Consider the following 41,813-nt stretch of genomic DNA (forward strand, 5'->3'; position numbering starts at 1 on the left):
CCATGTTGCCAGCGGCCTGGGCACCCGGGGCCACCATGGCCAGGGCGGTGGACAGAGCCAGGATGAACTTGGAAGTGGTGCGCATGGTGGGCCTCGTGAAGTCGTTGCGGGGGCCGGACCGTTGTGTGATCCGATGCCGCCATTGTTCGACGCGAGACCCCGCACATCGTGGCGCAACGGTGTCGCAAAGCCTGTGGTTCGCGACACATTCGCATCACATTCGCGGCCACCGGCTGCGGCTCAATCCAGGTCTTCGATGCGCCCGCCCCGGCCGCTGCATCGCCCCGACCAGGAGACGCGCGATGCCTTTCGAGACCCTTTCCGCCTTCCTGATGCCTGCCTGCGAAGCCCCTGCGGGACCGGAAGCGCCCGCGGCCCCGGCCAGCCCGGCGGCGCTGGACGGCCTGCTGGAGACCGCGCTGGCCAGCGGCCCCGACGGCTGCGTGGTGCTGGACCTGGCGGGCCGCATCGTGCGCTGCAACGAGCGCTTCGCCGACCTGTGGCAGCTGCCGTCCACGCTGCTGTCGGTGGGCACGGCCGACGCCGTGCGGGCCTACATGGCGCGCCAGCTGGTCGATGCCACGCGCTTTCTGGACCGCGTTGGGCAGGACATCGCCCACGCGACGCTACCGCCCACCGAGTCCTTCGCGCTGCACGACGGGCGCGTCTTCGTGCGCCGCGTGACGCCCTGGTATGCGGGCCGCACCTGCATGGGCCTGCTCGTGCGCTGGCGCGACGGCACCGAGAGCACGGCCCTGCGCGAGGCGCTGGCGGCGAGCGAGGCCAGCCACCAGGCGTTGCTGGACCACCTGGACAACGGTGTCTTCGTGGCCCGCGGCGGCCGCTTCCTGGCCACCAATGCGGCGCTGCCGGCGCTGCTGGGCTACAACGCGCAGGCCTTCCTGGGCCTGGGCTTCGAGGACGTCATCGCGCCGGAATTCCTGGCGCTGTGGAAGCACCGGCTGGCCAACCACCTGCCGCAGGGCGAGGCCACGCGCCGCAGCTACCGGCTGCGCCTGCTGCCGCGCTGCGGCGACGAGGCCGTCTGGATCGAGCTGCAGGTGCGGCCCAGCCTGCACCAGGGCCAGCCCTGCGTGCTCGGCCTGGTACGCGACGTGACCGAGCGCCGCCGCGCCGAGCAGTGCGCGCGGCTGCGCGAGCGCGTGCAGGCCAGCCTGCCCACCGCCGCCGACCTGGACAGCGTGCTGGGCGCGATCGTCTGCGGCACCGAAGACATGCTGCCCACGCTGCGCAGCGCGCTGCTGGTGCGCGAACCCGGTGCCGACCGGCTGCGCCTGGCCGCCGCGGCCTCGCTGCCCGAAGCGCTGGCCGCCGCCCTGGACGGCCTGCCGTTGAGCGACGCCGCCCGCCACGGCCTGGCCACGCAGCGCAGCGGCACGCTGATGGTCGACGGCCTGGCCCAGGCCGAGGCGGACCCGGCGTTCGCCGCGGCCGTGGCCGCTTCCGGCCTGCGCGCCAGCTGGTCCACGCCCGTGCTCGGTGCCGGCGGCATGCTGCTGGGCGTGCTGGTGGCCTACCGCGAGGCGCCCGGCGCACCGAGCGCGGGCGACGCCACCGCGCTGGCCCACGCCGCGCAACTGGCCGCCACCGCCATCGAGCGCCGCCATGCCGACGCCCAGTCGCGCCTGGCCGCGCTCGCGCAGCAATGCAGCGGCGAGGGCCAGATGGTGCTCGACGCGCAGCAGCGTGTGCTGTGGGTCAACCCGGCCTTCCTGCGCATCACCGGCCACGCGGCCGACGAACTGCTGGGCGTGGACGTGCGCCGCTTCGACCTGGCGCCCAACGGCCGGCATTTCCTGCACGACCTGTGCCGCGCGCTGCAGGCCGACGGCCAGTGGCGCGGCCTGGTGCACAGCCGCCGCCGCGACGGCCAGACCTTGACGGGCTGGGTGACGGTGCAGCGCTGCGGCACGCAGGGGCAGACGGTGGTGCTGCTGTCGGATGCCGGCGCGCCATGAGGCCTGCGCGCAGTGGCCGATCATGGTGCCGTCTGACCTGACAGCAAAAAACCCGGCCGAGGCCGGGTTGATCTTCAGCGTCGAAGCGCCCTCAAGCGCGTGTGCGGCGGCGTGCCGCGGCAAGACCTGCCAGCCCCAGGCCGAGCAAAGCCAGCGAGCCGGGCTCCGGGACTTCCGCGGCCAACTGTCCGCGAAGCGTCGACGAGCCCTGGTAGCACCATGCCCCTTGGACAGCCGTTCCGTTTTTGCAGCCGGCTGCGGTGCCGTTCTCCTCGTCGAACCTGTTCAGCACCGAATTGTTGAAGGACGAAGTCAGGGTCGTGTCGGCAAAGCCACCGATTGCGTCCTGCTCGCTGTTGCCATTGAGTTTGGAAATGACATCGGCAAGACCGGGCCCCAGCGTATTGACGTCGAACAATCCGTACCCGGACCCGGAGAGAGTTTCCCCCGTCAAAATGCCTGAGCCATTCCCCTCGGCTTGGGGCGATGCCAAGCCGCCGAGATTTTTATGGCCGACCAGCGTCAGCCATGGCGTCAGCCCCTGGATCAGGCTTAGATTTTGATTGGAGCTCTGGCTCAAGAGGTTGAAACCCACGTCGGCGTAGTACACCGAAACCGCAGTCTCCAGAAACTCAACGTAAGCGCCGCTGAATGCCTGTGAATTGCTGAATGTGGCCACGTAATAAAGGCTGCAGCCAGGGGTGGCGCAATAGTCCAGGCGATCGGCTCCGTTGACGGTCGAAATCACGCCGTAGCCGATTGCGCTCTGCCCATTTCCATTCACGTAGGTTTGCGCAATCGTTGCTGTTTCCAGGTGCGCGTTGACAAAGGAGCCATTGAAGTCGATGCCACCGATGACGGCAGCATGGGCGACGACAGCAGCCATACTGGAAGCAATAATTCCGGTCTTGAAAGCAAGCTTGTATTTGGACATTTTTTTGGTGTATGAAGGTGTCGCAAGGTGGTTGGGATGGTTACGCAGTGGGGGCGAGCTGCTCGCGTCGTTCAGACCGTCAGGCCAGAGCGCCAGCGGTCAAAAATACGGCCTGGCAGATGGTGCTTCGTTTGCCTGTGGGTGTTCATCGAATATCCCATTTAAGCGCCGAGTGTGGCGCTACGAGCATCGAGCGATGTGCACGAACTCATCAAACGCCCATGCATATTTGATGCCATCGTGATTTATTTTCTGTGTGTCGTTGAAATGAATACGTTTTCTGAGCTTGTTTTTTCGACACGCGTGCCAAGCTGTAAGAAATACCGTCACGATTCTCGTTGGATGGTATTTACCGATGCGTCACACCCGAATGCCTGCGTCTGTACGCTGGCGAACATAGGCAGCGATATTTCTGCCGTTCCAACGACGGTCGCCCAGGCATTTACTGGACGAACATTGAATCTAGTGTGTAAATACAAAGGGAGTGTGGCCGGAGCCGGTAGCGCCTTGACGTGGCCTGCTGGAGCGCGCGCCATCGACCATCCGCCGCGAGCGGGGATGCACACGTCTGCCGACGCCGTGATCGGTTCGCACCATGCTTCTCGCACCCACCGGCCCTGGCCCGCAGGGCCGATGCTCGCTCCATCCAGGCGCGTTGCGCTTCAGCCCTGCAACCGCCCACCCAAGGGCGGTGCGCCGGCCACGATCTGCGACAGCACGTCGGGATCGACGGGCTTGACCAGATGGCGATCGAAGCCCGCGGCTGTCGCCCTGGCGATGTCCTCGGGTTGGCCATAGCCGGTCAGGGCGACCAGCGTGACCGCCGACGTCGCTGCAGCGCCGCGCAGCACGCGCGCCACCTGGTAGCCGTCCATGCCGGGCAGGCCGATGTCCAGCACAACCACGTCGGGCCGCACCGCGGCCGCCATGCGCACGGCCTCGTGGCCGTCGTAGGCGACGTGGACCTCGTGGCCATCGAACCCGAGCACCTGGGCCAGGCTGTCGGCGCCATCCACGTTGTCGTCTACGACCAGCACGCGCATGGACCGTGGACCCGCCCGGTCGGACGGGGCGCCTGCATCGCCGGGCTGGGGCGCGCGGCGCGCGAGCATCGGCAGGCACACGGTGAACGTGCTGCCCATGCCGAGGCCTGCACTTTCGGCCTGCACCGTGCCGCCGTGGAGCTGGACCAGTTGCTGCACCAGCGTCAGGCCCAGCCCGAGGCCGCCCTTCGCACGGTCCAGCGTGGTATCGGCCTGGGAGAACAGGTCGAACACGCGCGGCAGCATCTCGCTGGAGATGCCGGCACCGTTGTCCTCGATCCGCACGCACACCTGGTCGCCTGCCGGCTCGACCCACAGCGTGATCGCCCCCCGCTCGTCCGTGTACTTGGACGCGTTGTTCAGCAGGTTGGCGAACACCTGCGTGAGCCGCAACAGGTCGCCCTCGACCAATACGTCGTCGGCACCATGGACCGTCAAGGCCTGCTGGCGCGCGGTGATCGAGGCCTGCCCGATCTCCACGGCGCGCTGCACGACGACCATCAGCTCCACGGGTGCCTTGTCCAGCGTCAGCTTGCCGCGCGAGATGCGCGCCACGTCCAGCAGGCCGTCGAGCAACTTGGCCATCAGCTCGGCCTGCCGGTCGATCATGCCCAAGGCCCACGCCGCCCGGGCATCCGGCAGCCCCAGGCGCCCCAGGATGGTCACGGCGCTGCGGATGGGGGCCAGGGGATTGCGCAACTCGTGCGCCAGCATCGCCAGGAACTCGTCCTTGCGGTGGTCGGCCTCGACCAGTTGCAACTCGGCCTGCTTGCGGTCCTGCACATCCACCATCAACGCCACATAGCCTGCGAAGCCGCCAGCCGCATCCACGTGCGGCACGCTCATGGAGCGCATCCACCGGTAGGCGCCATCGTGGCGCTGCAAGCGGATGTCGCTGTCCAATTGGCGCTGCTCTGCCCGCGCCGCCGCGTACTCGTCCAGGTAGCGCTGCCTGTCCTGCGTGTGCACGAACTCCAGCCAACCCTCGCCCACGAGCTGTTCACTGCTGCGGCCGACGAACGCGACACAGCCGCGGTTGACGAACGCGGTGCGGCCGCGCACATCCTCGACACGCAACAGCGCCGGAATGTCGTCGGCCAGGCGTCGGAAGCGGATCTCGCTTTCCGTACGCAGCCGCTCGGAGATGTCGCGCTCGGTGAACAGCACGGCATGCACGACGCCCAGGCCCTCGCGCAGTGCCGTGGCCGACATCGACACGGTCACCGTGCGGCCGCCCTTGGTCCGCCGCTCGACGTCCCTGGCACCGACGGAGCCATGTGCGATGGCGTGGGCGAGCGCTTGCGCATCCGCCGCCCCGGCGGGTGCCCGATGGCTTGAAAGCTGGTCCACCGTCAAATGCAGGGCCTCGTCCCTCGAATAGCCGTAGATCTTCTCTGCGCCCTTGTTCCAGGACAGGATGCGCCCGTCCAGCCCGCAGCTGTAGATGGCGTCGTTCGAGTCGTCCAGCATCGCGGTCAACTGGCCGATCTGCCGGGCCGCAACCCGCAATACGGTGATGTCCACGAAGGTGACCACCACGCCCTCGGTGCGGCCGTTGTGTCCCACGTAGGGCAAGAGCCTGCGTAGCCAGACCGTCTCGCCCAGCCCGGTCACCTCCGCCTCCACCGCCTCGTTTTCGCGCAAGACCACCTGCGCATCGCGAAACAGCGCCGGGTCGTGCACCTCCGCAGCCATGTCGCTCAGCCGCCTGCCTTCGTCGCCCGATCGCAGGCGAAAGAGCTCGCCAGCCAATGGTGTGAAGCGGCGCAGGCGCAGGTCCCGGTCCAGCAATAGCGTTGCCACATGGGTGCTGTCCAGCAGGTTGCGCAGGTCGTCGGTGTTGAGCTGGGTCTCGGCCACCTTGTCTTCGAGCTGGGCGTTGACGGTGGACAGTTCCTCGTTCAGCGCCTGCAACTCCTCCTTGGAGCTTTCGAGCTCCTCGTTGGACGATTGCACCTCTTCGTACAGGGCGGACGCCTCCTCGTTGGCAATGCGCAGCTGCTCGTTCGTGCGCTCCGCGTCTTCCAGCGCCATGGACAATTCCTGCTGGCTCTCGAGGACCTGCGCTTCCAGCGTCTGCCAGTCGAAGTCGTGCGCCTCGGTGGCGGCGGTGTGGTCCATCGGCTTGACGGAGAAGGTCACCAGCTGCATGCCGTTGGCTTCGGTGCGGTCGATGCGCTGTGCGTGCAGGTCGACGTGCTGGCGGATCGAGGGATCGCGGCGCGTCGGCAGCGCCAGGCTGCGGCTGGCCATGGGCTCTCCCTCGGCAACTTGTCGCAGCACGATGCGGGCCGATGGCCGCAGCTCCTTGCGCAGCATGCGCAGCAGCTCCAGCGTCGCCTCGCCCGAGGGTTCCAGAAAGCGCGCCGTCTCGCCGGCAAAGTACAGGGCGCGCCCCTCACGGTCCACGAGCGTGGCGGCCGTCACCTTGCGGCCCCCCAGCTGCTCACGCAGCAGGTCCGGCAGCGGCGGCAGGCGCGTGGCCGCGCCGTGGTGCCACACCGTGGCCGCCGGCGCCACCCTGGAGCTGAAACCGCGCGGCAAATACGATTGGCCGCCCAGGCGCCGGTACAGGCGCAGTGGGCCGGACACCTGTTCGAACAGCGCGGCGTGGGCTGCCCCCAGCGACTCGGCCTTGCCCAGCCACAAAAGGCCACCGGGCTTCAGCGCAAAGTGAAACAGCTGGAACACCCGCTCCTGCAACGCGGGCTCGAAGTACATCAGCAGGTTGCGACAGCAGATCAGATCGAGCTTGGAGAACGGGGTGTCCTGCACCAGGTTCTGCGGCGCGAAAGTGACCGCATCGCGCAGCCGCTTGCGGATCGCATACTCGCCCCGCCTTCGATCGAAGAACCGGCTCAGCCGCTCCGCCGAGACGGTGGAGGTGATGCTGTCGGGATACACGCCCTGGCGCGCCGTGGTCAGCGCGCCTCCATCGATGTCGGTGCCGAACACCTGCACGAAGCCGCTGACCTCGTGCTGGTCGAACAGCTCGAGCATCACCATCGCGATCGAGTAGCTCTCTTCGCCGGAGGAGCACGCAGGCGTCCACACCCGGAAGGTGGCGTCGACGCGCGGCCATTGCGCGATCAACGGCGACAGCGTTTCGCTGGCCAACGTCTGCCACAGCTCGGGGTCGCGAAAGAAATCGGTCACACCGATCAGGAACTCGGCGCTCAGGGCCGCTGCTTCGGTCAGAGAACCCTGTAGCAAGGCGACATATTCCGTGACGTGCGCACAGCGCGTGACCGACATGCGCCGCTTGAGCCGGCGTTGCAGCATGCCGGGGCGGTACTGCCGAAAGTCAGCACCGGTGCGCTCCAGGACCAGCTCCAGGATGCTGTGCAGGACCGATGCCGACGCATCCGAGGATGGCGGCTCGGCCAACTCGCGCTCGGCGTTCTGCGCGCCGAGGAAGTCGGACAAGGCGGAGGCCACCGCGGACGGGCTCAGCACAAGATCTGCTGCGCCTGCGCTGATCGCGCTGTTGGGCATGTCCGGGAACTCTGCCGTTGCCGGCGACTGCGCAATGGTGAGCCCGCCGACCGCCTGGATGGCCTTCAGCCCCAACGTGCCGTCGTGGTCGGTGCCGCTCAGGACGATGCCGACGCAGCGGTCGCCCGCATCTTCGGCCATCGAATCCATGAAGAAATCGATCGGCTTGGGCGCGGGGCGCTGCAGCGCGGGCATCGGCTTGAAAAACACCTTGCCCTGGCGCAGCCCCATCAGCTTGCCCGGGGGCATGACATACACGCGCCCGCCCTCCAGTTGCTGGTGGTTCAGCGCGTTGCAGGTGGGCAGCGAACCGGCGCGCCCCAGGATGTCGGCCAGGTAGCTTGCATGGTCCATCGGCAGGTGGGTGACCACCACATAGGCAAGCTGCGGATCGGGGACGGCGGCCGCGAACAGTTCTCTCAGCGGCTCCAGGCCACCGGCGGACGCGCCCACCGCCACATAAGTGAGCGGCTGCGCCATGTGGCCTGCGGCCCCAGGCGGGGCCTGCTCGACATCATCGTCCATGAGACGCTCCTCATCGCACCTGGTTGCGGGGCATGCCAGCGTGCGCGGCTCGGCGCCTGGACAAGCGAGCGGACATTCTAGGAGTTGGCAACACCCGCGCAGCTCTCTCCGCCAGGCCGCTGGGGCGCCCTCTTGGCGCGGCAGAAGAAGGGGAGGCGGCGAAGCCGCCTGGGAACGTGATGGTCAGTGCGCTTCGGCCGCCTTGGCGGCCTCGATCGCATCGTCTGTGTTGTCGCCCGTGCCGTTGAAGAACACGTTCAGCACCACGGCCGCGATCGCCGTGAGCAAGATGCCGGACTCCAGCAGCGGGTGCAACCCGTGCGCCATCTGCTGCATCCAGCGCGGCGCGACCAGCGGGATCATGCCGAAGCCGATCGACAGCGCCACGATGTACAGGTTGTTGCGGTTGCCGCGAAAGTCCACGGCCGACAGGATGCGGATGCCCGTGGCCGCCACCATGCCGAACATCACGAGCCCTGCGCCACCCAGCACGAAGGTGGGCACGCTCTCCACGAGTGCGCCCATCTTGGGCAGCAGGCCCAGCACCACCATGATGGCGCCGGCCGCCACGCAGACCCAGCGGCTGCGCACGCCCGTCACGCCGACCAGGCCCACGTTTTGGCTGAAGCTGGTGTAGGGGAAGGTGTTGAAGAAGCCGCCGATCACGGTGCCCAGGCCATCGGTGCGCAGCCCGGCGGCCAGCTCGGCCTGGCCGATCTTCTTGCCCGTGATGTCCGACAGCGCCAAGAACATGCCGGTGGACTCGATCATCACCACGACCATGACCAGCGTCATGGTCAGGATCATCACGATGTCGAAGGTGGGCATGCCGAAGGCCAGCGGCGTGACGAAGTCGAACCAGTGCGCCTCGGCGACCTTGTGGAAGTCCATCTTGCCCACGGCCACGGCGACGACGCAGCCGGCCACGATGCCCAGCAGCACCGAAATGTTGGCGACGAAGCCGCGCCCGAAGCGCACCAGCAGCAGGATGAAGACCAGTACCGCGGCCGCGATGCCCATGGTGTCCAGCGCACCGTAGTTGGGGTTGTCCACCATCGGGATCGGGCCCAGCAGCTGGCCCATGGGCACGCCCTTGGCTTGGGCGGCGGCGCGCGTTGCGTCGACCAGGCGGCCCAGCGCTTCGGCGTTCACCGTCTGCGCCAGGTGGGCCGGCCCACCCATGGCCCAGCCCACGCCCACGCGCATCAGGCTGATGCCGATGATGGCGATGATGGTGCCGGTGACCACCGGCGGGAAGAAGCGCAGCAGCTTGCTGATGACGGGCGCGATCAGCATGGAGATCACCCCCGCGCCGATGATGGCGCCGAAGATCGCGCGCGCGCCCTCGACGCCCGGCATGGCCTGCGCGAACGCCACCATGGGCCCGACCGCCGCGAAGGTGACGCCCATCATGACGGGCAGCTTGATGCCGAACCAGCGCGTCATGCCAAAGGACTGGATCAGCGTGACGATGCCGCAGCAGAACAGGTCGGCGCTGATCAGCAGCGCCACCTGCGACGGCGTGAGCTGCAGCGCGCGCCCGACGATCAGCGGCACGGCGACGGCACCGGCATAGATCACGAGCACATGTTGGAGGCCCAGCGCCGTCAGGCGGCCGGTGGGCAGGCGTTCGTCCACGGGGTGGACAGCAGGCGTCGTCATCGGGATGTCTCCTAGGGGCTTGGAGTCTGGACGCGCGCTGGCTGCGGACTTTTCAAGGGGGGAGAAGCCGCGGCCAGTGCCGGCCGTTTCTTCCCCCACCACAGCGGGTTCTGTGAGGTGTGTTGGTCGCAACCCCCGTCAAGCAGGGGACCCGCGGCGACCTATGGGCCTAATCGTATACAGAATAGACCATATTTAGTATCCGGAGTTACCCTTGCGACGCATACGAAGCGGGCGTCAGGAGCCCCGGTAGGTGCTGTAGCTGAACGGGCTGACCAGCAGCGGCACGTGGTAGTGGCCGTCGGCGTCGGCGATGCCGAAGTCCAGCTGCACGGTGTCGATGAAGGCCGGCTCGGGCAGCGCCACGCCGCGTGCGCGGAAGTAGGGCGCCACCTCGAACACGAGGCGCCAGCGGCCCACGGCCATGGTGCTGTCGTCCAGCAGGGGGCCGCCGTCGTTGCGGCCGTCGGCGTTCAGGGTGAGGGCTTTCACGTTGTCCACGCGGCCGTCGTCCTGGATGCGCTGCAGCAGTACGCGCATGCCGGCGGCGGGGCAGCCATTGGCCGTGTCGAGAACGTGGGTGCTCAGGTGGCCCATGTCGTTTCCTTTTCGTTGGGGGGAGGGTGAGGTCGCAAATCGTATACCGGATTGCCGGCGCTGCCGACAGACCTCGCTCGCAAGCACCGTGCCGAGGACCGGTCAGGCGGTCTGCCCGATCTCGAAGTTCGAGAGATTCTCCAGCGCTCGCACCATGGCCGAATGGTCCCACCCGGCGCCGCCCTGCGCCACGCAGGCCGAGAACAGCTGCTGTGCGGTGGCCGTGGCTGGCAGTGCCAGGCCCAGCGTGCGGGCGGACGACAGCGCAAGGTTCAGGTCCTTCTGGTGCAGCGCGATACGGAAGCCCGGCTCGGTCTTGCGTTGCACCATGCGCTCGCCCAGGATGTCCAGGATGCGCGACGTGGCCAGGCCGCCCATCAGGGCCTCGCGCACCTTGGCGGCGTCGGCGCCGGCACGCGCGGCGAACAGCAGGCCTTCGGCCACGGCGTTGATGGTCAGCGCCACGACGATCTGGTTGGCGACCTTGCAGGTCTGGCCATCGCCCGTGCCGCCCACGCGCGTGATGTTCTTGCCCATCAGCGCAAAGACGGGCTGCATGCGGTCGAACACCTCGGGCTTGCCGCCGCACATGATGGACAGCGTGGCGTTCTTCGCGCCCACGTCGCCGCCGGAGACGGGCGCGTCCAGGTAGTCGGCGCCCAGCGCCTCGATGCGGCGCGCGAAGTCCTTGGTCTCCACGGGCGAGATGGAGGACATGTCGATGACGACCTTGCCGCGCGACAAGCCTTCGGCCACGCCGCCTTCGCCGAACAGCACGGCCGCCACGTCGGGCGTGTCCGGCAGCATGGTGATGACGATGTCGGCGCGCTCGGCCACGCCGCGGGCCGAGGTGCATTGCGTGGCGCGCGACTCTGCGATCTCTGGCGGTACCTTGCCGCGCGTGTGCACATAGAGCTGGTGGCCGCCGCGGATCAGGTGGCTGGCCATGGGCGTGCCCATGATGCCCAGGCCGATGAAGCCGATCTTCAGGGGGGAAGGGGAGGTCATGTTGTCGGGTGTCTTTCAGTGTTTGTTGGTGGCGCGGCCCCCTCTCCCCAGCCCTCTCCCGCGAGGGGAGAGGGAGCAAGAAGGGCCGCGCGCTCTGGCTCCCCTCGCCCCTTGCGGGAGAGGGGTTGGGGGAGAGGGGTGACGGCCGTGGCGGATCAGCTCACTTGCGCCAGCCCAGCCCAGCTTGCGTCGTCGTTGCCGGCTTGTACTCACACCCGATCCACCCCTGATACCCAATACGGTCCAGGTGCGCGAACAGGAAGGGGTAGTTGATCTCGCCCGTGCCCGGCTCGTTGCGCCCCGGGTTGTCGGCCAGCTGGATGTGGGCGATGCGGGCCAGGTGCTTGCTCATCGTGGCCGCCAGCTCGCCTTCCATGCGCTGCATGTGGTAGATGTCGTACTGCAGGTAGAGGTTGTCGGCGCCCACCTCGTCGAGCACGGCCAGCGTCTGCGCGCTGCGGCTCAGGTAGAAGCCGGGGATGTCGTAGAAGTTGATGGGCTCGACCAGCAGCTTGAGGCCCGCTTTCTTCAGCTCGGCTGCGGCGTAGCGCAGGTTGTGCACCAGCGTGCTGCGCAGCAGCGCATCGTCGACACCGGCGGGCGTCTTGCCCACCAGGCAGTTCAGCTGCGGCACGCCCAGCACTTGGGCGTATTCGATGGCCTGGCCCACGCCGGAGCGGAACTCGGCCACGCGGTCGGGCAGGCAGGCGATGCCGCGCTCACCCGCGTCCCAGTCGCCGGCCGGCAGGTTGTGCAGCACGAGCTGCAGCTTGTGCTCCTGCAGGCGCTGGCGGATCTCGTGCGCCGGGAAGGCGTACGGGAACAGGAACTCGACCGCTTCGAAGCCGGCCTGGGCGGCCAGGGCGAAGCGGTCCAGGAACGGCGCTTCGGTGAACAGCATCGTGAGGTTGGCTGCGTACTTGGGCATTTCTCTGTGTCCTTTCAATCCAGCATGGATGCCGCGATGGCGGTGGGCGCATCGGCCTTGTCGGCGGCCAGGTCCTCGAACTCCATCACGTTGTCGATCTCGGTGCCCATGGCGATGTTGGTCACCTGCTCGAGCAGCACCTCGATGACGACCGGCACCTGGAACTGCTCCATCCACGCCTCGGCCTGGCGGATCGCGGGTGCGATTTCTTCCTGGCGCTGCACGCGGATGGCCTTGCAGCCCAGGCCTTCGACCACCTTGATGTGGTCCACGCCATAGCCGTGCGCGGCCTCGTCGCTCGGCGTGTTGATGTTGTCGAACGCGAGCTGCACGCAGTAGTCCATGCCGAAGCCGCGCTGGCTCTGGCGGATCAGGCCCAGGTAGCTGTTGTTCACCACCATGTGGATGTAGGGCAGCTTGAACTGCGCACCCACGGCCAGCTCCTCCAGCATGAACTGGAAGTCGTAGTCGCCCGACAGCGCGACGATCTTGCGCGTGGGGTCGGCCGCGCGCACGCCGAGTGCGGCCGGCACCGTCCAGCCCAGCGGGCCGGCCTGGCCGCAGTTGATCCAGCGGCGCGGGCCGTAGATGTGCAGGAATTGCGCGCCGGCGATCTGCGACAGGCCGATCGTGGAGACGTAGGTCACGTCCTTGCCGAAGGCGTTGTTCATGCACTGGTACACGCGCTGCGGCTTCATGGGCACGCTGTCGTAGTTGGTCTTGCGCAGGTACTTCACGTCGCGCTTGCGGCCCTGGCATTCGGCGGCCCAGTCGCTGCGGTCGCGCAGCTTGCCGGCGGCCTTCCATTCGCGGGCGGCTTCGACGAACAGCGTGAGCGCGGCCTTCGCATCGGAGACGATGCCGTAGTCGGGTGCGAACACGCGGCCGATCTGCGTGGGCTCGATGTCCACGTGGATGAACTTGCGGCCCTTGCAATAGACCTCGGGGCTGCCGGTGTGGCGGTTCGCCCAGCGGTTGCCGATGCCCAGCACGAAGTCGCTCGCCAGCATGGTCGCGTTGCCGTAGCGGTGGCTGGTCTGCAGGCCGCACATGCCAGCCATGAGCGGGTGGTCGTCGGGGATGGTGCCCCAGCCCATGAGCGTGGGGATCACCGGGATGCCGGCGATCTCGGCGAACTCGACGAGCAGGTCGCTCGCGTCGGCATTGATGATGCCGCCACCGGCCACGATCAGCGGGCGCTCGGATGCGTTGAGCATCTCCAGCGCCTTGTCGATCTGCTTGCGCGAGGCCGTGGGCTTGTAGACCGCGAGCGGCTCGTAGGTGTCGATGTCGAACTCGATCTCGGCCATCATCACGTCGAACGGCAGGTCGATCAGCACCGGCCCCGGGCGGCCCGAGCGCATGAGGTGAAAGGCCTGCTGGAACGCACGCGGGACCTGCGCCGGCTCCAGCACCGTCGTGGCCCACTTGGTCACTGGTTTGGCAATGGAGGCGATGTCGACCGCCTGGAAGTCTTCCTTGTGCAGCCGGGCGCGCGGCGCCTGGCCCGTGATGCACAGGATGGGAATGCTGTCGGCGCCGGCCGAATACAGCCCCGTGATCATGTCGGTGCCGGCCGGGCCCGAGGTGCCGATGCACACGCCGATGTTGCCGGCCTTGGCCCGCGTGTAGCCCTCGGCCATGTGCGACGCGCCCTCGACGTGGCGCGCCAGCACGTGGGCAATCGTCTGCCGTTCGCGCAGCTGCGCATACAGCGGGTTGATCGCCGCGCCGGGCACGCCGAACGCCTGGGTCACGCCTTCTTTTTCCATCACCAGCACGGCAGCGAGGGCTGCCTTCATCTTGGCCATGTTTGCTCCTTGTGTTTGAAACCGGGGGTGATGGTCGCGGCGGGGCCTGCGCTTGAGAACGCCTGGGGCCGGATATGACTTATTCCTGGATGGAATGCGTGGCCCTAGACTGCGCGGCATGGACCACCTCATGACCATGCAAGTCTTCGTGCGCGTCGTGGAGACCGCCAGCTTCAGCAAGGCTGCGGCCGAGCTGGGCACGACGCAGCCCACCGCCACCAAGGCCGTGGCCGAGGCCGAGCGGCGGCTCGGCGCGCGGCTGCTGCACCGCACCACGCGCGGCGTCACGCCGACCGAGATCGGCCTGCTGTACTACGAGCGCTGCAAGCTCGTGGCGCGCGAGGTCGAGGAGGCCGAGAACGTGACCGCGCTGGTGCAGAGCGGTGCCACGGGCCTGCTGCGCATCAGCAGCTCGGTGGCCTTCGGCCGGCGCGTGCTCGTGCCGCTGGTGCTGCGCTACATGCAGGAGCATCCGCAGCTGCAGATCGACCTGAGCTTCGACGACCGCTACGTGAACCTGGTGGAGCAGGGCATCGACCTGGCCGTGCGCATGGGCCGGCTGGCCGACTCCTCGCTGGGCGCGCGCTACCTGGGCAGCAACCCGTGGATGCTGGCCGGCGCGCCGGGCTACCTGGCGCAGCACGGCACGCCTGCTTGCGCGGCCGACGTGGCCCGGCACGCCTGCCTGGTCTACAGCAGCGTGCAGGGCGATGCGCGCTGGCTGTTCCACGGGCCGGGCGGCGAAGAGCAGTCGGTGCCCGTGAAGGGGCCGCTGCGCTCGAACAACCTGTCGGCCGTGCTGGCGGCCTGCCGCGCCGGCATGGGGCTGGCGATCCTTCCCTGGTACGTGGCGCGCGAGTCGGTGGCCGATGGCGCCATCGTGCCGCTGCTGCCCGACCACGGCCTGCCGTCGCAGGAGATGCATGCCGTGTTTCCCTCGCCCAAGCTCGTGCCGCAGAAGGTCACGGGCTTCATTGCCTGGCTGCAGCAACGGCTGCAGGGCGAGTGGTGGTGACAAAAACGGTGCATCACTGTATTCACTATTGACCTCGCCTTGGGCTGGGAGGAACAGGCGTTCTCCCAGTGAAACTCGTGGCTGTTGGGCGCGTTTCGGGCATCAACCCGCTTGCAAACAGGGGATTACCTGTATACATTTATCGGCAATCCCGCGTACCATCCAGCCATGCCCCGCAAGTCCGCCACCACCCTGCGCCTGATGGAGCCCGTGCGCCTGCCGCGCGAGGCACCCAGCAGCACCGACCAGATCGTGGAGTCGATCACCAGCGCCATCGTCGAGCAGCGCCTGATGCCCGGCACCAAGCTCGTGGAGCAGCAGATCGCCGACGTGTTCTCGGTTTCGCGCACGGTGGTGCGCCAGGCGCTGAACCAGTTGAGCCGCAGCCGGCTCGTCACGCTGCTGCCCGCGCGTGGTGCCTTCGTGGCCACGCTGAGCGCCGAAGAGGCGCGCCAGGTCTACGAGCTGCGCCGCCTGGTCGAGGGCGGCATGGCGCGCGAGCTGGCCGCGCGCATCACCGACGCGCAGATCGCCGAGCTGCGCGCCCACCTGCGCGAGGAGCGCAATGCCGTGGCCCGCGCCGACGTGCCGGGCCGCACGCGGCTGCTGGCCGACTTCCACGTCGTGCTGGCGCGCCTCTTGGGCAACGAAGTGCTGGCCGAGCTGATCGCCGACTTGCTATCGCGCTCGCAACTCATCGCGCTCATGTACCAGTCCGGCCACTCGGCCGAGCATTCGCAGACCGAACACATCGAGATCGTCGAGGCGCTGGAACGGCGCGACGGCCGCGCTGCCGCCAGGCTGATGGAGCAGCACATCAGCAGCGTGGAACGCAACTTGCGCCTCGACCCCCGCTCCCCCGACCTGGCCACCGTGCTGCGGCCAAAAACCTGAACCAGCGACCATGACCACTACCGCCCCATCCGCCCGCTACCCGCGCGACCTGCGCGGCTACGGCCGCAACCCGCCGCATGCGCAATGGCCCGGCCAGGCCCGCGTGGCCGTGCAGTTCGTGCTGAACTACGAGGAGGGCGGCGAGAACGCCGTGCTGCACGGCGATGCCGGCAGCGAGCAGTTCCTGTCCGAGATGTTCAACCCGGCGTCCTACCCGGCGCGGCACATGAGCATGGAAGGCATCTACGAATACGGCGCGCGCGTGGGCGTGTGGCGCTTGCTGCGCGAGTTCGAGAAGCGCGGCCTGCCGCTCACGGTGTTCGGCGTGTCGATGGCGCTGGAGCGCTGCCCCGAGGTCACGGCCGCCTTCGTCGAGCTGGGCCACGAGATCGCCTGCCACGGCTGGCGCTGGATCCACTACCAGAACCTGGACGCATCGGTCGAGGCCGAGCACATGCGCATCGGCATGGAGATCATCCAGCGCATCACCGGCCAGACCCCGCTGGGCTGGTACACCGGCCGCGACAGCCCGAACACGCGCCGCCTGGTGGCCGACCACGGCGGCTTCGAATACGACAGCGACTACTACGGCGACGACCTGCCGTTCTGGCTGCAGGTCAAGAAGACCGACGGCGCACTGGCACCGCAACTCGTCGTGCCCTACACGCTGGACTGCAACGACATGCGCTTCGCGCTGCCGCAGGGCTTCAGCCACGGCGACGAGTTCTTCGAGTACCTGCGCGACGCCTTCGACGTGCACTACGCGGAGGGCGAAGAGCGCCCCGCGATGATGAGCATCGGCATGCACTGCCGGCTGCTCGGCCGGCCCGGCCGCATGCGCGCGCTGCAGCGCTTTTTGGACCATGTGCAGGCGCACGACCGGGTCTGGGTCACGCGGCGCATCGACATCGCGCGCCACTGGAAAACCGTGCATCCCTTCGATGCGCAAACCGCCTTCGTCTGGGAGTGAACATGCCATTGACCTTGGAGCAGATCAACGCCGCCACGCAGCCCGAATTCACGGCGCTGCTGGAGGGCACGTACGAGCACTCGCCCTGGGTGGCCGAGGCGGCCTGGGCGGCGCGGCCGTTCGCCTCGCTGGCCGCGCTCAAGCAGGCGCTGGCCCAAGCGGTGCGCGATGCCGGGCGCGAGCGGCAGCTGGGGCTGATCCGCGCCCACCCCGAGCTGGCGGGCAAGGCCATGGCCGCCAACACGCTGACCGCTGAGTCCACCAACGAGCAGAACAAGGCCGGCCTGACCAACTGCACGCCCGAGGAAATGGCGCTGATCAGCGGCCTCAACACCGCCTACCTCGCGCGCTTCGACTTCCCGTTCATCCTGCCCGTGCGCGGGCCGCGCGGCACGGGGCTGAACAAGCAGCAGATCATCGCCACCGTGCAGCGCCGGCTGGAGAACCACCCCGACTACGAGTTCGCCGAGGCATTGCGCGCGATCCACCGCATCGCCGAGATCCGGCTGGACGACAAGTTCGGCCATTCGCCCACCCTGGGCAACCAGGTCTGGGACTGGGCCGAGCAGCTGGCCGCGCACAGCGACCCGGGCTACGCCGAGCGCGGCGAGCTGACCGTCACCTACCTCACCGACGCACACCGCGCCGCCGCCGCGCAACTGGCCGCCTGGATGCGCGAGGACTGCGGTTTCGACGAAGTGAACATCGACGCCGTGGGCAACGTGGTCGGCGTCTACCACGGCACGGACCGCGCTGCACCGCGCCTGTTGACCGGCAGCCACTACGACACCGTGCGCAACGGCGGCAAGTACGACGGCCGCCTGGGCATCCTGGTGCCCATGGCCTGCGTGCGCGAGCTGCACCGCGCGGGCCGGCGGCTGCCCTACGGCTTCGAGGTCGTGGGCTTTGCGGAAGAGGAGGGCCAGCGCTACAAGGCCGTGTTCCTGGGCTCGGGCGCGCTGACGGGCGACTTCGACATGAATTGGCTCACGCAGAAGGATGCCGACGGCATCACCATGGACGAGGCCATCCGCCACGCCGGCCGTTCGCCAGCCGACATCGCCGCGCTCAAGCGCGACCCCGCCAAGTACCAAGGCTTCGTCGAAGTCCACATCGAGCAGGGCCCGGTGCTCAACGAGCTGGATCTGCCGCTGGGCATCGTCACCTCGATCAACGGCAGCGTGCGCTACGTGGGCGAGGTCATCGGCATGGCCAGCCATGCCGGCACCACGCCGATGGACCGGCGGCGCGACGCGGCGGCGGCCGTGGCCGAGCTCGTGCTGTTCATGGAAAAGCGTGGCGGCAGCGAGCCGAACCTCGTGGCCACCGTCGGCATGCTGGAAGTGCCCAGCGGCTCGATCAACGTGATACCAGGCCGCTGCAAGTTTAGCCTGGACATTCGCGCCACCACCAACGAGGCCCGCGACGCCTGCGAGCGCGACGTGCTGGCGGAGCTCCGATCCATCTGCGAACGCCGCGGTGTGCATTACAAGGTCGAGGAGACCATGCGTGCCTCGGCCGCGCCCAGCGCCGCCATCTGGCAAGACCGCTGGGAGCGCGCCGTGCAAGCCCAGGGCCTGCCGCTGTACCGCATGCCCAGCGGGGCGGGGCACGACGCCATGAAGCTGCACGAACTCATGCCGCAGGCCATGCTGTTCGTGCGCGGCGAGAACGCGGGCATCAGCCACAACCCGCTGGAATCGACGACCAACCACGACATGGAACTCAGCGTGCGCGCGTTCCAGCACCTTCTTGACCAACTCGCGAGCGAACCACGATGAGCACGAACACTTCCTACGCCGCACTCGACCAATGGATCGACGCGCATTTCGACGAACAGGTGCAGTTCCTGCAGGCCCTGGTGCAGGTGCCCACGGACACGCCGCCCGGCAACAACACGCCGCATGCGCTGCGCACGGCCGAGCTGCTCAAGGGCTACGGCTTCGAGGGCCAGACGCATGAGGTACCGGCAGAGACGGTCAAAGCCCATGGCCTCGAGTCCATTACCAACCTGGTCGTGCAGCGCCGATATGGCGACGGCGGCCGTGTCGTGGCGCTGAACGCGCACGGCGACGTGGTGCCGCCCGGCGAAGGCTGGACGCGCAAGCCCTACGGCGGCGAGGTGGTGGACGGCAAGCTCTACGGCCGCGCCTCGGCCGTCAGCAAGTGCGACTTCTCGACCTTCAGCTTCGCCGTGCGCGCGCTCGAAGCCGCTGGCGTTCCGCTCAAGGGCGGCGTGGACCTGCTGTTCACCTACGACGAGGAATTCGGCGGCGAGCTCGGCCCGCAATGGCTGCTCGACAAAGGCATCACCAAGCCCGATCTCGAAATCGCCGCCGGCTTCAGCTACCAGGTCGTCACCGCGCACAACGGCTGCCTGCAGCTCGAAGTGACGGTGCACGGCAAGATGGGCCACGCGGCCGTGCCCGAGACGGCGGTGGATGCGCTGCAGGCCGCCACCCGCGTGCTGACCGCGCTGTACGCCCAGAACGGTGAGCTCAAGAAGACCAAGAGCGCGGTGAAGGGCATCAACTCCGGCTACATCAACGTGGGCCAGATCAATGGCGGCACCAACACCAACGTGGTGCCCGGCACCGTGGTGCTGAAGGTGGATCGCCGCATGATTCCTGAAGAGGATCCCGTGGCGGTCGAGGCTGCGTTGCGCCAGCTGATCGAGCAGGCGGCCAGTGGGCAGGTCGGCATCAAGGTCGACATCAAGCGCCTGCTGCTGGCCCGCTCCATGGTGCCGCTGGCGGGCAACGCACCGCTGGTCGATTCGCTGTGCCGCCACGCCACCGAGCTATTCGGCGAGACGGTCGAGGCCTCGGGCACGCCGCTGTACACGGATGCGCGCCTGTTCAGCGAGCGCGGCATCCCGGCCGTGATCTACGGCGCCGGGCCGCGCACGGTGCTGGAATCGAACGCCAAGCGGGCCGACGAACACATCGTGCTGGAAGACCTGCGCCGCGCGACCAAGGTCGTGGCGCGCACATTGCTGGATCTGCTCAAGGCGTGATCCCGGCCAGGGACGTGAAGAAGGGCGGTGCCCGCGCGATCGCCGCCACCAGGATCGTGAGTTAAAAAAACGCCGGCTTTCAGGCAGACAGCGGCTGCAGACGCCCGGGTCTGCAGCCGCGTCGTATGTGCCCTGGGCGCGGTCGCGACTGCAGCGCCAAGTGTTTTGTGGTATGCACGGCATTCCTTTGCCTCAATCGAGAGGAATGCTGTGGACAAGTCGACAGGTATGCAATGGGCTGGGCTGCGGGGCTGCTGGGCTTTGCCGGACGCCACGGCCCAGGTCCGCGCTGCGCTGCTCAATGGACAGCTGCGCAACCTGCTGCGCGTCGTGCCCTGGTTCGCGGCCTCCAACGTCTACACCGCCGGCGCCGTCTTCTACACGTTGTGGCCCTTCGTGCACGGCCGGCCCTGGCTGCCCTGGCTGGCGGGCCTCGTGCTCGCGCACCTGGCCTGGGCCGGCCATGCCATGCTGACCGTGCGGCGGGTGCAGCGCACAGGCCAGCTGCTGGACATGCGCGATATGTACCTGTCGGCGGGGTGGTGCGCCTGCTGCGCGCTGGTCTGCGGCCTGGGCATCTACGGCGGCGCGCTGCTGGCGGGTGACGATGCCAGCCGCCTGTTGCTGAGCGCCTACACGCCTGGCCTGATCGCCACCGGCGTGCTGGTCGGCATCACCACGCCGCTGCTGTCGTTCATCTGGCTGGCGATCCTGACGGTGGCGGCCTGCCTCATGGTGGCGCAGCTCGACTTCCTGGCGCAGGGCATGACCATCGTGCTGCTGTGCTGCTACGCCTTCATCCTGACCGTGGCGCTGCTGTTCGCCTCGCGCCTGTTCGTCAAGCGCATCGAGGCCGAGCAGGCCACCGAACAGGAGCGCCAGATCGTCGGCTTGCTGCTGCGCGACTTCGAAACCGATGCGCGCGACTGGCTGTGGGAAAGCCGGCCCTCGGGCGAGCTCACCCGCGTGGGCGTGCGGCTGTGCGAGCTGCTCGGTCGCAGCCAGGACGAGCTGCTCGGTCAGCCGCTGGGCACGCTGTTTTCGCAAGCGCGTCTGCTCAGCGTGGGCAGCGACGTCGAGGTCGGCCCGCACGCGCTGGGCCGTCTGATGGCGGTCTGCCAGCCTTTCAATGGCCTGGTGATGGAAGCGCGCGTACAAGGCGAGCTGCGCAGCTGGGCGCTCAGCGCCAGGCCGCTGGTGGGCGCCGACGGCGCGTGGACCGGCTGGCGCGGCGTGGGCGTGGATGTGTCGGACGCGCGTGCCCGCGAGGCCGAAAGCGCCGTGCGCGAGTACCACCTGCATTACCTGGCGCACCACGACGCGCTGACCGGCCTGCCCAACCGCCGCGCGTTCCTGGACGAGGCCGAGAAGGAGCAGGCCACGCAAGGCCGCTGGGCCCTGGCCCTGGTGGACCTGGACCACTTCAAGACCGTCAACGAGAGCCTGGGCCACGCGGCGGGCGACGAGCTGCTGTGCTCCGTTGCGCGGCGCCTGCGCAAGGCCACGCAGGGTGGCGATGCACTCGCGCGTCTGGGGGGCGACGAATTCGCGCTGGTGCTGCGCCACCTGCCCGCCCAAGGCTGCGAGGCCGAGATCGAGCGGCGCCTGGGCCACGTGCTCGACGCCCTGCGCGTGCAGGAGCGCATCGGCGAGTACCGCGTCGACGTGCGCGCCAGCATCGGCGCGGCCTGGACCAACGGCGCGCTGACGGCCGGCGACCTGCTGCGCCAGGCCGACACCGCGCTGTACGTGGCCAAGAACGGCGGGCGCGACGCGCTGCGCCTGCATGCGCCCGGCATGAGCGACCGCCTGCGCGAACGGCTGGCCATGGTCAGCGACCTATCGCTGGCCGTCGAGCTGGACCAGTTCGACGTGGAATACATGGGGCTGCGCGACGCAGGCTCGCTGCGCGTGCAGGGTTACGAGGCCCTGGTGCGCTGGCGCCATCCACGCCACGGCCGCCTGTCACCGGCGTTTTTCATCCCGGTGGCCGAGGAGTCCGGCATCGTGGTGCAGATCGGCATGTGGGTGCTGGAGCGCGCGTGCCGCGATGCGCTGGCCTGGCCGCACGACACGCTGGTGGCCGTGAACGTGTCGCCCGTGCAACTGGCCCTGCCGCGCTTCGTCGAGTCGGTCATGGAGGTGCTGCAGCGGGTGGGCCTGCCGCCGTCGCGGCTGGAGCTCGAAGTGACCGAGACCGCGCTGACGCGCGACGCCGGCAGTGCGCGCACGGCGCTGCAGCGGCTGCGCGCGCTGGGCGTGCGCACCGCCATCGACGATTTCGGCGTCGGCTATTCGTCGATGGCACAGCTGCGCGAGCTGCCGTTCGACCGCATCAAGCTGGACCAGTCGTTTGCGGCCGCGCTGCTGCGCGAGCAGGCGGGCGGCATGACGCATTCCATCATCGCCTCGGTCGTCCTGCTGGCCAACACCATGCGGCTGGACGTCACGGCCGAAGGCGTGGAGCAGGCCGAGCAGCTTCGTACGCTGCGCGCGCTGGGCTGCCCCACGGTGCAGGGCCACCTGTTCGGGCTGCCGGCCGGTGCAGACAGCGTGGGTGGCCGGCACCGCCTGGCCACCGCGCCGGCCGGCGCGCAGGTCGTGGTGCAGCCGGCGGCGTAGTGGGGCCCGAAGGCACGGCGTGAGGCGCACCGAGGCGCTACGAGCTGGCGATCCCGCAGATGCGGCGCATCCCGGTCGATCAGGTCCGCCGCCACTGGCCGCGGCGCCACGTGCGGTATCGCATTACAGCGGCGAGCGCAGGCGCAGCTCGGGCTCGGGGCCGGGGCGGGTGGGCTGCGCCTGGGCTTGCGACAGGACGTTCTCCAGCCGTTCCAGTTCCAGCAGCAGGGCCTGCAGCTCTCGGGCCTGCTCGCCGTTCAGCAGCGCGTGGTTGCTGCGCCGTCCCATGGGTTGCTGCACCGTGGACTTGGCGCGCGCGATCAGCGCGGCCATGGGTGTGGCGTGTGCGGGCCATGCGGCATTCGCCGCCAGGCCCGTGAGGCGCTCGCGCAGGCCGTTGACCAGCAGTTGCAGGCGCACCAGGCGTTGGTCGCGCCACGCGGGCGTGTGTCCGTCGTCGCCTTCGGCGAACTGCTGGACGAAACGTTTGCCTGCCGTCGTACCGTAGCGACCGGCCATGTCCAGGATCTGCTGGCGTGACATCGCGATGTGCAAGCCGCCTTCGTCGGGCGCGAGAAGCATGCGCGCGACCCGGGTGCGCACATGCGGCAGGCGCATGCTGGTTCTGTCGCGCCAGTCCTTGGCCGCCATCACGACGCCCAGCAGAAAGCCGGACAGCAACGACATGTCGGGCCGATGATCCGCTGCATCGGGCGACGCACCGGGCGCCGCGGGCGCGGCCGGCCGGGTCCGCGGGTCGAAGCGGTTCCAGTTGTCGCCCCAGCCTTTGTCGATGAAGTCGGGCAGCCACACGTCGCCGTAGTCATACGGGCCCTTGCTGTCCAGCCACAGGCCGAAGGTCGGCCAGCGCGGCACGGACTCATCGAAAAAGTGGATGGGAAAGTTGGAGGAAATCCCGCCGTCGCTGAACCAGCAGGGGCGCAGCTTGCGTTGCCCGCGCGGCGCCTCGTAGTCGATGGCCCACAGCGGCACGGCGGAGAACAGGAGCGGGAAGCTCAAGCTGAGCCGTGCCGCCACGACCACGGGCAGGTCGGCCGTGGGCAGTTCCAGCAGCCCCTGCGCCTGGGCCTCGGACAGCGAGGGGTCGGAACCGTGCGCAGGGCTGGGTTCGTAGGGGCGCGCCACCAGTTCCAGCGCATCGAGCACAGCCTGCGGAAAGTAGTCCTTCCATTCATCACGGCTGTAGAACAGCCGGCTGGTCTGGTCGGCCAGCGGCAGCCGGTAAGGCCGCCCGTGGGTCACGTTGGTCGTGATCATGCGCAGGTCGATGGTGCGCTTGTCGACCGGGTCGTCTTCGGTGCGGCGCTCGGGCGCCGCACCGCGATAGGCGGGTGCGCTCCAGAGGTCGCGGAAGGTGAGCGGACGGTCGGTGTCCTGCAGCCCTGCGCAGGCCTGGATGCCCTCGTGCAGCCACTCCGACAACCCCGGGCGGCGGCCTTCCGGCCCGGGTGCCTCCATCGTTCCCCCTTTGCACAGCCCGAGCCCGTTGCCAACCAGCCCGCAGCGCACGTCGCCCCACACCGCCAGCCCCAATCCGGCAAGGCCGCCGAGCGGTACGGACAGCGCATGGCCGATGGGCCCTGCGCCGTCCACGGCCGCCAGCGCAAGCCCCGCCAGCGCACCCAGGCCGCTGGGCCAGCGGTAGACAGTCAGCACTGCAGCGGCCACCGTGGGCCATCCGCCCACCGCACGGCCAGGCTTGCCTGCGCGCCGACCGCGGGCCAGGCGGCCCCAGAGTTCGATGAGCCGCCGGCCGCGCCGGTGGGTCTGGAATAGCGACAGCATGCGGGTGCGGCCGTCCGGCAGCATCTCGCCCAGGGCCGCCGGCGTGCGGCGCAAAGCTTCGAACGGCGCGTCGCAGCCGGTGCGGCGGCCGTACTCCGACGCCGCGGCCAGCGCCGCCGCCATCGCACCGACCGAGGTGCCGCCGATGCTCTGGAAGCGGTAGACCCGCGCGAGCTCGACGATCGCCCATGGGTAGACCACGCCGCTGGCCACGCCGCCGGTCAGCACCAGATCGCAGAAGCGGTCGATGGGCGGCTCTTCATCCACCGGTGGCGGCACGGCACACACGTCGTCGCCCGGTGGGATCTCCTTGCGCTGCGGCGTTTGCGGGGCCGTCATCGGACCGCCTTGGCGGCGCGCGCTGCAGCGTGGTGGGGCAAGGGTCCACCCGGCGGATCTTCAGCGTCCCGCTCCAGCCACATGCGGTTGTCGGCGATGCCCTCCAGGGTGGGCAGGCTGGGGTAGAACAGGTAGGCCACGCCCAGGGTGCGGGTGAAAGGCTGCAGCCCGTGGAGCCGCAGGGGCGGCTGGCCCGCGCGCGGGATCTCGTAGGGCCCATCGTCGGATGCGTGCGCTCCGATCAAGGGGTCGCGGGCGCCGCCGCGGTCTTGGCTTCCCATCGGCACGCGGTCGGCCCACTGGCCCAGCAGGTGTTCGTACTGGTCTTCGATGCTGGCGCAGAAGAACAGCCCCATGAGGCCGGGCTTGCGGCACTCCGGCAAGGTGTAGGGCATGCCGCGGCGCAGCAGCGCGCGCGAGCGCAGGCCATGCACCAGGTTGTCGCCGCGCGGATTCATGCGGCGCATGTGGCTGCCAAAGGGGCAACCGATGCCTTGCGGGTCCGCGGTGTAGTCGAATGCGTCTGTCGCCAGGGCCTTGGGATGGCCGACCGGGGTGCCGCCTGGATAGCGTCCGCAGAGCTTGGCCTTCAGCTCGTCCGGCTGAAGGCCCGTCAGCGCCGAGGCCTCGGCCACGAACGCCTCGAACGCTGCCACGTTCTGTTCGATCTGGTGCAGGACGCCGAAACTGCCTTCGTGGAAGAACGCGCGCACGGGTGCGGGCCAGACCGTGCGGCCCGGCCCGGCGATCCAGGGGTTGGCGCCAGAGTCCTGTGCCATGCCCAGCACGAACTCGCCAGCCGCATGGCCGGGTGCGCAAGGGTCGTGGGCGCGGCCGCACGGCCAGCCTTCGATGCCCACACGCGTGAGCCCGTCGCGGTACCCGAAGTGCACCCACTGCTCGTCCTGTGCCGCCGGGCTGCCGTCGGGCCGCAGCGCCAGCCGGCGCGCCAGCGGTAGCGGCATCACGTCCACGCCGGCCTGCGCTGCCCGTTCGCACACCCGCCGACGCATGTCCTGCATGCGCGCTTCGTGCCTGCCGTGCAGGCTGAGCACCGCATCCAGCGTGGTGTGCGCGAACACGGGATCCCACCGCTGCGGCGCATCGTTGCCCGTGATACCCAGATGCTGGGCCGCGCGCCTGGACGCACTGCTGGAAAAGGCGGGGGACTTCAACGCGAACCGCGCCAGCACGTGGGGCGGCACCCTGGCGTTTTCCAACCCGCGCCGGCTGAAGCCCAGGCTCAGCTGCACGAAGGGCTGCCCCTGCAGCGCACCCTCTGGCCACAGCGCGTCCTGTCGCAGCAGCTGCAGGAAGCGCTGCGGCGAGGACCCGGGGCCGAAGCACAGCACCAGGTGTTGCGCCGCCTCCCACCGGTTGCCGTGCAGCACGATGCGCTGCACGCCTGCGAACGGCCGGCTCATGGCCGGGCCCATTCGTTGCGCAGGATGTTCGACACATCGCTGCCCGGATAGGCGCTGAAGAAAAAGCCCATGGCCGGCTCGCTGTTGTAGCGCTGGATGTGCGCAACGAACTCGTCCGGGAACTTGTCCACCGGCATCGGCGGCGGGTTCTGGATGCACTCGAACAGCGCGTCGAAGATGTCGCCTGCCTTCAATGCGAAGTGCTGGATGTAGGCCGCGAACGGCCCGTCGTAGACCGTGTGCAGCACCAGCACCGTGTCGCTCTCGATCAGCTCGAACCACGCGAAATGCACATGCTGCGAAGTGCGCAGCGCCTCCTCGATGCGCGGCGCACCGGCGCGCAGCACATCGCGCACCCGCGCCGCGCTGTCCTTGACGGGCGACTTCAGGCGCATGGCGACGTTCAGGCTCGCCTGGTACAGGCGCCGGTCGCGGTGGTGGGTCAAGGGATAGCTTTCGCAGGCAAAGCCCCAGCGCTTCTTCAGACCGATCACGGTGGCGTCCTCGGCGTCCAGGCGCTGGGCCAGTCCGGGCAGCGCCATCACCTGCTGCACGATCGCGGCCACCAGGGGCCAGGCCAGGGCCTTGCCAGCGCACCAATGCGGCCCGCCGATGGGCATGCCCCAAATGAGGGGATCGTCCGGGGCCGGTGCGTCGGCATGCGCCGTCCCACCACCCAACGCCAGCAGGACCTGGTATTGCAACTGGCCCTGGCCATCGACCTTGAGCCGCGGCAGCATCGGGATCGGCGGGTTCGCCGCCAGCGCAGGGCCGATCAAACCCTGCCAGCGGGACCGCTGCAACTGCGGCAAGAGGCTTTGGCCCGCAAGAATGCGCGCCTGCTGCAGCAGGCGGGTGTCGTTGAAGAGCGCCTGGACCGCAATGCATGCGGCGGCCTGCACGTTGCCCACCGTGCCCACGGCGGCGCCGACGGCGATGATGGCGCGCTGCTCGGCGTTCAGGTCGGGGCCGGCATGGCGTGCGAGCTGCCGCAACACGGGCTGCAGGTTCGCCGGAACGGCAGGGTCGTCGCAGCCTTTGAGCCCATCCTCGTCGTCGGTGGTGTAGGCCTCGATCAGCGCACTGGTGCGTCGCAGCAGCATGCCGAGCGCCTGCCTGGCCGCCGGGATGGCCAGCGGGTCGACCACGAGGTGGCGTCCCAGCACCTGGTGGACGAGGCCGCGGTACGCCGTGCCCAGGGCGCTCTCCAGCAGCGTGTAGTCGGTCGAGGCATAGCCCATGAGCTTCTGGCAAAAGCGCAGCGCCGCCTGCTGGGCGAACTGCGCCAGGTCGAAGTCCGACGCGCGCAGCGACAGCACGGACGCATCCTTGCACGCCGCTTCGCTCAGTTGCGTGATGAGTTCCAGATGATGCGGAAAGCACGCAAAGTAAGCTGCCCGCTGTTCCGCGTGGATGCCCACGCCGCCCGGATCCAGCGCCAGCATGAAGCTGCCGCCGCCGAGCTCCGCATAAACGCGGCTCGCGTACTCCCTGTCCTTGTCCACCAAGATGCGCTCGATCTCGTCGCGCCGGGTGATCAGGCGCACGTGGTGCCGATGGCCGAGTGTGGGCGGCGACCGAGGCTGCTCCAGCCCCTCGCATCCGCATTCACGCTCCAGCGTGTCGCTCGACGGGAAGTCGAATTGGCCGCCGAGCCCTTCGATGACACGGTAGAGATGGGATCGGTGCTCGTCGTCGCCGAGCCACTCGCGCAGATGCCAGTTCAGCGCGTACGGGTTGTTGGACCTCAACTCTTGCAGCAGCGATGCGCTGGGCGCAGTCGCGAACCGTTCCCTCTTGGCCATGCGCATCCCCTCCTGACTGTTGTTGTCACGCCCACTGCGCGCACACCGCCAGCGCATCGCGCAGATCGCGTGTGCCACGCCCCTCTGTCCATCGCGCCACCAGCGGCACCAGCAGCCGGCGGGCGCGTGCACTTCGTCCATCTGCTGCCCACAGGCGTGCCAGCGCGGTCGCGCTGCGCAGCGCAAAGCCCAGGCGGCGCTGCCGGATCGCCAGCGCATAGGCGCTCGCGAAACAGCCTTCGGCATGCGCCCGTTCACCGCGCCGCCAGGCCAGTTCGCCGCGCAGTCGCAGCAGTTCGGCCTCGAGCTGGCGCTCGCCGTAGCGTTGCACGGCCGCCAGCCCCTGGTCCACGCATGCCGTTGCGGCGTCGCTCTGGCCGGCCAGCATCAGCCCCTCGGCCTGCAGCACCATGTACAACGGTTGCGACACCATGGAGCCCGTTGCCAGCCACATCTCGGCGCCCGCGCGCATGTCCCGCAGGCCCGCCGCGTGATGGCCCTGCTCGCACAGCAAACGGCCTTGCATGCAGCGCGCGATGGCGAGCCAGACCGGAAAGCCGGCGTCCTCGCAGACCTGGATGCAGGCGTCCGCGCGGTGCAACGCGGCCTCGGTCTCGCCGCGCAGCAGTTCGATGCTCACGGCGTAGGCCATGGCGACTGCCTGGCTGAACTTGTGTTCGAACTCGCTGGCGATGGCGTTGGCGTGCAGGATGCGCGCCAACGCCTTGTCGGGCTGGCCCAGCTCCCACAGCGCCCAGGAGGAATACGCCAGGCACATCACGCCCGGGTCCTGCACGCCGAAGCGCTGGTGCAAGGCTGGCGTGTACAGGGCCAGGCCGGCGTCCATCTCGCGCATGGTGGCGCGCAGTGCGCCCTGGTGGAACAGCGTGCAGGCCAGGCCCCAATGCGCATGCAGGCGCTGCCCGAGGTCGCCCGAGCGCTGCGCAATGGCGGCCGCACGTCTGCCGTGTTCCAGCGCCAGGCCGAAGTCCGCGCGCATGAAGCGGTAGGCCTCCAGGCCCATCTCGACTTTGAAGCGCGCCGCGTCGTCGCCGATGCGGTCGCACAGGCGCTCTGCCTCCTGGTAGGCATGCAGGACGGTTTCGGCGCCGTAGCCCTCGGTCGCGATGAGCCGCGCCGCCAGCGACAGCTGCAGGCGCAGCCCGGTGCGGTCGCGTGCGTCGCCCGGTTGGGTGTGCGACAGCACGGCCAGCGCCCGGCGCAGGTGGCTGATGGCCTCGAACTCGGCCGAACGGGCCGCCGCGTTGCGCGCTGCGCGTTCCCATTGCGCCAGCGCATCGTGGTGCTGGCCGGCCTCGGTCTGGTGCAGGGCCAGCAGCTCGGGTTGCATGGCAGCGCGGTCCGGCCAGCGTTCCTGCAGCAGCGACACGACCCGAGCATGCAGTGCATGGCGGTCGCGGGCCCAGAGCGAACCGTAGGCCGCATCGCGGATCAGCGCATGCTTGAAGGCGAACTGGCCCGCACCCACCGCCCGCACCAGGCCAGAGGCCTCCAGCACCGCGAGCCGCTGTGCCAATGTGACGGCGTCCAGCGCCCAGTGGCCCGACTCCAGCAAGGCAGTGAGCACCTCCAGCGAAAATTCGCGGCCCAGCACTGCCGCCACTTGGGCCAGGGCCTTGGCATCGCCCAGGCGGTCCAGCCTGGCCATCAGCAGGTCTTGCAACGACGCAGGCACCCGCTCGAGTGCCGCGCTCGCCGCTTCTGCGCGCTCGCCGCCTGACTCCAGGGCCATGCGCGTGGCCTCTTCGAGGAACAGGGGAACGCCGTCGCCCCGCTCGGCCAGCATACGCACGAAGCCCGCGGGCAGGGGGGTGTCCCGGCAGGTCAGGCGCACGAGCGAGCGGGCGGCATCGGGGGGCAGCCCTGCAAGTTCCAGTTCCTCGTCGACCGGGAACGCGCAGGGGGCTTGAGCGCTGCCGCCCCGCGTGTTGATGACGACCAGCAGCCCAGCGGCGGCAGGCTGCGCGACGAGACGCTCGACGAAAGCGCGCAGCGACGGGTCGGCCCAGTGCCAGTCTTCGACGATGAGGCAACTGGGCTGGTGCTGCATGAACTGGCCAAGCCAGTCCAGCAGGAGCTGCAGCAGGCGCTGTCGCAGCACGGCGGGTGTCGCATGGGATGGCTGCGCGCCAAGCCCCAGCATGGCCGCCAGCAAGGTGAACGGCTCGCCCTGGCGCGATGCCTGCGGCAGCGCCGCTGCCAGCTTGGCGAGCGCATCGGTGCGGGGTTCGTCCGCGCCGATGCCGAGCCAGCGCCTCAGCGCCTCCGCGAGCACCAGATAGGGGCTGGCACTGGCGTCTGCGCGGCACCGGCACTCCAGCACCCTGACGCCACGCATAAGCAGTGTGTTGCGAAACTCCCGCACCAGGCGCGACTTGCCCATGCCAGCCTCGGCGCGCACCACCACGACACAGCAGACGCCCGCGCGTGTCTTGTTCCAGCAATGGTCCAGGCGATCGAGCTCCGTTTGCCTGCCCACCAGGGGCGTGAGCGCGGGCAGCGGCTCGGCTGGGTGCGCCCCCGTGTCGCTGCGCGCGGCCAGTACGACAAAGGCATCCTGCGGCTCTTCGATGCCCTTGAGCCGCAATGGAGCGTCAAGCGCGCGCAGCGCGAACCTGTGGGCCACCAGCCGGCGCGTGGCTTCCGAAGCCATCACCTTGCCCGGAACGGCCGCGTTCTGCAGGCGCGCCGCGAGATGGATCGACAGGCCGACCGGCTGGCCTGCCTTGACGGCGACCAACCCGGTCGCGATGCCGATCCGCACCGCGACCCCCAGCTCGCACACCGTGCGGACAAGCTCCAGCCCCGCTTCGACCGCATGCACGGGCGCATCTTCGACCGCCGACGGATGGCCGAAATAGCACATGACGCCGTCGTCGCCCTGTGGATCGTCGGGCAAGCCGCCATGGCGACGCACCACATCGGCGCACCGCGCATGCAGGCGCGCCAGCATGTCCGCGTAGGCTTCGTCGCCGATGCGCGCCATCAGCGCGGTGGAGCCGACCAAGTCGAAGGACAGGCTGGTGACCTGGCGGCGCGAGGTCGGCGACTGCATGCGCACGAAGCGTGTGTCGGGGTCGCCATAGACCCGCGCGTCGAAGTGCGCAGGCGCTCCGCGGCGGTGCACGGAGCGCACGGACTCGCCGACGCTGGCGCCGTTCTCCAGCTGGCGCAGCACGGCCTGCAGCGGCTCACCCGACAGGTCGGCTGCATGCCGCAGCACGAGCAGGGCTGCTCCCGTGTCGAGCACGCGCGCCAGGAGGGCCGGCGGCTGGGGCGCACCGAGCACGAACAGATGCGCGTGCAGGGGTGGGTTCGCACGCGCCAGCACCTCGGTCAACTCGACGCCATCGAGCACGAGCACGTGTGCCGCGGCGATGGTGTCGCGGCTTGCGCTTTGTTCCAGCGCGTCCAGTGCGACGTGCCGCGCCCAAGGGCACACGCGCGAGGCGGCCCCGTGGACGACCACCACGGCCAGCGCGTCGGCACGTACGGACTGCAATGCTGCAACTGCATCGCTCGCGCTGACCAGGTGCCGGCCCAGGCAGAAGTGCCCGGCCAACGTGGTCGAGCCGATCTGCAACGACTCCCAGGCTGCTGCGTCGAGCGCGTCGTCAATCTGTACGTGCAGGACACGCGCCTCGCTGCCGGCCAGGCGCCTGGCCAGGTCGTCGCCCAGGAAGTCTCTGGCCGCCATTGCATGTTGGGCCTGGTCCAGCAGATAGGCGGGACGCTTCGCGCGCCAGTCGAGACGGCGGCCGTCGCCCAGCCTGAATTCGAGCAAGGGTCCTTCCAGGCTTGCGCTCAGCGTCCAATGCGGCCGGTCCAGGATGTCCAAAGATTCTCCTTGATGCCTTCGGGCAAGGCGCCCGTCTCTCCTGAGGCTGTACAAGACGCTACCCCAAAGGCCCCCGATCGCCTAGAGGCCATTGGTCATCCGGCGGCGGGCGCGCCTCAGGCAGGTGTGCCCAGCAGCACCACCCCCAGCGCCAGCAGCGCACAGCCCAGGGCGCGGCCCGGTCCCACGCGCTCCTTGAGCACCACCATGCCCAGCAGCGCGCCGACCATCATAGACATCTCGCGCGTGGGCGCCACCACACTGAGCGGCGCGCCGAGTTCCAGCGCCTCCAGCACCAGGATGTAGGAGAGCGGCGAGAGCGCGCCCACGGCCAGCGCCAGGCCCCAGTGGCCGCGCATCGCGGCCACGGCGTTCGCGCGGTTGCGCAGCATCCACGGCAGCAGCACGCACAGCCGCACCATGTTCGAGCACCAGTCCAGGATCACGGCCTGGATGCCCAGCGTCTTCACGCCGTAGGCATCGACCACGGTGTAGCCGGCGATCAGCGCGCCCGTGGCGCCGCCCCAGCGCACGCCCTGCAGCGCGCGCGCCTGGCGGAACATGGCAAGCCGGCCCTGCGTGGCGATCAAGCCGATGCCGAGCACGATGGCGGCCAGGCCCAGCAGCCCGCGGCCGGTCGGCGTCTCGCCCAGCAACACGAAGGCGCCGATCGAGGACAGCAGTGGCCCGGTGCCGCGCGCCACGGGGTAGACCACCGACAGGTCGGCCACGCGGTAGCCCTTCTGCAGGCACAGGCTGTAGGCCAGGTGCAGCAGGCCGCTGGCCACGATGCAGGCCACGACGGGCCCGCTCCAGGGCAGGGTGTTGCGCGCCAGCAGCCAGGCTACCCAGGGCAGGTAGACCATGCACGAGACCACGTTGGTGGCGGCAACGAAGGCCGGCCCCGCATGCGCGGCGCGCTTGGCCAGCAGGTTCCAGGTGGCGTGGATCAGCGCGGCCAGGACGACCATCGAGAAGGTGAGAAATGACATCGAAGGCCCCGAATCGAACAGCGTGCAGGAGGAAGACTCGACGTCTCCTCCTCTGGGCTTTTGTCCCTCGGGTGCTGCCGCGGCGCAGGCCGCGGTGTCCGCAACGCTTGGACCAGCGGCGGGGCCTGGTGTGCCCGCCCGGAACCCTAGTTGCCACTCGGTCGAACGCGCATTCTAGTGAGGGCCTGCATGCGCGCCGCCGCGTGGTCTGAGGCCCGCTCTGTCCACCGGTTTGCGGACGGAATGGCGATGGCGTCGTTGGAACTGAGGATGCCCGCCGCGCAGGGCGACTCGAACATGGCAGCCATCGATGAGGTGCGCACAACCCGGGAACTCATCGAGAAAGGCCGAGGGCAGGGCGCCCAAGGCCGATGTGTCGTCGAACCCAACTTTGCGAGGACCGAACCATGTACACCAAGCTCATTGCCCCCTGCCTGCTGGCCGCCGCCTGCGCCGCCACGCCCTGCCTTGCCGACACCAATGTGTTCGGCGAGGTGGGCTACATCCCGCCCGTGCCCAGTGGCAGCACCACCACGCGCGAGGCGGTGATCACCGCTTACCTGGAGTCGCTGAAGCCCCAGCAGCCGCCGCCGCCGAGCACGGTCAAGCGCGCTGACGTGGTGGCCGAACTCATGCGCGCGCTGCGCGAGGGCACCATGCCGCCCTATGGCGAAGGCAGCGACACCGGCACCATGCTGGCGCAGCGGCCGGCCCCGGCGCAGACGCAGCCGATGTTGGCCACGCGTTGAAGCGCACCGGTGCGCGCAGGGCGGCTCTGTGCCGCGCTGCGCCCTGGCGGTGCCTCAGCGCATTGCCAGCGTGCGCAGCGCCGGCAGATAGGGCAGCTCCACCCAGGCCCGCCCTGGCGCCGCCACGCTGGTGGCCACGGCCAACGGGCAAAACTCCGGCGCCAGGTACACCGAGTGCAACGGCGAGCCCGGCCCCTGGCGCGCGCACAGCGAGGCCTCGGATTCCACCAGCCGCATGCCGTAGCGCGCCGAGCGCGGCAGCAACAGCGTGGCGCGGCGCTCGGGCGCGTCCAGCACCAGCAGCGTGACGCGGCTGGCGCCCACCGCCACCGCACCGGCGCCCAGCGCGGCCACCAGCGCCACCACCGCCACGGTCTTCCTGCGCATCACCAGGCGCCCTATTGCGGCCGCAGCGTGAGCGTGTCCCCGCGCAGGCTGTCCACCTTGCTGCGGCTGAACGCCATGGGGAAATACTCGCCCTTGGCCCAGCGCTCGATCAGGTCCTTGTAGTGCGGACTCTTGGGGTCGGCCGATTGGCCTGGCACGTTGATGGCGAGCGACTTGTCCCAGTCCGACAGGTCGATCACCTGCCGGTACGACGCGCCACTCGTCACACGGAAGTCCGAGGTGCGGTACGAGGCGCGGTGCAAGGTGTCGTTGTCGCCGCCCACGGGGTAGCGCGGCGTGGCCAATGCGGCGGCCTGGTCGCCGGTGAGAAAGCCCGCCAGTTCATGCTCGAACTGGATGTGGTGCAGCAGGCCCCACTGCCAGTTGGCCGGGTCGGCGCCCTGGCGGCCTTTCAGCTCGGTGACGGCGGCCTTGAGCGTCTCCAGCATCAGCGCGTCGCGGCCGGCCGCGGGGTCGGCGCCGAAGACCGCATCGGGCGCGGCCAGCTTGGCCAGCACCACGGGGCGCGACAGCGTGCCGAACAGGCTGCGGCCCGCGGCCGGCACCAGCAGCTCGGTCACGCGGCTCTGCAGCCGCGGCAGCCACAGCTGGTGCAGCGTGGCGGCCGCCGAATCGGTGCTGACCACGTGGTTCCAGCCGCGCAGCAGGCCCAATGCCTGGCTCACGTCCGCATCGGCCGAGCTCAGGCGGGCCACCAGCGGGGCCAGCGTGCGCGCCGGGATCGACAGCTCGTCGATCTGCATCTTCGCGGAGTCGGCCACGCTGTGGCGCGGGTTGGCCGCCAGCATCTCGCTGGCGCGCTGGAAGCGGTAGGGCTCGGCCCAGGCCGTGGCCGACATGCTGCGGTAGGCGTAGTCGGCCGGCACGTTGAATTCGTTGGCCGTGGCGTAGAAGCCCTGCGCTGGGTTGAACACACGCGGCAGCAGCGAGCCGGGCAGGTAGCCCGCCCATTCGTAGCTGCCATCGCCCGGCACCGGCAGCTGGCCGTTCCAGTCGGCGCGGGGCCGGATGGGTGCCAGTGCGCCGCCGAACCAGCCGATGTTGCCGTCCACGTCGGCATAGACCATGTTCTCGCCCGGCGTGAAATGGCGCGCCATGCCCTCGGTGAACTGGGTCCAGTTCTGCGCCTGGTTCAGCCGCAGGCTGGCCAGGTAGGCGGCCGTGCCGGGGAACTCCAGGTAGGCCGCGCGCACGGCGTAGGCCTTGCGGTTGGCCGGGTCCTCGTAGACCACCGGGCCGTGGCGTGTGAACTTCAGCGCGGCGCTGGCGCCGGCGGCCTGGCCACGCACGGGCACGGTTTCGTTGACCACGCGCATGGGCTCCCAGCCGGCGCCGTAGCGGTACTCGCCGGGGTTGGCGGGGTTGGTGTCGTAGACGTAGAGGTCTTCCTCGTCGCCGAACGCGAAGATCGTCAGCCCGAACGCGATGCGCTCGTTGTGGCCGATGGAGACGCCGGGCAGGGCGGGCTCGCCCGCGCCGATCACGTTCCAGCCCGGCGCGTTCAGGTGGACCATGTAGCGCAGCGACGGCATGCTGATCGCGCGGTGCGGGTCGTTGGCGAGGATGGGCTTGCCGGTGTCGGTGCGCGAGCCGTGCACCGTCCAGTTGTTGCTCTCGTAGCGCAGCGCGGCGCGCTCTTCCTCGCTGCGCTCGACCGTGCCGTTGCCCACCGACAGGGCCTGCGCCAGCGCCGCCACCTGGGCTGGCTGCAGCGGGCTGCGCGGGAAGTCGCCCGCCTCGAAGGCCAGGCCGTTGCGCGCCAGGTTGTAGGGCGTGAGGATGCTGGACGTGATGCTCGCCACGTCGATGCCCGCCGGCACCTGGATGGGCGTGGGCGGCTCGTTCACCGTCAGCTCCTGCGTGGTGGCCAGGCCCACGGCTGCGATGCGGCGCGCCAGCTGCACCTCGCTGCCCACGTTGCGCGTGATGCCGTAGATGCGGATCAGCGAACTCGTGGGCGACCAGCGGCCCGGCTGCGTGCCGGTGAGGCGGAACTCGATGGGCAGCTTCTCGGGGTCGGCCAGCGCCTGGTCGACGAAGGCGTTGATGCCCTCGGAGAACGCCGTCAGGATCTCGCGTGCATCGGGGTGGTAGCTGGCGAACTCGGCATCCAGGTCGCCGCGGAACAGGAAGAGCCGCGCCGCGCGGTCGGCCTCCACGAAGCGCGCGCCGAACTGCTCGGCCATCTTGCCCTCGCCGCGGCGGCGCCACTGGTCCAGCTGCCAGAGCCGGTCGCGCGCGGCGTTGTAGCCCTGCGCGTAGAACAGGTCGCGCTGGTTCTGCGCGTAGATGTGGGCCACACCGCTGGTGTCGCGCACGATCTCCACCGGCTGCGACACGCCGGGCACGCGGGTGCTGTTGCCATCGTCGTCGCTGCCGCCGCCACCGCAGGCCGCCAGGACCAGGGCCGCCAGCAAGGACGCTGGCCAGGAGGCCGAAAGATGGGCTCGTGATGTATTCACTGTGTGTCTCCTCCAGGGGCTGTGTTCGCACCAGGGCGGTGCGGCCGCGGGGCAGCGTATCGCCAAACACGTCAGATGTGCACAAATGACACAAATGGATGCAGGTTTTCAGTCTGAAATTTGAACCAGTGAAACAAGCGCGTGCGCCAAGTTGGCGCACGGCACAATCTGCGCCGGCCGCGGCCAGCCCAATACCACCACAACACGAGGAGCACCATGCGCCTGTTTCCCACCTGGACCCTGCAGACGAGCGGAGAGGTCGCGCCCGACGAGCGCCTGCCCACGGCACAGACCATCGTCATGGGCGTGCAGCACGTGGTGGCCATGTTCGGCTCCACGGCGCTCGCGCCCATCCTGATGGGTTTCGACCCCAACACCTCGATCTTCTTTTCGGGCATCGGCACGCTGATCTTCTTCCTGCTGACCGGCGGGCGGCTGCCCAGCTACCTGGGCTCGAGCTTCGCGTTCATCGGCGTGGTGATCGCCGCCACGGGCTACGCCGGCAGCGGGCCAAACGCCAACATCGGCGTGGCACTCGGCGGCATCATCGCGGCCGGGGTGCTCTACATCCTGATCGGCCTCGTGGTGCAGGTGCTGGGCACGGCCTGGATCGAGCGGCTGATGCCGCCCATCGTCACCGGCACCGTGGTCGCGGCCATCGGCCTGAACCTGGCGCCTGTGGCCATCAAGATGCTGGGCGCCACGCCCGTGGACACCACCATCGGCCTGTTGACCGCGCTGGCCGTGGGCCTGATCGCCGTGCGCGGCCAGGGCGTGGTGGGCCGGCTGCCCATCCTGCTGGGCGCACTGGCCGGCTACGTGCTGTACGGCATCGTCGCCAACGGCCTGGGTTGGGCCAAGCCCATCGATTTCTCGGGCGTGGCCGCGGCCGCGTGGTTCGGCCTGCCCAAGTTCAGCGCGCCCGTATTCCAGGCCTCGGCCATGGCGCTGATCGCGCCGGTCGCCGTGATCCTGGTGGCCGAGAACCTGGGCCACGTGAAGGGCCTGGCGGCGATGACCGGCCGCAGCTTCGACCCGCTGATGGGCCGCGCCTTCATCGCCGATGGCATCGCCACCGTGGTCTCGGGCTCGGGCGGCGGCACGGGCGTGACCACCTATGCCGAGAACATGGGCGTGATGGCCGTGACGCGCATCTACTCCACGCTGGTGTTCGTGGTGGCCGCGCTGGTGGCGCTGCTGCTGGGCTTCTCACCCAAGTTCGGCGCGCTGATCTTGACCTTGCCCGTGCCCGTGATCGGCGGCCTGGCGCTGGTGGTGTTCGGCCTGATCGCCGCCACGGGCGGGCGCATCTGGGTCATGAACAAGGTCGACTTCTCGCGCCCGCGCAACCTCATCACGGCGGGTGTGGCGCTGACGGCTGGGGCAGGGGACCTGACACTGTCGATCGCGGGGTTCAAGATGGGGGGGATTGGGACGGCCACCTTTGGGGCGATCGTGCTGTACCACCTGCTGCGCGAGCGCGAAGCGGCACGCTGAGCGTCATTGCGCGGGGTTGCAGCGACCCCGTTCAAGCCTGGGAGCTGCTGAGCACCCGCAACACGATGAACAGGACCACCACCACCGCGATCGCGCCGCAGATCACCAGCATGCGTTTGTTGGCGAAGCGGTTGCGGCTGGAAGAGGTGGGAACTGCGCCGGGTTCAGGTTTCTGTTCGAGCATGGGAGGCTTTCAGTGAGGACTGCACCGATTGGGACGCGTGCCGCCCGCTGCCCGTGTGGGGCGGGCGGCTGACTGGGCGCAGGACAGATGCCCTATGGTCTAGCTGCAGGCCGGAAGCTGGCTTCAGCCAAGCAACTCCACTGGCGGCGTCAGCGCGAGGGCTTTAGCACGCCGCGCAAGTTTGCGGTCGAATGTGGCGAATCTGGACGCACGAGCGCTGCGCGCCACGTGCAGCGCATCGGCGAAATCCAGGCCCTTGTCGAACGCATCGATTGCGGCCAGAACCACATCACGGTCCTCGAGCGTGATGTGCTCAATGCTCGCCAGTGCACGCATCACGCGGGAAACATCCTTTGCTGGCAATTTGTAGAACCCGCGCATCACCCACTCCAGCTCAAGCAACACGGTGACCGAGACAAACGAGCGTTCGGAGACCGCGGCGATGGCCGCGGGGCGTTGTAGGGCAGCCTGTGCATCGTCGGCGTCATCGACGAAGAACCGCGCCAGCACGTTCGTATCCAGGGCCCTCATGCGTCGCCGCGCCGTGAACGGGTCAGCAGCGATGCGGGATCGAAGTCCTCCAGGCGCCGTGGAACACCGCGCGCTGGTGCCTTGACCATGCCCGCCATGTCCGCGATGTCCACCTGCGCCACAGAGCGGACGACGCGCAGCTTCAGGCCGTCCGACTCTTCGAGCACCTCGATCCTTGCGCCTGCACCCATCCCGAGTCGTCGCCGCATTTCGGCGGGCAACACGATCTGGCCTTTCGAGGAGACGAGAAGAGTCGACATACGGATCTCGGATTGAACGGCGGCACCGCATCGTAGTGCGGCTTACGTGGTAAGTCAAAAATGGATGCCCTCATCCTGTGCGCAAGCCCAAGGCCCGACACTCCGCCCATGAAGCTCGACTCCATCACCGTCCAACTCGTCCTCACCATCGTCGAGGAGGGCAGCATCTCCAAGGCCGCCGACAAGCTCAACCTGGCGGTGGCCGCCGCGTCCAAGCGCGTGACCGACCTGGAGTCGCAGCTCGGCGCCAAGCTCTTCAAGCGCCAGCCGCACGGTGTGAAAGTGACCGAGGCCGGCGACCGCCTGCTGGCCCACATCCGCCAGATCGACAACCTGATCGGCCGGCTCGAAGGCGACGCCCAGGCCCTGGGCCACGGCCGCGACGGACGCATCATCATCGGCGCGCCCAAGGCCGCCATCATCCAGTTCCTGGCGGCCGACATCGCGCGGCTGCAGGCCGCGTATCCGCAGATCACGCTCAAGATCCTGGAAGAGAACAGCAAGATCGTGCAGCAACTGCTGCGCGACAAGGTCATCGACGTGGGCATCTACGAGAAGACCAGCGGCTTCCTGGACCTGCCCCAGTTCGCCTACCGGCAAGACCGCCTGGTGCTGGTCTACAGCCGCCCACATTTCCAGTTCGGCGCCGGCCCGGTCGGCATCGACGACATCCTGGACCTGCCCATCGTGAGCCTGGGCAAGGGCTCGGCCGTGCTGGCCGCCGTGGAGCGCGCCTACCGCAGCCGCGGGCGGGCGTTTCCGAACAACTTCTCCGCCAGCGGCTTCGACACCATGCTGGCGCTGGTGCGGCACGGGCTGGGTGTGGGGCTGATGCCGCCGGAGGTGCTGCGCAGCTTCCACCCGGAGGCTGCACTGGGCGCGGCGGAGCTGGAGGGCGACTGGCACCAGCGCAGCTATGTGCTGTCGTGCGTGGAGGGGCAGGCGCAGGAGCAGACCTTGCGGAACGTGGTGGGCGAGCTGCTGAAGAGCTGACGGCGCCTGCCACGGACAATGCTGCCATGACTTCCACCGTTCTTCGCACGCTGCCCAACGGCGTCAGGCTGCTCGCCGTTCCCATGCCCCATGTGCAAAGCCTCAGCGTGGGCGTCTTCCTGCGCGTGGGCTCGCGCGACGAGACGCCGGCCACCAACGGCATCGCCCATGTGCTGGAGCACATGGCCTTCAAGGGCACGACCACCCGCTCCGTGCAGGCGATCAACCTGGATGCCGAGCGGCTGGGCGCGGACGTCAACGCGTTCACGGGCAAGGACATGACCGGGTACTTCATGACCGGCCTGGGCCGGCACGCCGACCAGCTGCTGCGCATGACGGCCGACATCGTGCTGAACAGCACCTTTCCGCAGGCCGAGCTGCAGCGCGAGCTCGACGTCATCCGCCAGGAAGCCATCGAATACGCCGAAGACCCCGAGGACCGTTCCAGCGACCTGCTCGACCGCGCCATCTGGGGAGACGATGCGATGGGCATGCCCGTGATCGGCACCGTGGAGAACATCGAGGGCTTCACGCGCGACGACCTGGTGCGCCATGTGCGGGCCCACTACACGGCGCACAAGACCGTGGTCGTGGCGGCCGGCAATTTCGATGTCGAAGCCTGGATGGAGCGGGCCGGCGAACTGTTTGCCACGATGCGCCAGACTGCGGACACGCCTGTGCTGCCACTGCCAGCACCCGCGCCGTACGTGGGCCACGCCATGGCGCAGCGCTTCACGCAGGTGTCGCAGGTGTTTCTGAACATCGCCTACCCGCTGGTGCCCGCCCGCCAGGACGAGATGCCGCAGCAGCGCTGGCGCCTGGCCTCCGCGCTGGCGTCCAACCTGTTCGGCGGCGGCATGTCGGCGCCCCTGGTCGACACCGTGCGCGAGCAGCTGGGCCTGGCCTACACCGCCCATTCCACGGTGGACAGCGGCGACGTCTGGGCCAACTTCGTGGTGCATGCGGTCACCACGCCCGACAAGCTGGACGCCTTGGTGGCGGCCACGGGCGAGTTGCTGCGCGCCCAGGCCATGGCCATCGACCCGGTGCACCTGGAGCGGGCGAAGAACCAGTTGACCGTGTCGCGGGTGCGCGGGGCAGAACGGACCTACGCCACGATGGAGCAGGCCGTCGAAGAGCTGTTCGCCAGCGGGAGCGTGACGCCGATGGATGAAGCGATGGCGATGATCGAGGACATCGGCGCAGACGAAATGCGAGCCGTGTTCCAGCGGATGCTGGCCAACCCGCCGGCGATCGCGGTGACCGGCAAGGGCGTCAGCGCGCGGACTGCGAAGCAACTGGCAGCGCGGCTGGTCGGTTGAATCCCGCCTCTGTGGCGGGCGTTCGCGCACGACTGCGGCGCACCATGCGCTGCCGTGGTCGAATCCCTCGATGCATCTAAAGAGCTACAAGTACCAGCGCGTCGTGCTTGTCTGCGCCGACTGCGAGAAGCGAGACGACGGACCGCGCCATCTGGACAGCAAGGCCGGCGCCAGCGCACTGCGGCAGGCTTTGCGCGAGGCGCCAGGGAAGGTACAGGTCACGCGCACGCGCTGCCTGGGCCTGTGCCCGCGCAAGGCGCTGGCGGCGGTGGCGTTGGGAGCTGGATTGCAGGCGATGGCGGCGGAGCTCCGTGATGCGGGTGACTTGGCGGTCTTGGCGCGCTTCGCGGGGTCCGTCACGGGTTAAGCATTTCACTCTTTGGCTTCGAACTGCGCTGCAGAATGGGGGCGTACAGGCGCGTGAAAGTGCCGTCTGTCTAAGCGTTTGCTGGGCCAGATGCGCCAGAAGGAAAAGGCGATCAGCCATTCAAAGGCAAACCGCCACGCGCTGGGCCAAGCCCGCAATGACCGCATCGGCACCAGTGTCCCGGAGCGCATGCAGGTGCATTGGGCGGTTTCAAACTTGAAGTGCAACGCCGGCAATGAGATCCGCAGTGAGTTGTGAGAACACTTCATGCGGGGAGTGGAAGTTGAGGATTTTGCGCGGACGGTGGTTGAGCATG

The 41,813-nt window shown here is 69.0% G+C and carries 29 protein-coding genes; 12 read left to right on the forward strand and 17 right to left on the reverse strand.

Features of this window, described 5'->3' with window-relative positions; genetic code table 11:
* Nucleotides 1-302 precede the first annotated feature (302 nt).
* Entirely contained in the window at nt 303-1,979 is a 1,677-nt protein-coding gene (locus tag ASF43_RS11415) for a PAS domain S-box protein (RefSeq protein WP_056180641.1), read from the forward strand.
* Between the two features lie 91 nt (nt 1,980-2,070).
* Here the strand turns inward: ASF43_RS11415 and ASF43_RS31685 are convergent, their stop codons facing one another.
* From ASF43_RS31685 to gcl, 7 genes are all read right to left on the reverse strand, one after another.
* Entirely contained in the window at nt 2,071-2,913 is an 843-nt protein-coding gene (locus ASF43_RS31685) for a PEP-CTERM sorting domain-containing protein (protein WP_082497791.1), read from the reverse strand.
* Between the two features lie 662 nt (nt 2,914-3,575).
* Entirely contained in the window at nt 3,576-7,976 is a 4,401-nt protein-coding gene (locus ASF43_RS11425) for a CheR family methyltransferase (RefSeq protein WP_056180645.1), read from the reverse strand.
* Nucleotides 7,977-8,159: 183 nt separating this feature from the next.
* Nucleotides 8,160-9,638, reverse strand: a complete 1,479-nt coding sequence (locus tag ASF43_RS11430; protein ID WP_056180649.1) for a nucleobase:cation symporter-2 family protein — start codon at nt 9,636-9,638, stop codon at nt 8,160-8,162.
* 237 nt (nt 9,639-9,875) lie between these two features.
* Complete coding sequence (uraH, locus tag ASF43_RS11435; RefSeq protein WP_056180653.1) at nt 9,876-10,235, reverse strand: hydroxyisourate hydrolase; 360 nt, start codon at nt 10,233-10,235, stop codon at nt 9,876-9,878.
* Between the two features lie 102 nt (nt 10,236-10,337).
* Nucleotides 10,338-11,243 carry a 2-hydroxy-3-oxopropionate reductase gene (locus tag ASF43_RS11440; RefSeq protein ID WP_056180656.1) on the reverse strand — a complete coding sequence of 302 codons (906 nt, stop codon included), beginning with the start codon at nt 11,241-11,243 and terminating at the stop codon, nt 10,338-10,340.
* Nucleotides 11,244-11,403: 160 nt separating this feature from the next.
* Nucleotides 11,404-12,171 (reverse strand): hydroxypyruvate isomerase, encoded by a 768-nt coding sequence (gene hyi, locus ASF43_RS11445; RefSeq protein WP_056180662.1) that lies wholly within the window; start codon nt 12,169-12,171, stop codon nt 11,404-11,406.
* 14 nt (nt 12,172-12,185) lie between these two features.
* Entirely contained in the window at nt 12,186-13,982 is a 1,797-nt protein-coding gene (gene gcl, locus ASF43_RS11450) for a glyoxylate carboligase (RefSeq protein WP_056180666.1), read from the reverse strand.
* 118 nt (nt 13,983-14,100) lie between these two features.
* On the opposite strand from gcl, the gene ASF43_RS11455 reads away from it, so the two are divergent.
* The 6 genes from ASF43_RS11455 (at nt 14,101) to ASF43_RS11480 (ending at nt 22,499) form a co-directional block, all read left to right on the forward strand.
* Nucleotides 14,101-14,997, forward strand: coding sequence for a LysR family transcriptional regulator (locus ASF43_RS11455; RefSeq protein WP_056180669.1), 897 nt, complete (start codon nt 14,101-14,103; stop codon nt 14,995-14,997).
* Nucleotides 14,998-15,165: 168 nt separating this feature from the next.
* Nucleotides 15,166-15,891 (forward strand): GntR family transcriptional regulator, encoded by a 726-nt coding sequence (locus tag ASF43_RS11460; protein ID WP_056180672.1) that lies wholly within the window; start codon nt 15,166-15,168, stop codon nt 15,889-15,891.
* A gap of 10 nt (nt 15,892-15,901) precedes the next feature.
* Nucleotides 15,902-16,861, forward strand: a complete 960-nt coding sequence (gene puuE, locus ASF43_RS11465; RefSeq protein WP_056180676.1) for an allantoinase PuuE — start codon at nt 15,902-15,904, stop codon at nt 16,859-16,861.
* Nucleotides 16,862-16,863: 2 nt separating this feature from the next.
* The gene (gene uraD / locus ASF43_RS11470) at nt 16,864-18,642 is read left to right on the forward strand and encodes a 2-oxo-4-hydroxy-4-carboxy-5-ureidoimidazoline decarboxylase (RefSeq protein ID WP_056180730.1); all 1,779 of its coding nucleotides are present in this window, start codon (nt 16,864-16,866) and stop codon (nt 18,640-18,642) included.
* On the forward strand, nt 18,639-19,877 hold the full coding sequence (locus ASF43_RS11475; protein ID WP_056180679.1) for a M20/M25/M40 family metallo-hydrolase: 1,239 nt from the start codon (nt 18,639-18,641) through the stop codon (nt 19,875-19,877). The genes uraD and ASF43_RS11475 overlap by 4 nt, the downstream gene beginning before the upstream one ends.
* Nucleotides 19,878-20,087: 210 nt before the next feature.
* Complete coding sequence (locus ASF43_RS11480; protein ID WP_156373282.1) at nt 20,088-22,499, forward strand: bifunctional diguanylate cyclase/phosphodiesterase; 2,412 nt, start codon at nt 20,088-20,090, stop codon at nt 22,497-22,499.
* A 123-nt stretch (nt 22,500-22,622) separates the two neighbouring features.
* On the opposite strand, the gene ASF43_RS11485 is transcribed toward ASF43_RS11480, so the two are convergent.
* The 5 genes from ASF43_RS11485 to ASF43_RS11505 form a co-directional block, all read right to left on the reverse strand.
* Complete coding sequence (locus ASF43_RS11485; RefSeq protein WP_056180684.1) at nt 22,623-24,644, reverse strand: patatin-like phospholipase family protein; 2,022 nt, start codon at nt 24,642-24,644, stop codon at nt 22,623-22,625.
* Nucleotides 24,641-26,068, reverse strand: a complete 1,428-nt coding sequence (locus ASF43_RS11490) for a hypothetical protein (RefSeq protein ID WP_156373283.1) — start codon at nt 26,066-26,068, stop codon at nt 24,641-24,643. Before ASF43_RS11490 ends, ASF43_RS11485 begins: the two co-directional genes overlap by 4 nt.
* The gene (locus ASF43_RS11495; protein WP_156373284.1) at nt 26,065-27,873 is read right to left on the reverse strand and encodes a hypothetical protein; all 1,809 of its coding nucleotides are present in this window, start codon (nt 27,871-27,873) and stop codon (nt 26,065-26,067) included. The genes ASF43_RS11490 and ASF43_RS11495 overlap by 4 nt, the downstream gene beginning before the upstream one ends.
* Nucleotides 27,874-27,898: 25 nt before the next feature.
* Nucleotides 27,899-31,732, reverse strand: a complete 3,834-nt coding sequence (locus ASF43_RS11500) for an AAA family ATPase (protein WP_056180695.1) — start codon at nt 31,730-31,732, stop codon at nt 27,899-27,901.
* A 116-nt stretch (nt 31,733-31,848) separates the two neighbouring features.
* Nucleotides 31,849-32,724: an EamA family transporter gene (locus ASF43_RS11505; RefSeq protein WP_056180698.1), complete on the reverse strand. Its 876-nt coding sequence runs from the start codon at nt 32,722-32,724 to the stop codon at nt 31,849-31,851.
* A 407-nt stretch (nt 32,725-33,131) separates the two neighbouring features.
* Here ASF43_RS11505 and ASF43_RS11510 point away from each other — a divergent pair, with 407 nt between their 5' ends.
* Entirely contained in the window at nt 33,132-33,473 is a 342-nt protein-coding gene (locus tag ASF43_RS11510; RefSeq protein ID WP_056180702.1) for a hypothetical protein, read from the forward strand.
* Nucleotides 33,474-33,527: 54 nt separating this feature from the next.
* On the opposite strand, the gene ASF43_RS11515 is transcribed toward ASF43_RS11510, so the two are convergent.
* Complete coding sequence (locus ASF43_RS11515; protein WP_056180705.1) at nt 33,528-33,860, reverse strand: hypothetical protein; 333 nt, start codon at nt 33,858-33,860, stop codon at nt 33,528-33,530.
* A gap of 11 nt (nt 33,861-33,871) precedes the next feature.
* Complete coding sequence (locus ASF43_RS11520; RefSeq protein ID WP_369803259.1) at nt 33,872-36,286, reverse strand: penicillin acylase family protein; 2,415 nt, start codon at nt 36,284-36,286, stop codon at nt 33,872-33,874.
* Nucleotides 36,287-36,559: 273 nt separating this feature from the next.
* Between ASF43_RS11520 and ASF43_RS11525 the strand changes: the two genes are divergently transcribed.
* Nucleotides 36,560-37,840 (forward strand): solute carrier family 23 protein, encoded by a 1,281-nt coding sequence (locus tag ASF43_RS11525; RefSeq protein ID WP_056180712.1) that lies wholly within the window; start codon nt 36,560-36,562, stop codon nt 37,838-37,840.
* 31 nt (nt 37,841-37,871) lie between these two features.
* Here ASF43_RS11525 and ASF43_RS31390 read toward each other — a convergent pair whose 3' ends face one another.
* The 3 genes from ASF43_RS31390 to ASF43_RS29815 all read right to left on the reverse strand — a co-directional run bounded on the left by ASF43_RS31390 (nt 37,872) and on the right by ASF43_RS29815 (nt 38,815).
* A complete protein-coding gene (locus tag ASF43_RS31390) occupies nt 37,872-38,024 on the reverse strand; it encodes a hypothetical protein (protein ID WP_200932511.1) in 153 nt (50 codons plus the stop codon).
* 123 nt (nt 38,025-38,147) lie between these two features.
* Complete coding sequence (locus ASF43_RS11530; protein WP_056180715.1) at nt 38,148-38,555, reverse strand: type II toxin-antitoxin system VapC family toxin; 408 nt, start codon at nt 38,553-38,555, stop codon at nt 38,148-38,150.
* Nucleotides 38,552-38,815 (reverse strand): AbrB/MazE/SpoVT family DNA-binding domain-containing protein, encoded by a 264-nt coding sequence (locus ASF43_RS29815; protein WP_082497794.1) that lies wholly within the window; start codon nt 38,813-38,815, stop codon nt 38,552-38,554. The genes ASF43_RS11530 and ASF43_RS29815 overlap by 4 nt, the downstream gene beginning before the upstream one ends.
* A gap of 108 nt (nt 38,816-38,923) precedes the next feature.
* Here ASF43_RS29815 and ASF43_RS11535 point away from each other — a divergent pair, with 108 nt between their 5' ends.
* The 3 genes from ASF43_RS11535 to ASF43_RS11545 all read left to right on the forward strand — a co-directional run bounded on the left by ASF43_RS11535 (nt 38,924) and on the right by ASF43_RS11545 (nt 41,497).
* Nucleotides 38,924-39,808: a LysR family transcriptional regulator gene (locus ASF43_RS11535; RefSeq protein ID WP_056180718.1), complete on the forward strand. Its 885-nt coding sequence runs from the start codon at nt 38,924-38,926 to the stop codon at nt 39,806-39,808.
* Between the two features lie 26 nt (nt 39,809-39,834).
* A complete protein-coding gene (locus ASF43_RS11540) occupies nt 39,835-41,130 on the forward strand; it encodes a pitrilysin family protein (RefSeq protein ID WP_056180722.1) in 1,296 nt (431 codons plus the stop codon).
* 70 nt (nt 41,131-41,200) lie between these two features.
* Entirely contained in the window at nt 41,201-41,497 is a 297-nt protein-coding gene (locus tag ASF43_RS11545; protein ID WP_056180725.1) for a (2Fe-2S) ferredoxin domain-containing protein, read from the forward strand.
* The last annotated feature ends 316 nt before the right edge of the window (nt 41,498-41,813 follow it).

The sequence above is a fragment of the Pseudorhodoferax sp. Leaf267 genome (assembly GCF_001422405.1).
Classification (GTDB): Bacteria; Pseudomonadota; Gammaproteobacteria; order Burkholderiales; family Burkholderiaceae_C; genus Pseudorhodoferax.

Coding starts and splice junctions, on each gene's coding strand:
- ASF43_RS11415 (WP_056180641.1), top strand. CDS start 303: ATGCCTTTCGAGACCCTTTCCGCCTTCCTGATGCCTGCCTGCGAAGCC.
- ASF43_RS31685 (WP_082497791.1), bottom strand. CDS start 2,913: ATGTCCAAATACAAGCTTGCTTTCAAGACCGGAATTATTGCTTCCAGT.
- ASF43_RS11425 (WP_056180645.1), bottom strand. CDS start 7,976: ATGGACGATGATGTCGAGCAGGCCCCGCCTGGGGCCGCAGGCCACATG.
- ASF43_RS11430 (WP_056180649.1), bottom strand. CDS start 9,638: ATGACGACGCCTGCTGTCCACCCCGTGGACGAACGCCTGCCCACCGGC.
- uraH (WP_056180653.1), bottom strand. CDS start 10,235: ATGGGCCACCTGAGCACCCACGTTCTCGACACGGCCAATGGCTGCCCC.
- ASF43_RS11440 (WP_056180656.1), bottom strand. CDS start 11,243: ATGACCTCCCCTTCCCCCCTGAAGATCGGCTTCATCGGCCTGGGCATC.
- hyi (WP_056180662.1), bottom strand. CDS start 12,171: ATGCCCAAGTACGCAGCCAACCTCACGATGCTGTTCACCGAAGCGCCG.
- gcl (WP_056180666.1), bottom strand. CDS start 13,982: ATGGCCAAGATGAAGGCAGCCCTCGCTGCCGTGCTGGTGATGGAAAAA.
- ASF43_RS11455 (WP_056180669.1), top strand. CDS start 14,101: ATGGACCACCTCATGACCATGCAAGTCTTCGTGCGCGTCGTGGAGACC.
- ASF43_RS11460 (WP_056180672.1), top strand. CDS start 15,166: ATGCCCCGCAAGTCCGCCACCACCCTGCGCCTGATGGAGCCCGTGCGC.
- puuE (WP_056180676.1), top strand. CDS start 15,902: ATGACCACTACCGCCCCATCCGCCCGCTACCCGCGCGACCTGCGCGGC.
- uraD (WP_056180730.1), top strand. CDS start 16,864: ATGCCATTGACCTTGGAGCAGATCAACGCCGCCACGCAGCCCGAATTC.
- ASF43_RS11475 (WP_056180679.1), top strand. CDS start 18,639: ATGAGCACGAACACTTCCTACGCCGCACTCGACCAATGGATCGACGCG.
- ASF43_RS11485 (WP_056180684.1), bottom strand. CDS start 24,644: ATGACGGCCCCGCAAACGCCGCAGCGCAAGGAGATCCCACCGGGCGAC.
- ASF43_RS11490 (WP_156373283.1), bottom strand. CDS start 26,068: ATGAGCCGGCCGTTCGCAGGCGTGCAGCGCATCGTGCTGCACGGCAAC.
- ASF43_RS11495 (WP_156373284.1), bottom strand. CDS start 27,873: ATGGCCAAGAGGGAACGGTTCGCGACTGCGCCCAGCGCATCGCTGCTG.
- ASF43_RS11505 (WP_056180698.1), bottom strand. CDS start 32,724: ATGTCATTTCTCACCTTCTCGATGGTCGTCCTGGCCGCGCTGATCCAC.
- ASF43_RS11510 (WP_056180702.1), top strand. CDS start 33,132: ATGTACACCAAGCTCATTGCCCCCTGCCTGCTGGCCGCCGCCTGCGCC.
- ASF43_RS11515 (WP_056180705.1), bottom strand. CDS start 33,860: ATGCGCAGGAAGACCGTGGCGGTGGTGGCGCTGGTGGCCGCGCTGGGC.
- ASF43_RS11525 (WP_056180712.1), top strand. CDS start 36,560: ATGCGCCTGTTTCCCACCTGGACCCTGCAGACGAGCGGAGAGGTCGCG.
- ASF43_RS31390 (WP_200932511.1), bottom strand. CDS start 38,024: ATGCTCGAACAGAAACCTGAACCCGGCGCAGTTCCCACCTCTTCCAGC.
- ASF43_RS11530 (WP_056180715.1), bottom strand. CDS start 38,555: ATGAGGGCCCTGGATACGAACGTGCTGGCGCGGTTCTTCGTCGATGAC.
- ASF43_RS29815 (WP_082497794.1), bottom strand. CDS start 38,815: ATGTCGACTCTTCTCGTCTCCTCGAAAGGCCAGATCGTGTTGCCCGCC.
- ASF43_RS11535 (WP_056180718.1), top strand. CDS start 38,924: ATGAAGCTCGACTCCATCACCGTCCAACTCGTCCTCACCATCGTCGAG.
- ASF43_RS11540 (WP_056180722.1), top strand. CDS start 39,835: ATGACTTCCACCGTTCTTCGCACGCTGCCCAACGGCGTCAGGCTGCTC.
- ASF43_RS11545 (WP_056180725.1), top strand. CDS start 41,201: ATGCATCTAAAGAGCTACAAGTACCAGCGCGTCGTGCTTGTCTGCGCC.